The organism is Paenibacillus sp. 2TAB23 (assembly GCF_052115165.1).
Lineage (GTDB): Bacteria > Bacillota > Bacilli > Paenibacillales > Paenibacillaceae > Pristimantibacillus.
Genome location: NZ_JBFRGD010000035.1, coordinates 1 through 57,671, shown reverse-complemented (window position 1 = coordinate 57,671; position 57,671 = coordinate 1). Strand labels below are relative to the sequence as shown.

Below are 57,671 nucleotides of genomic sequence, written 5' to 3'. Positions count from 1 at the left end.
TCGGTAGCCAACCTTAACCTTCTTGTATTGCTCCACATATGTATTCAAGGTATCCTTATCATGAGTAAGAATAATTTCGGCATAATCGAGCATTTGGAACAGCTCGGATAACGAATTGAACGAAAGAAGAGCGCTAAGCAGAAAGTCTCTTTCACCCATATAATAAGCGCGCAACACACTGCCTGCTTCATCTTGCTTGTCCGATATTTGCTGCTCCTGCAGCATGAGCTGCTTCTCTGTATCCGTCATGGTTAGCATGAGCTGCCGTTTCTGTTCTCCAATTCGGATTATCTCTTTATCGATCTCGACAACGGATAAGCTTTTTTCAAGCAGGGCATGCAAATCCGCCTCATCAACCGACAAGGGCTCTGCCCATGCGGTAAATTGAAACAGGAGCCAAGTGACAAGCAATATCGCCGTAGCAGCTATGGAAATACGATTACGCTTGGCTGGCAAAGTCAACGGCATCGTCCCTCCTCAGCATTCATTTTATGCGGCAATCCATACTATTATATCTTACAATTGGAAAAGGATGAACCATATCATGCGCGAAAAAGAGCTATCTGCTTTAATCGAGGCAAGCATTGCGGCATCCAGCCAATTCGGAACCTATGTCGATCCGCAGGGCTGCTTGCACCGAGTACCGTGTATTTCTTTCCTAGATTATATGCGTGCTTGCTTGTACGATCCCTATTACGGTTATTATCGCTCAGGACAAGCAAGAGTGGGCAAGCAAGGTGATTTCTATACTAGCTCTGGCATAGGGACAATTCTGGCTGAGGTATTGGCGGGTTATGCGCATGCTTATTCAAAAACTTTGAACGAGCCTATTCACCTCATTGAATGGGGAGCGGGTACAGGCAGATTGTCGGTTCAGATGACTGCGGCATACCGGAAAAACAGAATGGCAACAGGAAACTTTCGGCCGATCCTCATTGAGGATCATCCTGGACATAGGGAAGCGGCAAGATTGGCATTCACCGAGATGAACATGACGGACTTGGACCCGATCATTGAAGCTTCGGATGATGCATGGGGAGCAAGCTGGCTTAGAGAGCCGGCATTAGTGGTCGCTAATGAGCTGCTTGATGCGTTCCCCGTTCGTCGTGTGGCCAGGATGAATGGCCAGCTGATTGAATTAGGAGTGGCTGGTGATGCGGAAACCGGCTTCTTTGAGGTGCAGATGCCAATCCAGGATAATAGGATCAACGATTGGCTGGTGAGGGACGGCATTGTCCTTAAGGAAGGGCAGCGCACGGAGATTCATGCCGATACTGCTGGGTTTTTAATGGAACTAAGTAAGGTGCTCGCACGGTCAAGGCTTATTATAATCGATTACGGCCATGAAGCTGCCGAATATGCAGCTGAGCATAGGATGGAGGGAACGTTGCTTTGTTATTGGAGGCATACAGTGGGCGATAATCCCTATGTAAGAGCAGGGGAGCAGGATATTACTTCACATGTGCCCTTTACGTTTATTCGCAACGAAGCTGAAGAGAATGGCTGGAAAGTGAAGGACTATATGACGCAAAAGCAGTTCCTGCTGGAGAATGGGGTGCTGGAGCTGCTGCAAAATCACCATAATCCAGACCCATTCAGCGTAGAAGCGCGGAAGAATCGAGCGATAAGGCAGCTCCTGCTTAGCGATCAGATGAGCGAATCCTTTAAAGTAATGATTCTGGATAAACCATAGCTGCTGCTCGTCCAAAGAAAAAGGTGCCAGTCCTGAGGACTGGCACCTTTTCTCAAAATATAGGGAATGTTTATCCTTAGGCAATACATCTCCTATATTTCTCGGAATGAAACGCGGCGCGCCGCGTTTCACGTTGACCATACAAGTATGTACAGCGACTGCTGCTACTTTACCTATACTCCGTACATCTTGAAAGTTTGGGAACGACCTGCCTGAAGCCATTGTGCTTGCGCTTTGGCTAGAACGGCAAGTCCATCTTGAAGACCGACCAATACGTGAAACCCACGAATGAAATGATCATATATCCCCAGAACATAACGATGTAAGTTCTTTCGGAGAAATTCAAGTAGCCTAGAAATACGAAAGCAACAGCTTGCGCGAAAAACAAAAGCGCAAATTCCGTCATATGGCCTGCGAAAGCCATTAGTCCGATTACCAGGGTCCAAAAGCCAAGTACCCGATACATGCGTGCCATGATAATATCCCCCTCTCGCTGCGACCCGATTTTCTAATGATCATTATAACGTTTGGCGAAAAAAGTGTAAACCAAAATCAGTGACGAAATCGCAAACTTTTTGTTTGCATAAGGGTAACTCCCACTTAGTCACCCTTAGTTTGCTCAAATATAAGGACAAACATGTATGAGTACGATAAAAAATGGTTATACAAATTAGTATCCAATAGATTCTATGAACTCTACCAAGGGCATAGAGATAAAGTAAGCGCCTTTACGTTAGGAGGTTTTCGTTGCATGACAGCAATTAGACAAGATGCGTGGAGTCCGGACGACGATTTAATACTCGCCGAGGTCACACTACGCCATATTCGCGAAGGAAGTACCCAGCTTGCGGCATTTGAAGAGGTTGGCGAACGAATCGGACGTACTTCGGCTGCCTGCGGGTTCCGTTGGAACAGCTGTGTCCGCAAACGGTATGAGGATGCTATTCAAATCGCCAAGCAGCAGCGCCAGAAACGCAATTATCTGAAAAAACAAACGGTTGTCGCAACGCCGCATGTTTCTTCGATAGCCGTATTCGAAACAGATGAGCGCGGCTTGAGGCAAGAAGGCGGATCGATTGAAGAAGGTTTGTCTGTAGACGCCGTTATTCGTTTTCTTCGTGGATGGAAGACGACCTATCAAGACTTAACGCGCCAGACGAAATGGTATGAGAAAGAGCTTAAGGAAAAAGAAGAAGAGCTATACCGATTGCGCGACCAGAATGAGAGATTGTCCAAAGAGGTCAATAGCGCGCAAACTGATTACCGTGCAGTCAACGATGATTACAAGACATTGATTCAAATTATGGATCGAGCCAGAAGACTTACCGTTCTGACGAATGACGATGAAGCTAAGCCTAGATTCAAGATGGATGCAAACGGAAACTTGGAACGTATTGAATAAGTTATAATGAAACGAAGAGAGGCTGGCCTTGTTAATGGGCTAGTCTCTTTTTGCGCCGCGGGGTTGCAATATTTTCCACAGTTTTGATACGATAGGGGCTAAAAGAGCGGCTGACAGTCACAGTTCGGAGGGGGTAATAGGTGCAAATTGATGTAGTGGGCGGAGGTTCGATCGGTCTGCTCTTTGGAGCGAGGCTGGCTGAAGCTGGCGCGGATGTAGTCATCTGGACGCGCAGCAAGGAGCAGGCGGATCTGGTGTCAGAACGTGGCGTGCTGGTGCGTGAGCTAGGCGGGAGCAGCGAGCAAAGCATAGCCATACAAGGAGCATGGGTACAAGACCACAACTTCATCCGTACGCTGACAGCTAGAAAAGGCGGCAAGCGCTGGATACTGCTGGCGGTCAAGCAAACAAGCGTGAATGATCAGCTTCTGGCTTTTCTGGATCGTTTTATTTCCGATTCAGGCGAATCCGACGTTGCGCTTGTTTGCTTGCAAAACGGATTGGGACATTTAGAACGAATAAAGGCTAAGCTGCCGAGCATACCGCTTTTTGCTGCAGTTGTGACAGAAGGTGCCAGACGGATAGATGGACATTCGGTGGAGCATACAGGCAAAGGCGAGCTGTGGATGGGCGAATGGAAAGCAAACGGACGAAAACGAGACATTATAGAAGATAACTCGCTAGAAATGTTCGTTTCTATGCTTCAATCGGCAGGATTTGCTTCGTTTCTGTCGAATGAGTTGGAGAATCGGATTTACAATAAGCTGCTCATTAATGCGGTCATTAATCCATTAACGGCTATATTTGATGTACAGAATGGCCAACTGCCGATGCATGCGTCACGCTTGCAGCTAATGCGTGCTTTGTACATTGAAACGGAGCATGTCTTGGTACAAGCTGGCATGCAAGCACCGAGGGACGGCTGGCAAACGGTTATGGATGTGTGCAGGAATACGAGCCGCAATGTCTCCTCTATGCTAAGCGATATTCGAGAAGGAAGAGCGACTGAAATTGATACCATCAATGGAGGCGTACTCATGCTTGCCAGACAATATGGGCAGCAGGCGCCGCTAAACGAAGCAGTGATCGAACTTGTTAAAGCGCTGCATCCGAAGCCGGATACGGAGGAGTGAAGCACGATGGAGATGATCTGGGATAGCGTTAAGCACCTTTATGCTTATTTGGCTGTCATTCCAATCATACCTTTCGCAATCGTATTATTTGGTTATGGGGCTTACGTCCAAGATCGCAAAAAAGGATTCCGCATGGCTATGGACATTACTACGGCCTTATTGATAGGCTGTGTTGCCGTGTTGTTTGACAGACTGTTCGGCAGCCAGTTCGGCTTATACGGCATTTTATTGTTTATGCTTCTTGGCGGAGGCTTGCTCGGCAATGCGCAATTCCGCAAACGAGGGAAAATCGACGGAAAGAAAATTTTTCGTACGATTTGGCGATTGAGTTTTTTTACGATGAGCTTGCTGTACATACTGTTTATGTGTCTCGGAATCGGCAAATTAATGTTTACCGCTTAAATGAAATAGGATGTCGCGAGCGCCTCTTCCACGAAGTGGCGTTTTTGTTTTGACGGACGGCTTCTCCTTTGTGTACAATTATAGCGTTGCATGATTCATATATCGTCGATTTGACAACAAGTATGCGGGAGGTTACGGGCTGCGCTATGAGAAAAGAATCGTATTCATTGCCAAGCGCTCAGCCTTTGACAGAGGCTTATATACATCGGGAAGATGAACGCGTTGCAGCCTTATACGGCTACCATGCGGGAGCGGAAGAGGATTGGGAAAGACGTCTGAAACATTTGGATCAGAGCAGCTCAAAGAGAGCGGATACTCATGATTTGGCACGCGTGCTTCGTGCATATAACGAAGCAGCGCATGCTGCGCCTGAAGTGTTTGCATCTATTTCAGCGATTGCAAACGGGGCTCCAGTCGTTATAGGCGGGCAGCAAGCCGGCTTGTGGACGGGGCCTTTGCTCGTGATACATAAAGCTGTATCTATTATTGGTGCAGCTAAATCTGCAAGCGAGCAGCTTGGGCAAGAGGTCGTGCCCGTGTTCTGGATTGCGGGAGAGGATCACGACTGGGATGAAGCTAACCATGCTTATGTCGTTACTGCTGAGCAGGAGATGCGCAAGCTTTCTGTCGCTCGGCCTGAAGGTGGCCGTACTTCGGTCAGCCGCACCGCTTTAGATGAAGAAAAGTGGTCGCAGCTTCTGGATGAGCTGGAGCAGGCGCTGCCTTCCTCGGAGTTCAAGCCTGTCATGTTGGATGAGCTGCGTCAAATGTCGCAAAGAGCCAAATCATTGTCTGATCTTTTTGCGATGATTTTGAGCCATTTGTTTGGCAAACACGGCTTGGTTCTGCTCGATGCGGATGATCTGGAAATGAGGCGGCTGGAAGCGCCGATGTTTAAGGAAATCATAGTACGAAATGATGAGCTAGAGCAGGCGTATCTGTCTTCAGCGGGCCAGGTGAAAGAGCTTGGTTATGCACTGCAGGCCGATGTTGCGCCTGGCAGCGCGAACCTGTTCATTTTTAACGAGGCAAATGGCCAGGAGAGAACGCTTCTTCACAAAACAGAAGGCGCCTTTCAAGATCGGAAAGGTCAACTCTCCTTAACGCTGGCCGAACTGCTTGCGATTGCAGAAGAGCAACCGGAGCGATTAAGCAATAATGTATTAACAAGGCCGCTTATGCAGGATTATTTATTTCCGGTTCTGGCAACCGTATTAGGTCCCGGCGAAATCGCCTATTGGGCTCTGACAGCAGATGCATTCCGCACGCTTGGGTTGGAGATGCCGATCATTGTTCCACGGATGTCCTATACATTGATCGAAGGAACGGTCGCCAAGCATATGGATAAATACGAGCTATCATTCGATGATGTCATGTCCCGCTTTGAAGAACGAAAAGGACAATGGCTGAAGGAGCAGGATGGTCTGTCAATCGAGGAGCAGTTCTCGGACGCAAGACAGACGTTTGAGGAGCTGTACAAGCCGCTGCTTGCGCTTGCGACGGCAGTCCAGCCTTCACTTGCCAAGCTTGGTGATACGAACCTGCAGAAAATAGTCGAGCAAATCAATTATATGTCTTCCAAGACGGTCGATGCGTTCAATAAGCAGTTCGAAGCTTCAACCAGGCAGCTTGATCGTATCCATCTATCCGTTAAGCCTTTAGGTAAACCGCAGGAACGGGTCCTTAACATGACAGCCTATTGGAACCGATACAGTCTGGGCTGGCTGGATAAGCTTCTTGATGCGCCATACAGCCGGACAGGCGGGCATGAAATCGTATATTTATAGAAATAACAAGGAGGACTAAAGATGACTACAGTTAATAACAGCATCGTTGCAGACATGTCATTGGCGCCAGAAGGGCGTTTGAAAATTGACTGGGTGGCTGCACATATGCCGGTATTAAATACGATTCGCGCACAATTCGAGAAGGAGCAGCCTTTTAAAGGGTTAAAGGTGACCATCGCCCTTCACTTGGAAGCGAAAACTGCTTATTTGGCCAAGGTTGTCAAAGCAGGCGGCGCAGACGTTACGATTACGGGCAGCAACCCGCTCTCGACACAAGATGATGTGTGCGCAGCGCTTGTCGAGGACGGCATTACGGTATACGCGAAATACAATCCGAGCGCAGAGGAATTTAAAGCTTTGAATGTGAAAGCGTTGGAGTGGAAGCCCGATTTGATTATTGACGACGGCGGCGATCTTGCAACGATTCTGAATTCCGAGCATCCGGAGTTCGGCGAGAACCTTCGCGGCGGAGCGGAAGAAACGACGACAGGTATTATTAGGCTGAAAGCGATGGAAAAGGACGGCTCCTTGAAATTTCCGATGGTCGCTGTCAACGACGCTTATTGCAAGCATTTGTTTGATAACCGCTATGGTACGGGGCAATCGGTATGGGATGGCATAAACCGTACAACAAACCTAATGGTAGCAGGCAAAACGGTCGTTGTTGTCGGCTATGGCTGGTGCGGAAAAGGCGTCGCGATGCGTGCCAAAGGTCTAGGCGCTAATGTCGTTGTGACGGAAATTGACGCGATTAAAGCAGTAGAAGCCTACATGGACGGCTTTGCAGTTATGCCAATGCTTGAAGCGGCTAAGGTTGGCGAGTTTTTCGTGACGGTTACCGGAAATCGCGACGTTATTCGCGGAGAGCATTACGAGGTCATGAGAGATGGCGCGATTATTTCCAATGCCGGCCATTTCGACGTTGAGGCGAATAAGCCAGAGCTGGCGGCTTTGTCCTCAAGCGTGCGTACCGTTCGCCGCAATATTGAAGAGTATAAGCTGAAGGACGGCAGAAGCATTTACCTGCTGGCCGAAGGGCGTCTCGTTAATCTGGCAGCCGGAGACGGGCATCCGGCAGAAATTATGGATATGACATTCGCGCTGCAAGCTGTTGCACTGAAATATGTGAATGAGCAATATAAGGAAATTGGAAGCAGAGTCGTCAATGTTCCTTACGAGCTGGATGAGCAGGTAGCGAGATTGAAGCTGCAATCGCTTGGGTTCGGCATTGATAAGCTGACGGACGAACAACGCTTTTACTTGGACAGTTGGAAGGAAACCGAATAAATAAAAGAGAGAAGCCGCGAGCGATCGCGGCTTTTTTTGCGTTCCTCAACCTAGAAATGAAACCTTTTATTACCAATATCCGTCAGGAGGTTAATAAAGATAAGGGGGTTTCTATATGAATAAAAGAAAAAACAGCCTTTTCTCAAGTGTGCTCGTGCTTATGCTCGCATTGGGTTTGCTTGCGGGGTGTTCAAGCGCAAACGAGAATACGGCTAAAAGCGATGGCAATGGCATGACGAGTAGTCAAAGCATAGCAGCCAAAGAATCAGCAAGCGAAGCAGAAAGCCTAACGCTTGATAGTAAGGCAGATTTAGCACGTATGGCTGACGGGACGGAAGAGTCGATAGCGGCGGGCGGGGGATTGTCTTCGGATACGTCAGCGGAATTGAACGGCTTAAACCAAAAGATCATTTATACAGCCACATTAAATATGCAAGTAGAAGCCTTGGATGCAGCTGCAACCTCGCTCCGCAATGCCATTCATCAAAGCGGCGGTTATATTCTGCAATTCCAGGACACGAAGCATGAGGGAGAAATAGGCTCAAGCTATACCATTAAAGTGCCCGAGTCCGGCTTTATGCCGTTTATAGATCGGATCGAGCAAATCAAGCATAGCAGCTTTGAACGAAATATCGGCGGCAAGGACGTCTCGGAGGAATATGTAGACCTCGAATCCAGACTTAAAGCAAGGCAGCTAGTGGAGACCCGGCTTCTTGCCATGATGGATAAAGCAGTTAAAGCGGACGATCTGCTTAAATTCTCAGACCAGCTTTCCGTCGTACAACAGGAGATCGAGCGTATAAAAGGCCGAATCCGATATCTCGATACGAATGTGGCCTTCTCAACCATTGAACTGAGAATGTACCAAACGAATCAAACGTTAAACGTGGAGCGTGCGGAAGCTAAGGGTCTAGGCGTAAGGATGTCAGATGCGCTGGCAAGCAGCACGAAGATAGTATGGGATGCCATTAATCTACTGCTGGTTGTGGCAGCAGGCGCTGTTCCCGTTCTGATCGTAATCGCGGTGATTGGCATTCCATTGTATGGCTTGCACCGCAAGAGAAAACGCAATTCATCCAATAAAACAGTTGATTAGGGTAATGATGACCGTAAAAGGATCGTTTAAATATTAATAATCATTAATACTATGAAAGATTTCTGAAAAATCCTGCTCATGGAGCAGGATTTTTATTTTAGGTGGCGAACTATTGTATCTTAGTGGGGAAAAGTGGGGCAAAGTGGTGAACTTGGGGGAAGGGGTGGTTCAAAGTCATGTTTATGGGTGAATATCAACATAGCATTGATGAGAAAGGCCGAATCATCATACCTTCGAAGTTTCGGGAATCGCTTGGCGCCTCGTTTATCGCAACCCGCGGTTTGGATAATTGCTTATTCGTATATCCCATGAGTGAGTGGAGCGTATTAGAACAAAAGCTTAAAACACTGCCCTTAATGAAATCAGATGCGCGCGCGTTTACCCGGTTTTTCTTCTCCGGCGCGACCGAATGCGAGCTGGATAAACAGGGAAGGGTAAATATACCTGGGCATCTGCGTGAATATGCAAAGCTGGACAAAGATTGCATGGTTCTTGGTGTCTCCAGTCGTGTGGAGATTTGGAGCAAGCAGACTTGGGATGGCTATTACGAACAATCAGAGCAAACCTTTAACGAAATTGCCGAGAAGCTCGTCGATTTCGATTTCAACTTCTAGAATGGACAACAGGAACAGGAGGCTGAGGCGTGTTTCAGCATATTACAGTGCTATTGGAGGAAGCGGTTGACGGTTTGGCTATTAAGCCAGATGGCATCTACGTCGATTGTACGCTTGGAGGTGCGGGACATAGCGAGCTCATCGCTTCGCGTTTAGGCGAAGGAGGGCGGTTAATCGCATTCGATCAGGATGATTCGGCGCTTGATAATGCTCGCATTAGACTAGCGGCTTATATGGATAAAGTGACGCTTGTCAGAAGTAATTTCCGCGATTTGGAGCAGGAGCTAAGAAACTGCGACGTTCCGATGACAGACGGCATACCACAGGTAGACGGCATATTATTCGACTTAGGCGTATCAAGCCCGCAGCTCGATGAAGCCGATCGAGGCTTCAGCTACAATCATGACGCACCGCTTGACATGCGTATGGACCGCGAAGGTGATCTAACTGCCCATGAAATTGTGAACACATGGGATGAGCGAGATATTTCACGCATTCTGGATCGGTACGGCGAAGAGAAATTCGCACGCTCCATTGCCAGAAATATTATAAAGGCTCGTGAAAAGTCGCCGATCGAGAATACTGGCGAGCTTGCCGAGCTCATCAAAATATCCATTCCGGCCGCTACACGGCGGACCGGCGGACATCCAGCCAAACGGTCTTTCCAAGCTCTTCGCATTGCAGTCAATGACGAGCTTGGAGCAGAGGAAGAAGCGCTGGAACAAACGATTCGCTGCTTGAAGCCAGGCGGACGCGCATCCGTCATTACGTTTCATTCATTGGAGGATCGCATTTGCAAGCAGATGTTTGCCAAATTTGTAGAGAAATGCACTTGCCCGCCTGATTTCCCTCTATGCGTATGCGGAAACAAAGGCACAGTGAAATTGATTAATCGTAAGCCAATACTTCCTTCGGAGAGAGAGCTTGAATTAAATCCGCGAGCAAGATCGGCAAAGCTTAGAGTGGCAGAAAAATTGTAAGAGGGGGATTTAAATTGGCGTATGTGAATGGCAATCTAGCGCTGCAACCTAAGCGTAAGCAGGATCAACAACCTGCGATCAAAGAAACAAAACGACTGGTTAAGACTCGCAAGTCTTTACCCGTTCAAGAAAAGTTACTGTACTTGTTTACTGTTCTCATGTGTGTTGTAGTCGCTGGTGTCATTATTTTTAGATACGCTCAAATCTATGACATGAACCTGGATATCAAAAAGCTGAACAGCGAATACCAGTCGATGAACGTAGAGACGGAAGATTTGAAGAAGCAGGTAGAAATGCTAAGCGACCCTGAACGTATTCGCGAGCTTGCGGAGTCGCAAGGAATGGTCAGCGCTACTGAAGGCGGCATAACGGTAAACACAGGCGACGATGAAATAAAATCGGCATTGAGCGAGTAGGGTGATCGATAATGAAAAAGAGAATTAGAGTACGTACGCTGCTGTTTGGAGGGGTAATGACCCTCCTTTTTCTTGTTTTAATTAGCAGAATCTATGTGGTACAGGTTGTAGAAGGAGCCGAATGGTATAATCTTGCCAAAAAGAGATGGTCAACCGCGGAGGTGCTGACAGCCAAACGAGGTACGATTGCCGACCGTGATGGCAATGTGCTGGCTATGGATACGATTGCTTACAATGTTTCCGTAGACCCAAAAACAATTAACGATGAAGAGCTTGCAGACGATGTCATAAATGGCTTGCACGATATTTTGGGCATTTCGAAAGAAGAGCTCGAGAAAAATGTAAACGCCAAAAAAGAGGATGGAAGCTATGTTGTTAATCGGGAGCTCCGCAACGGCGGCTGGCAAATCGATAAAGCGACTGCTGATAAAATCAGGGAGTTCCGCGAAGAGCTCGCTAAAGAAAAAAAGGTTTATTCGGTAGGGATTGACCTTGAAGAAAACTTGAAGCGTTATTATCCGAGAAAGACGCTGGCTGCACAGGTAGTCGGCTACTTGGATCGGGAAGGCGCGGCAATGACAGGAATCGAAGCGACCTTCAATGAACAATTAAGTGGTGAGGACGGCTATATTAAGTATGAGAAGGACGGCAAACGTGTACAGCTTTCGGAAGGCGAGGTCGAGCTGAAGCAAGCGGAGGACGGACAAAATATCCAATTGACGATCGATGGCGAGATTCAGCATTACGTCGAGGAAGCTCTACAGGAAATCGTAAGAAAATACGCTCCGAAAAGCGCGACGGCAATTGCGGCCGATCCGAATACGATGGAAATTCTCGCGATGGCGAATATGCCGCAATATGACCCGAACATATACTGGAAAAACAATGCGAACTCATATAATCATGCGATTAAATCTCTGTATGAGCCAGGCTCTACTTTCAAGATTGCTACACTGGCCGCTGCCGTAGAAGAGGGTGTTTTCAATCCGGATGAAATGTATAAGTCTGGACAAATTACCCTGAAGGGCGTGCCTACGCCAATTCGGGATATTAAACGCGGCGGTTGGGGGACGATCTCTTTCCTTGATGGCTTGAAGTATTCGAGTAACGTTGCCTTTGTTAAGCTTGGCTATGAGAGAGTAGGGGAAGAGAAGCTACGAGAATACTATAAGAACTTCGGCTTCGGACAAAAAACCGGCATACAGCTTGGCAGTGAGCAGACAGGCACGATCAACTTCCGCTGGCAGAGCGATATTGCGAGAGCGACTTTTGGCCAGGGCGTCGTGACGGTAACTCCTATTCAACAAGTGGCGGCTGTAGCAGCCGTTGCTAATGGCGGAAAGCTGCTTCAACCGCAAATCGTGAAAAGCATAACGGACCCTTCCACAAAGACGACAACGAAGATCGAGCCGAAGGTCGTGCGGCAGGTTATCTCGGAGGAAACCTCCCGCAAGGTCGGTGAGTATCTGGAGCAGGTCGTGTCGGATCAGGAAAAAGGGACAGGTAAAAATGCTTATATTGAAGGCTATCGCGTGGCCGGCAAGACAGGAACAGCCCAAAAGGTTGAGAATGGCATCTATTCAACGTCCAAATTCGTCGTTTCCTTTATCGGCTATGCTCCCGTTGATAATCCGAAAATCGTCGTCTATATCGTAGTGGATGAGCCGAATGACCCTCTCGTTGGCGGAGGAAGAGTTGCTGCTCCGGCATTCAAGCAAATCGTTCTGAAGAGTTTGCGCAAAATGGGCGTCGCTCCGAATTATGCTCCCGATTCCGATAATGCGGTGAAAGAAGTGACGATGACGGTTCCGGATGTRACGGAGCTATCCGTGGCACAAGCCAAGGCGGAACTGAAAGCCAAAGCCATAACGTTCGAGCTTGTCGGAAACGGGAAGACGGTGCTGCAGCAAATTCCAGCTGCGGGATCTTCCGTCCATCCTACGCAGCGCATCTATTTGATTACGGAGCAAAAGGAAAAGCTCGCTGTGCCGGATCTGACCGGCGTATCGCTGCGAGATGCACTGGAGATTACATCCCTAATTGGCATCCGCCTTATTCCTGAAGGACAGGGCTTCGTCGTCTCTCAGAAGCAAGAGACGCTTAATAATGTAAGGGTGCTGAATGTGACGCTCGCTCCGCCAACGGGCGATGAAACGCAAGCGGAGCAGAATGCAGATGAATCATCAGCTGATGAGGAAAAAGCAGGCGAGACAGAGAGTACCGGTAACCAAGCATCGAATCAAGATGACCAATCAGATGATTCCGGCAGTACGGACGCTTCAAATACGAATGCTCCAGAATAATGGAGAAGTAGTGAAAAGCCGGTCGCTTTAAAATGTCACTTCAAAATACCATTCTGCATAGCTTGTTCTATCCGCCGCTTGTCCCGAATAGTTTGGAATGAGCGCCGATTTCGCGCTCCTTGCATACAGTCAAGCGGAGGGGGAACGAGTTGTGAAGGTATCCAACGTAACGGTTAGGCGACGTTTGTTCATCGTGCTTATATTGGCAGGGGTGTCTTTCCTTGCTTTATGTTTGAGATTGAGCTATGTGCAGCTTTGGCAAGGCGAGGAGCTGGCTGACAAAGCGGAAAATTCCTGGAGGCGCGATATTCCGTATGTAGCCAAACGCGGGGAAATCGTGGATCGCAACGGTATTCAGCTTGCCTATAATGTGAGCTCGCCTACTGTGTATGCGATTCCGGTTCAAATTAAAGACAAGCAGGCAGCTGCTGCCGCGCTGGCACCGCTTCTGGACATGTCCCAGGAATCGCTATATGAGAAGATAAAAACGAAAAAAATGATTGTAAAGCTTGGACCCGGCGGTCGCAAAATTACGATTGACAAGGCTGATCAAATTCGGGAGCTTGCGCTCCCAGGCGTTGTTGTTGCGGAAGATAACAAGCGATTCTATCCATTCGGCAGTCTTGCTGCGCATGTGCTTGGTTTTACCGGCATCGACAATCAAGGCTTGACCGGCATTGAAGCCAAGTATAATACGGAGCTAAGCGGCATTGGAGGCAGTGTTTCCTTTCTATCCGATGCTGCGGGCAGGCAAATGCCGAATTCGTCGGACACGTATGTGGAGCCGAAGGACGGGCTTACCATGCAGCTCACCATTGATAAACAAATTCAAACCGTAATGGAGCGAGAGCTTGATCAGGCGATGACAAAGCTTCAGCCGAATGGCATCATCGCGATTGCGATGGATCCTAACAACGGAGAGATATTAGGCATGGCCAGCCGTCCTACATACGAGCCTGACAAATATCGAGAAGTGCCTACCGAGGTCTATAATCGCAATCTTCCGATATGGATGACTTATGAGCCGGGCTCAACCTTTAAAATCATTACGCTTGCCGCAGCCTTGGAAGAGAAAAAGGTCGATTTGAAAAATGAGCGTTTTTTTGATCCAGGTGCAATAGAAGTTGGCGGCGCGAGACTGCGCTGCTGGAAGAAAGGCGGCCATGGCAGTCAAACGTTTCTGGAGGTYGTGGAAAATTCATGCAATCCTGGCTTCGTTACATTAGGCCAGCGGCTCGGGAAAGAGAAGCTATTCGAATATATTAAAAATTTCGGATTTGGAACGAAGACAGGTATTGATATCGGCGGTGAAGAAAACGGAATCCTATTCAAGCTGAGTCAGGTCGGGCCTGTAGAGCTTGCGACAACCGCATTCGGGCAAGGGGTATCGGTAACGCCGATCCAGCAAATCACGGCAGTTTCCGCAGCGATTAATGGCGGAACGCTGTATAAGCCTCACGTAGCTAAAGCTTGGATAAACCCGGAAACGGGCGAAACGGTTGAGACTGTAAAATCAGAGACCGTACGAAAGGTTATTTCTGAGGAGACCTCGAAGCAGGTCCGCGAAGCACTGGAGAGCGTCGTAGCGAAGGGGACGGGTAGAAATGCGTTCATCGACGGTTACCGAGTCGGCGGCAAAACAGGGACTGCTCAGAAAGTAATAAACGGACGTTATTCGCCTAATGAGCATATCGTATCTTTTGTCGGTTTCGCACCTGCAGATGACCCGCAAATCGTCGTCTATGTAGCCGTGGACAATCCGCAGGGCATTCAGTTTGGAGGTGTTGTAGCGGCCCCTATCGTACGCAATATGATGGAGGACGCGCTAGCCATCCTTGAAGTTCCGGCACGCGAGAAGCAAATCGACCGCGTTTACAAATACGGGGAAACGCCAATCGTTACGGTACCGAATTTAATTGGCAAAACCGTCTCGGATTTGTATGAGGATTTGAATATGGATTTCATGCTAACGACGGCTGGTTCAGGCAAAACGGTCATACGCCAAGCGCCAGCAGCTGGAACCCGGGTAGACCGAGGATCGACAATTCGTATCTATTTGGGCGAAGACGATAATATATCCCACTCCCATTGACTATAATGGTAGTTAACGAGGGCGCTGCTGGTCGAGGATGGAGAATCGGCGGCGCTTTGGGGAGGAGTGGGGCAGATGCGTTTAAAGGATATTGCGGAGCTGCTAATTACCTCGCGGCTTATTGGTGACGGGGAGACGGAGCTGTCGGGAGTCGAAACGGATTCGCGAAGCATCGCCGCTGGGCAGTTGTTTATATGCTTGAGGGGACATACCGTTGATGGTCATGTCTTCGCCCCTCAAGCGGCGGAAGCGGGAGCGGCGGCGCTAATTGTCGAGCGCGAGCTCAATCTTGCCATTCCTCAGCTTGTTGTTAGGGATTGCCGTTTGGCTATGGCCATTATTGCTAATCATTTTTACGGCTACCCAAGCAATGAGCTGAAGCTTATTGGCGTGACGGGAACGAACGGCAAAACCACCACAACCTATTTGATTGAGCAAATCCTGAACGATCAGAATCATGCGACAGGCGTAATCGGTACCATTGAACGTCGTTTTGCAGGGCAATCCTACGCGATGACGAGCACGACTCCGCAAACGCTCCAGCTGCAGCGATACTTAGCCGAGATGCGCGATGCAGGCATCGGCTATTGCGCAATCGAGGTATCTTCTCATGCGCTCGAGCAAGGTCGGGTAAAGGGCTGCCGCTTCCGTTCAGCCGTATTTACGAATCTTTCGCAGGATCATTTGGATTACCATGAAACGATGGATCGTTATGCCGCGGTCAAAGGATTGTTTTTCTCCAGACTAGGCAATATGTATGCTTCAGCAGAATCAGAGCGAACGTATGCGGTTTTGAATGCGGACGACGCTTTGGCTAGCGAGTACGCCGAATTAACGGCAGCCGAGGTCGTTACGTATGGCATCGACAAAGCTGCGGATGTTCGGGCCACGAACATTAAAATTACGGCTCAAGGAACGACCTTTGATGTTCAAACCTTCCGTGGAGAAGCTGAGGTCACTTTGCAAATGGCAGGCAAATTTAATGTGTACAATTCGCTTGCAGCCATAAGTGCCGTACTGATTGAAGGGATAGAGCTTTCGGCCATAACGTCAAGCTTGAGCGCCATTCCCGGCGTGCCGGGACGCGTTGAGGCGGTCAATGCCGGGCAAGCCTTTGCCGTTATAGTAGATTATGCGCATACGCCGGACGGTCTTGAGAATGTACTGCGAGCCATCGAACAGTTCGCTGAGAAGCGAATCATTTGCGTTTTTGGATGCGGCGGAGATCGTGACAAGACAAAACGTCCGCTGATGGGGGAAATCGCCGCGAAGTATGCGGATTATGCGATAATTACGTCGGATAACCCGCGTACGGAGAAGCCTGAACTCATTTTAAAGGACATAGAGGCTGGGTTAATTCGCACGAGGGTCGACCCTTCGACTTATGTGTTAATTCAGGATCGCAGGGCTGCGATACAAAAAGCGGTTGAAATGGCAAGCCAAGGCGATGTAGTATTGATTGCGGGGAAAGGTCATGAGACCTACCAGGATATTAACGACGTCAAGCATCCGTTTGACGATCGGATAGTAGCGAAAGAAGCGATAAGGGGAATCATACATTGATTAAACGTACGATCAAGCAAATAGCCGAAATGAGCGGCGCTAGATGGAATGGCATTCAAGCAGACCTTAAAACAGATCTTAAAATAGAGGGAGTAACGACTGACTCGCGGCAAGCAACCGCGGGCCAGTTGTTCGTTCCGCTTGTCGGCGAGAAGTTCGACGGGCATGCTTATTTGAAGCAGGCAGTAGATAACGGGGCGGTTGCCGCGCTTTGGCAGAAGGGGCGCGAGGTGCCTGAGGGTCTCGACTCGTTTCCCCTCCTTATCGTAGGAGATACGCTTGTAGCCCTGCAAAGATTGGCCACGGCGTACAGGAGCGAGCTTTTCGTTCGGGTAGTAGGCATAACGGGCAGCAACGGCAAAACAACGACAAAGGATATGACGGCTTCCATTCTTGGAACCTCTTATAAGGTCCACAAAACGGAAGGCAACCTAAACAATCACATTGGCCTTCCGCTTACCGTCCTGCAGCTCGAAGAGGACACCGAGGTGGCGGTGCTTGAGATGGGAATGAGCGGCTTCGGAGAGATTGAGCTGCTTACCAAAATTGCTCAGCCTGACGCGGCAATCATTACGAATATTGGGGATGCGCATTTGCTGCATCTAGGCTCGCGGGCGGGCATTGCGAAAGCTAAGCTAGAAATCGCGCTTGGCTTGAGCGAAGACGGGCTGCTGTTGTATAACGGCGACGAGCCGCTGCTTGAGGAGGAGCTTGAGCGAGCTGTGCTGCCTGCAGGCATCGTCCGGCGGACATTCGGGTTATCAGAGAAGAACGAATGGTCAGCGGGGGAAATCGGAGTCGAATCAGAGGCAGCGACATTCACAGCGATTTATCAGGGCACTCCTAGCGGCCTTGGACCTGTCCGCATCCCAGTACCCGGGCAGCACAATGTCAGCAATGCGCTTGCCGCAATCGCGATCGGCCGCTTTTTTGGCGTTCCGGCAGCTAAGATCACTGAGGGCTTGCGAGGTCTAAAGCTGACGGGCATGCGCATCCAGCCTGTGCGAGCCTTCAATGGCGCAATGATCCTCAATGATGCTTATAATGCCAACCCAACAGCCGTTCGCGCCGCGATCGATCTTGTGGAACAGTTGGATGGCTATTCACGCAAATGGATTGTGCTTGGCGATATGCTTGAGCTTGGCCCTGACGAACAGGCGCTGCACTTTGAAGCAGGTACCTATATTACGCCGAGCAAGGCGGATGCGGTCTTGACGTTTGGCCCGCTGGCCGTTCATATTGCGGAGGGGGTTAGGTCTCAATTTACTGAGGCTGATGCGCATGAAGCGATCAAACATTTTGCTTCAAAAGAAGAGCTTTCTGGTTGGCTTCGCGACCAGCTTCAGCCATCTGACCTTGTGTTGATCAAAGGGTCGCGCGGCATGCGGATGGAACAAATTGTTCAAGCTTTGGAAGTGGGGTGAGGATATGGACATGATGGTCATATTATTTTCGATTGGCGCCTCCTTTTTGCTAACGGTATTGCTCGGACCATTGTTCATTCCGCTGCTTCGACGTTTAAAGTTTGGACAGCAGATCCGCACCGAAGGACCGCAGAGCCATCTCAAAAAAAGCGGTACTCCAACCATGGGCGGCATTATAATCATGATCGCGCTTATGATTGCATTTCTGAAGTTCTCAGACAAGACACCGGAGTTTTGGGTGCTGCTGACGGCATCGCTTGGTTTTGGACTTGTGGGTTTTTTGGACGACTATATTAAAATCGTATTCAAAAGGTCGCTCGGCCTAACGGCGCGGCAGAAGCTGTTCGGTCAGCTCCTTTTCTCCGTTATCGTATGCGCGATGCTCTACAATATGGGCCACAGCACAGAAATTACGGTGCCTGGTACAGGCTGGGGCTTTGATCTCGGCTGGTTTTATTATCCGCTTGTCGTTATTATCATGTTCGCATCAAGCAATTCCGTAAATTTCACAGATGGATTAGACGGTCTGCTTGCAGGAACGAGCGCGATTGCATTCGGAGCCTTTACGGTTGTGGCGCTGCAAACGTCGGCGCATGAGTCGGCTGTTTTCTCGGCTGCGATGATTGGTGCGGTGCTCGGCTTTCTCATATTCAATGCTCATCCGGCGAAGGTGTTCATGGGAGACATGGGCTCGCTTGGTATTGGGGGCGGGATTGCGGCGGTTGCCATTCTGACCAAAACAGAACTATTGCTTATTATCATAGGCGGCGTGTTCGTGCTTGAGATGCTGTCCGTAATTTTGCAAGTAGGTTCCTTTAAGCTCAGAGGCAAGCGGATATTCAAAATGAGTCCGATCCATCATCATTTCGAACTGGTTGGCTGGTCGGAATGGAAGGTTGTCACCGTATTCTGGCTAGTCGGTTTAGTGTTTGCTGCAATCGGTCTGCTCTTTGTAATATAATGAATAAAACGTAACGGAAAGCGGCTTCCAAGTTTATTTGGAGCCGCTTCATGTATCCATAGGAGGGAATGTCACATATGAACCATCCGGCATCGTATGAGGGCCGCCGTGTTGTCGTAATTGGCTTGGCTAGAAGCGGAGTTAGCGTTGCAAAGGTATTCCATGAGCTCGGCGCGGAAGTCATAGTGAATGATATGAAGACTCGTGATCTATGTCCCGAAGCGGATGAATTAACTGCTTTGGGCATTTCTGTGATATGCGGTTATCATCCAGATGATCTCGTTACGGAGGAAACGGCATTGCTTATCAAAAATCCTGGCATTCCATATACGTCGCCCCCGGTGAAGCGTGCTGAGGAGCTGGGCGTAGAGATTATTACGGAGGTAGAAGCTGCATACTGGCTCTCTCCTGCACCGATCATCGGAATCACAGGATCAAATGGCAAGACGACGACAACGACTTGGATTGGCGAAATATTGGATTATGCAGGACTGAAACCGATTGTGGCAGGAAATATCGGACGCCCGTTATGCGAGGCGGCTTTGGAAGCGGATCAGGATCAGTGGATCGTGGCTGAGCTCAGCAGCTTCCAGCTCAAAGGAACAAGCGCATTCCGTCCGCACATTGCGCTGTTGTTGAACATTGCAGAAACGCATCTGGATTACCACGGCGACATGGATGACTATGTGAATTCCAAAGCGAAGCTGTTTGATAATCAATCGGAAGATGATATTGCGATCGTGAACTGGGATGACCCTGAATGCCGGGCGCTTTCCGAATTTTTAGCTGCAGAAGTCATTCCGTTCTCCGTCTATGAGAAGCTCGGGTCAGGGATTTATATTGATCCGCCATTTGAACAGGGCGCTGGCATTACTGAAGAGGAAGGCGAAGCGCTCAACAGGAAAATCATATTTAAGCAAGCGGATGGATTAGAGACGATCATACTGCCTGTGGCTGAGCTTGGCATTCCTGGCGTTCACAACGCCGCTAACGCGCTTGCGGCGATAGGGGCAAGCATTGCAGCAGGTGTCGCACTCGAGCAGCTTAGACCGCCACTGAGGGGGTTTAATGCAGTTGAGCATCGCCTTGAGTTTGTTAGGGAAGTGAACGGCGTCAAATATTACAATGACTCCAAAGCGACGAATGCTGTCGCTACGACGATAGCGGTGCAATCCTTTGGCTCCAAGGTTATATTGCTGGCTGGCGGTCTTGACCGAGGCTCGGATTACATGGAGCTTGAGCCGTTGTTCCGCGAGAAGCTGAAGGCGCTCGTCACCTTCGGACAAACGCGAGAGAAGCTATCCCGCGTCGCGGAGCTTGCAGGTTTAGCGAGGGTGGAAATCGTCGAACCTAGTGATGACGTTGAATCCGTCCTCAGACAAGCGGTGATGCAAGCAGCGGCTATAGCAGAGCCAGGCGATATCGTACTCTTGTCGCCGGCATGCGCAAGCTGGGATATGTTTAAGTCATATGAGCAAAGAGGACGCATTTTTAAAGATTCAGCGCATACCTTGTAAGTAGGGGGCATGTCCCTACTTTCCCATGCTAAGAGGTGTGTTCGCTATGGCCAAGGCACGTTCTGCCCCGGATATTTGGATGCTGACTGCAATCGGGCTTATTCTAGCAATTGGATTAATTATGGTTTACAGCGCAAGCGCAGTGCTTGCCTTTCATGAGTTTGGCGATCGTTTTTATTTCGTGAAACGGCAGCTCTTGTTTGCCGGACTCGGTGTCGGTGCGTTACTATTCACGATGAATACGCATTATACCGTCTGGAAAAAATGGGCGCCTATGGCATTGATCATTTGCTTCGGCTTGCTGCTGCTCGTTCTAATACCGGGTGTTGGAGTCGTTAGGGGCGGAGCGCGGAGCTGGCTGGGCATTAGCTCATTCGGCATTCAGCCTTCTGAATTCATGAAGCTGGCTATGATTTTATTTTTGTCCAAATGGTTGTCAGAGAAGCAGCAGACAATCACGCTTTTCACAAAGGGGCTTATGCCGCCGCTCGGCTTGGTTGGACTAGCCTTCGGCCTCATCATGCTTCAGCCTGATTTGGGTACCGGAGCAGTAATGGTGGGCGCCTCTCTTATTCTTATATTTACTGCCGGCGCGAGAATAGCGCATTTAGGCGGGCTGGCGCTGATCGGTGTCGCGGGATTCATCGGCCTGATATTAGCTGCCCCTTACCGGCTCAAGAGGATTACCTCTTTTCTTGATCCGTGGGCAGATCCGCTCGGCGGCGGGTATCAAATTATTCAATCTTTGTATGCAATTGGACCTGGTGGTCTAGTCGGCCTAGGGCTTGGCATGAGCCGGCAGAAGTTTAGTTACTTGCCGGAGCCGCAGACGGATTTCATATTCTCCATATTGGCCGAAGAGCTTGGCTTTATTGGCGGGGCTACGTTAATTCTATTGTTTTTAATCGTAATATGGCGAGGTATTCGCGCGGCTATAGCAGCACCGGATACGTTTGGAAGCTTGCTTGCCGTCGGAATCACCGGCATTATCGGCGTCCAAGTGCTTATCAATATTGGTGTCGTTATTGGCATGATGCCCGTTACTGGCATCACATTGCCGCTTGTGAGTTATGGAGGCTCTTCCCTGACGCTGCTGTTGACCGCGCTGGGCATCTTGTTGAACGTATCCCGTTATTCGAGGTGAGGCTCCATGCCTGGAACGGAGAATGGCTGCAGCGGCGCTTATGTTTCAGCAAAGTTTCCCGAAAGTCGAACCTTGCTTACAAAGCTATTCTTGGATAGGCTGCAAGGAAGTCGTAATCGTCCGGCTAAGAATGAGTCGCAACCTGCCAAGCGCAGCAGCGCATTCTTGCCGGATTAAGCTGTTTTAAGGCCAGAATGTACATGGGCTACAGAATTGGAAGAAGACATTTTAAGTTGCGGGCTATTGATTTATTTGTAGCAACTGACTCATTTATTTATAGCGATTGTGATTAAAACCTGCAGTGAAGCCGTGTATGACTCAATTTTATAATAGGTAAGCAGCAGTAGAAGCTTTATATTGAAGTGAAGCAAAGCGTTGTTATCAAACAAATGAGCGCCGTATGGGCTGCTGTCACACAAGAGCCTATAAGGGCATAAGATACACTATATTCGTGACCGTCGCCCAATTGGAGCGGTTGTTGCAGCAAAGCGCCTGTTACATGCCGCAAGGCATGCTGACAGGGGCAGCGAATCACTTTATTTTCATTTCTTGCTTGCATCACAAAGCCTAAGCGGATGCTTACGAAGCTGGTTTTGCTTCACAAGACCTAAGCGGGTGCTTACGAAGCTGGTTTTGCTTCACAAAACCTAAGCGGATGCTTACGAAGCTGGTTTTGCTTCACAAAACCTAAGCGAATGCTTACGAAGCTGGTTTTGCTTCACAAAACCTAAGCGAATGCTTACGAAGCTGGTTTTGCTTCACAAAACCTTTAGGAGGTACAACCAATGGAAGCATTTAAAGCGGAATTGGAACAAGCCAATCTTGGCGAAGTTTTGTATAATGAACCGCTCTCGAACTATACAACGTGGAAAATCGGCGGACCTGCCGATATATTAATCCTCCCTCAAAGCAAAGAAGAATTAGTGGCAGCCGTGCAGCTGGTGCAGAAGCACCAAATGCCGTGGACTAATTTGGGCAGAGGCTCCAACATGCTGGTGAGCGATAAAGGGATTCGCGGTGTTGTAATAAAACCACACAGAGGGTTAGATTACGTGCGTTTTGAAGGACCGCTAATAACGGCTGGCGCTTCATATTCGTTAATAAAGCTATCAGTCATGACGGGTAAAGCAGGGCTAACCGGGCTAGAGTTCGCAGGGGGAATTCCAGGCACGGTAGGCGGAGCCGTTTATATGAATGCTGGCGCGCATGGTTCGGATGTGTCACGTATTTTTAAATCAGCTGACATTGTACTGGATACAGGAGAATTGGTTCGTTTTAATCGCGAGGATATGCACTTCTCTTACCGACATTCTATTCTTCACGAGCAAAAAGGCGTCGTCGTAGAGGCGGTCTTCGAGCTTGCGGAGGGAGACAAGAAGGAAGTCCTTTCCGTGATGGCCTCTTACAAAGAGAGAAGATTGAGAACACAGCCGCTGCAGCTCGCATGCGCAGGAAGCGTATTCCGCAACCCGCCGGGCGACTTCGCAGCTAGACTCATTCAAGAGGCTGGTTTAAAGGGTGAAAGGCTCGGAGGAGCGCAGGTATCGGAGCAGCATGCCAATTTCATTGTGAATACCGGGCAAGCAACAGCAGAAGACGTTCTCGCCCTCATGACTCGTATTCAAAGCATCGTTCAGGAGCGCTATGATATCCTGCTGGTGCCGGAGGTATTGGTGGTGGGTGAGCGGTAATTCGGAGGTGATACATTGGACAAATTGGTGATTGAAGGCGGGAAACCACTCTCAGGAACCATCGTTATCCAAGGAGCGAAAAATGCCGCTTTGCCGATTCTGGCTGCCAGTTTATTGGCCGATGGCACAACAACGCTAGATCATGTGCCAGATTTGCTAGACATCGATGTAATGCTGAATATTTTACGCGAACTAGGATGCCGGGCGGAGCACACGGGAGGAACTGTTGTGCTGGACACTGAAACAGCACATATTTCCCATGTGCCGGAATCGTTAATGAGGCAGATGCGTTCTTCCATTTTTTTAATGGGGCCCTTGCTCGCCCGGTTTGGTGAAACGCAGGTCTACCAGCCAGGCGGTTGTGCGATAGGTGAACGAAAGATTGATCTACATTTAGAAGGATTGCAGGCACTTGGTGCAGAAATAGAAGAGCTGGGTAATCGAATCATATGCCGTGCCGATAAGCTGCGCGGGGCGGACATCCATTTGAGCTTTCCGAGCGTAGGTGCGACGGAGAACATCATGATGGCTGCTGCTTTGGCTGAAGGCCGCACAACAATTAGCAACGCTGCTAGAGAGCCTGAGATTCAAGATTTACAAGGCTTCTTAAATGCTATGGGCGCAAAAATTATGGGCGCCGGAACGGACACGATAACGATTGATGGGGTACAGTCGCTAACACCATGTCGTTATAAGGTTATTCCGGATCGTATTGTTGCGGGTACCGTTATGGTGGCTGCTGCGGCAACGCGCGGGCAAGTAACGCTTCAGAACACGCAGCCTGCCCATTTATCTTCCTTAATCCATGTTCTTCGTCGTGCAGGTGTTCAAATCGTTGTCGACGGTGATATAATTAAAGTTGGCAGTGCAACTAGACCCAGGGCAGTTGAAAGAATCGTAACCTCACCGTATCCGGCTTTTCCTACCGATTTGCAGTCTCAGGTCATGGTGCTGCTTGCGCTTGCTGATGGTGTGAGTGTATTGAAAGAAACGATTTTTGAAGGCAGATTGAAGCATGTGGATGAGCTCTCGCGCATGGGCGCAGACATTCGGGTAGATATGAATGCAGCCTTCATACGCGGGGTGCCTAGGCTATATGGCGCGACTGTTGAGGCAACTGATCTTCGAGCGGGAGCTGCGCTTGTTATTGCCGGTTTAGCGGCGCAAGGCAAGACGGTTGTTGAGCAGATTCACCACATTGATCGGGGCTATGAGAAAATCGAAACGATGCTTGCAAGGCTGGGTGCCCGGATATCACGGTACTCGCCAGTTCCTAATAATTAATACTATGCGCGTGAGCTGCAAGATAGAAACAGCCGGTACCCCTTTTCAAGCTAAGCGTAGGCTGAAGCTAAGAGGATGACCGGATGTTTTTTGGGGAAAGAAGGGACAAGTTATGAGCGCGCAGATGCCTGTGCTGAAGGAGCCTTTAAAAAAGAGGATGGGCAGCAAAAAGCTTCTTTACATTCTTATTTTATTATTCCTGGCTCTTCTAGCGGTTCTGTTTTTTAATTCTTCAATAAGCAAGATATCAGAGATTCAAATTGAAGGTACAAGATTCGTGTCCAAAGAGGATATAAATAAAAAAGCGGCCATTCTGGTCGGGGATGCTTTCTTCCGCACCTCGTCTAATACAATAGAACAAAGAGTGCTTACTCTGCCTCAAATTAGTAAAGCAACAGTAACCAAAGTGTTTCCTGGACTAATAAAAATCGAAATCGTAGAGTTTCCGGTCGTTGCATTTGAGCTCTCGAAGCAAGGCGAGCTGACCGCTCTTTTATCGAATGGCACCACAGTAGAAGCTGACAATGACGAAATGCAGCTGGTGGACAAGCCCGTGCTTTCAGGCTGGACGGAGAAGGATCCCATAAAAGCGGAGCTGACGAAGCAGCTCGGCAAGATTTCATCGAAGCAGCTGTCTGATCTGTCAGAGATTATTCCGTATCCTTCAGCGGCGTATCCAGACCGGGTGATCATGTATACGCGAACGAAATTTGAAGTCGTTACTGCCGTTTCAGTGCTCCCCGAGAAAATCGAAGCTTTGAATGCAGTCATCGAGACGCAGGAGCCGGGAAAAATTACGATGCTGCTCGCGGATACATATGTCCCTTTTAAAGAGGAAAGTCCAGAAAATATAGATGCTGACCAAAAAGAGACTACTCAATAGCTTCAAAGAATGGTAGAATTTTATTTATGGCATTTATACTCGATGGGGCTGGATAACATTAGGAAATATAGAGTTCCGCAAGGGGCGGAGCTCGACATTAAGCGAAAAACAACGAAAAATTTGTTGAAAAAAGAGGGAAAATATTAAAGGCGTTGAATAAGTAGAAAGACCTTGAACATGTGTGATCTTAAATATTTATTTGAAACGGAGGTGCCGCAAGATGAGCAGCAACGACATCATCGTCAGTTTGGACATCGGTACATCCAAAGTTCGTGCTATTATTGGTGAAGTGAATAATGGAGCCATTAATATTATTGGAGTTGGATCAGCCGACTCAGAGGGTATTCGCAAAGGAGCAATAGTAGATATTGACCAAACTGTGCAATCGATCCGCAATGCAGTAGAGCATGCGGAACGCATGGTAGGCATTCAAATATCAGACGTATACGTTGGCATACAGGGCAATCATATTGCGCTTCAAACCAATCGTGGCGTCGTTGCAGTATCCAACGAGGATCGTGAGATTGGCGAGGAAGATATTGAACGTGTTTTGCAAGCAGCAAAAGTAGTTGCGCTTCCACCGGAGCGTGAAATCATTAATTTGGTTCCAAAGCAATATTTGGTAGACGGTTTGGAAGGCATTTCTGATCCGCGCGGTATGATTGGCGTACGGCTGGAGGTTGAAGCGACGATCGTAACGGGTACGAAGACTGCCATACACAACCTGATGCGTTGTGTAGAGAAAGCGGGACTTCGTATTTCTGGCGTAATTTTATTATCGCTAGCCTCTGGTGTTGTATCGCTAACAAAAGATGAAAAATCGATGGGAACCGTTCTTACGGACATCGGAGCTGGCTCTTGTACGATCGCTATATACGATCAAGGCGGTCTGGCAGCAACATCTACGCTTCCTATTGGCGGTGAATACGTAACGAATGATGTAGCTTACGGGTTGCGCACTCAAAGTGATCAAGCTGAGAAAATTAAATTGAAATACGGCTGTGCAAACGTTTTGGATGCAGCTGAAGATGTGAAATTCAAAGTGGTGCGAATGGGCAGCAACGTGGAGAAGGAATTTTCACAGGTTGACCTTGCGAGTATTATTGAGCCACGTATGCAAGAAATCTTCCATCTCATTAGACAAGAGGTTCGAAGACTTGGCTACGGGGATAAGGTTAACGGTTATGTGCTGACCGGCGGCTCTGTGTCGATGCCAGGAACGCTTGCTTTGGCCCAGACAGAGCTAGAGTCTTCCGTAAGAATCGCACTCCCGGATTATATTGGAGTAAGAGACCCGGCATTCAGCAGCGGCGTTGGCATGATTCAATATGTATCGAAATATATGGGAGCTCGCGGAACTGGAGCTGTGAAGAAAACGGCAAGTCGCAAAGCAAGTCCAGCACCTTCTACTAAACCCGGTATGTTCGAGCGGATCAAGAGTATGTTTAATGAATTTATTTGAAAATATAAGATAATATAAGTTTGACTTTTAAAATATAGGAAAGCATATGGTTTCGCCATCCTTTCTCTATATTTCTTGGATTGAAACGCGCCGCGCCGCCAGAGGATTGCGACAGCCGTTTCGCCTTGTACGATGCTTATATTTTACCGCGAAACGTTGCTGTATCGTATCACTTGGATGCTAACAGCAGTTTACGCTTGACTGGGGGAAAATGAAAGATGTTGGAATTCGACTTTGAGCTTGAGTCGCTGGCTCAAATAAAAGTAATCGGTGTAGGCGGGGGCGGCAGTAATGCTGTAAACCGTATGATAGAAAATGGTGTTAAAGGTGTAGAGTTCATAACGGTGAACACCGATGCTCAAGCACTTCATTTGGCGAAATCGGAGCACAAGCTGCAAATCGGCGATAAGCTGACACGGGGTTTGGGTGCCGGTGCTAATCCAGATGTCGGCAGCAAGGCTGCTGAGGAATCCCGTGAAATTATTATGAACCAGCTGAAAGGCTCGGACATGGTGTTTGTTACCGCAGGTATGGGCGGAGGAACAGGTACTGGAGCCGCGCCGGTAATCGCTGAGATCGCGCGTGAATGCGGTGCTTTGACAGTAGGTGTTGTTACAAGACCGTTCACATTCGAAGGACGCAAGCGTTCCGGACAAGCTGAGCTAGGTATTGAGGCGCTGAAGGAAAAAGTAGACACGCTAATTGTCATTCCTAATGACCGATTGCTTGAGATTGTTGACAAGAAGACGCCAATGCTTGAGGCATTCCGCGAAGCGGATAATGTGCTTCGTCAAGCAGTTCAAGGTATATCAGACCTAATTGCGGTGCCTGGTCTTATCAATCTCGACTTTGCAGACGTCAAAACTATCATGACAGAGCGTGGATCTGCACTTATGGGTATTGGTATCGCTACTGGTGAGAACCGTGCGGCGGAAGCGGCAAGAAAAGCGATTATGAGCCCATTGCTGGAAACATCGATTGATGGCGCACGCGGTGTCATTATGAACATAACAGGTGGCAGCAATCTATCCCTGTATGAAGTTAATGAAGCGGCAGAGATCGTAATTTCAGCGTCAGATCCTGACGTGAATATGATCTTCGGTGCAATTATTGATGAAGATCTGAAGGACGAAATTAAAGTAACCGTGATTGCAACGGGCTTTGAGCATAAGTCAGCTGCAGCTCGCCGTGTGCCTCAACAACAACCGGAAGCGGTTGATACGAGACAAACGGGAAGCACAAGCGGCGTCAAGCCATTCGGTGCTAACAACACATCAAGCGATCAGCTGGAAATTCCAGCGTTCCTGCGCAATCGCCCTCGCAGCGACCGCTAAAGCTATCTTATTAACCGCTTCGCCAGCAATTGGTGAGGCGGTTTTTTGTGTTTTGCTGTGCATGCGTGGTTAGCTAGGCTATGACAGAGCGGAGGTATCCTAGAGGTTCTTATAAAACCGCTGCTCTCGCTCACACATCAGTGAGAAGCAGCTGTAAGCACGTATAGGTGCTTACAGCTGCCAAAGTAACCAGCCTGAACGCTAGTAAGAACCTATAGGTTCTTACAGAGCCGCCGCACCCACATCCGCTCAAGTGCTACAAAAAGCAGCTGTAAGCACGCATAGGTGCTTACAGCCGCCAAAGTAACCAGTCTGAACGCCTGTAAGAACCTATAGGTTCTTACAGAGCCACTGCACCCGCTCAAGTGCTACAAAAAGTAGCTGTAAGCGCAAATAGGTGCTTACTGCTGCCAAAGTAACCAGCTTGAATGCCAGTAAGAACCTATAGGTTCTTACAGCGCCGCCGCACCTGCTCAAGCGCTACAAAAAGCAGCTGTAAGCGCAAATAGGAGCTTACAGCCGCCAAAGTAACCAGCCTGAACGTCTGTATGAACCTATAGGTTCTTACAGAGCCGCCGCACCTGCTCAAGCGCTACAAAAAGCAGTTGTAAGCGCAAATAGGAGCTTACAGCCGCCAAAGTAACCAGCCTGAACGTCTGTAAGAACCTATAGGTTCTTACAGAGCCGCCGCACCTGCTCAAGCGCTACAAAAAGTAGCTGTAAGCACGCATAGGTGCTTACAGCCACTAAAGTAATTAGCGTGAACGCCTGTAAGAACCCATAGGTTCTTACAGAGCCGCCGCACCTGCTCAAGCGCTACAAAAAGTAGCTGTAAGCACGCATAGGTGCTTACAGCCACCAAAGTAATCAGCGTGAACGCCTGTAAGAACCCATAGGTTCTTACAGAGCCGCCGCACCTGCTCAAGCGCTACAAAAAACAGCTGTAAGCGCAAATAGGAGCTTACAGCCGCCAAAGTAACCAGCCTGAACGTCTGTAAGAACCTATAGGTTCTTACAGAGCCGCCGCACCCACCCTTACAAAAAATCAACTATAAGTGCTAATAGGTGTTATGGAGCTACAGAGGGTGTATCAATGGTAAGCCGTACACTCGAACAGCAATTAACATATTATAACTGCTGAACTATCGTTTCTTGATGTTCCGGGTTTATTTTGTAACAACGGATTCTTTGAGTGCCTTTGCCTGCTGGAAGCAGCAGTTGTTTCGCAACCATGCCGTGAAGAAGCTTCTGCGCATCGCGTTTTTTGATTTTTAGGAGTTGGATCACATCTGATGGGCGAATATGAAGCTGGGATTGGACAGCGTATCTCATTATTTCCAGCTGCAAGAATCGTTCGGCACTCGTTTCCTGTTTGCGGCCAATCAAGCTTTAACCCATAAACTGTTGAAGAAGCTGCTGACACATGCGCGGCTTCTCTTTGATGTCATCATAGGAGAAGCGCAGCAGCTTCCAGCCATCAAGTATGAGGTGGTTTTGGCGCATTAGAGAGTCTGAGAATTGCCAGCGCGAAGTTTCAGCGGCATGAGAACGATAACCATCGATTTCGATAGCTAACCTGAGTCCATTCTTGATATAAGCAAAGTCTAGAAAACGAATGCCATCACGAAAGTCTGCGATTTCGTACTCAGGAGCTAAACCTTCCAGCTCAAAAAAAGCCGGGAACCATACTGCCTCAAGAAAAAGCTTCTCGGCATGTCCATGTCCCTGTAATAATCTTCGTTTGCTTTCGCCCTCGCGTTCTGTCAGATGCACACCGAGCCAGCGCTCATGAATTGCATGAAACGACATTCCTTTGACCCCCTCAGAATAAAAAAACACCGCATACTGCGGGAGCAATTCATTCCCGAGCAAGCGGTGTTCTTCACGGCTTCATATATGGAGAATCATAATATATCTTTCATCAAGGAGCAAGTGGTAGATGCGGATTCTTTCACCAACATTTTAATCAGCAGCTGAAAAGTGGAAGCATATAGTCTCTCCGTCACTCTCTGGCTAGGCGGTTTTTATACTCCTACTCGACAAAAAAAGATATGTCATGCTGTCATGAATAGACAGACTTTGAAATAGGATTTTAATATACTAGTGTCAATCGTTCTCCCGGGTGCCGGCTGCAGGCCCGTTTATCGCAAGTTGCAGGAAGGTGACCGAAGTGGCTGTTTATGTGGATGTTATGTTTTTGCGAGAGCTGCTTGTGGATGGTGCAATTCTATTAACTTCTGCATGGGCCCGTCATCTGAAACCAACAACCTGGCGGGTGTTATTAGCTTCTGCTGTCGGAGCTTGTTATGTCGTTTTGATGCTTTTTCCGCAATTGTCTTTTATGTTTACACTCGCAGTAAAGGTCGGGATTTCGCTGCTTATGGTATGGATTGCATTCGGTTTTGCATCCATTCAGCATTATTTGAGAAATGTCGCGGCTTTTTATGCAGTGAATTTTGTCGCTGCTGGAGCTGTCCTTGGTCTGTATTATTTGTTTATGCAAGGATCCGGCGAAGTATGGAGAACGATTACGTTCGTAAATGGCAGCATGCGTGTCGAGCTCAAGATGGGACTTTTTTATTTGGTTGCTGCGTTCTGTATCGGACTGTATATATACCGTACCGTCTTGACGCAAAAAAGAGAACGGGAGTTGGTGCAGACTCATTTAGCTGAGGTCAAAGTTACAATCGGAGAACGGATACATGTATGTATTGGTCTAATTGATACCGGCAACCAGCTTTATGATCCTCTTACGAGGACGCCAGTCATGGTAATGGAAGCATCCCTATGGCAAGATGATTTGCCCGAATCGTGGTTGAATAGCATACGAGATGCACAAGTAGATCGTCTTGTAGCGGGAATGGATGAACAAGCCTTTGTATGGCAAGATCGGCTCCGCCTAGTCCCATTCAGAGGTGTCAACCGAGGTTCGCAGTTCATGCTAGCGATAAAGCCGGATGCGGTCGAAATCACTAGGGAAGGACAAGTTTTTGAAACGCGGAAGGTGCTGATCGGGCTGGACGGCGGAAAGCTGACGGCTGATGGGGCATACCGAGCCATAATCCATCCGTCTATGGTACAACAGTAAAGAACGTATGCTCATACAAACGAGGAGGGATGGGCCAGATGCTCGTCAAGTACAAATTGATCCTTCAGTTATATTATTATCGTGTGATGTTTTTATTCGGATTAAAAAGCGAAGAGATTTATTATATCGGTGGAAGCGAAGCGCTACCGCCACCCCTTACACGCGAAGAGGAAGAATATTTGCTGGAAAAGCTGCCTACTGGCGATACGGCTATTCGTGCTATGCTGATCGAACGGAATTTAAGATTAGTCGTGTATATCGCCCGTAAGTTTGAAAACACCGGCATTCATATTGAAGATCTCGTATCAATCGGCGCAATTGGACTTATCAAGGCGGTAAACACGTTTGATCCTGAGAAAAAGATTAAGCTTGCTACCTACGCTTCGCGCTGTATTGAAAATGAAATATTGATGTATTTGCGCCGCAATAGCAAAACACGGACAGAGGTTTCTTTTGATGAACCACTCAACATTGATTGGGATGGAAATGAGCTGCTGCTATCCGATGTGCTGGGCACGGAGAATGATACGATTTACCGGAATATCGAAGAGCAGGTTGATCGCAAGCTGCTCCACAAAGCGCTCGATAAGCTGTCTGAGCGTGAACGGATTATTATGGAGCTTCGCTTCGGGCTGGCAGATGGAGAAGAAAAAACGCAGAAGGATGTTGCCGATCTTCTCGGCATCTCGCAATCGTACATTTCCCGCTTGGAGAAGCGGATTATAAAAAGACTGCGCAAGGAATTTAACAAAATGGTGTAAAGCCGCACCCCGCTTGCAGATGTCGAATGATGTCGCAAGAGGAATAAAAAGACCACCTGAGGAGATAATGTACAGTAATGTTTCTCCTTGGGAGGTAATCACGTTGACCCGAAATAAAGTCGAGATCTGTGGAGTGGATACTTCGAAACTGCCCGTCCTAAATAATGTCGAAATGAGAGAATTGTTTACGGCATTGCAAACCCGCAATGAGTGGGCAGCAAGAGAGAAATTAGTAAACGGCAACCTGCGGCTAGTTCTTAGCGTGATACAGAGGTTTAACAATAGGGGAGAATTTGTAGACGACTTGTTCCAGGTCGGCTGCATTGGACTTATGAAGGCGATAGATAATTTCGATCTTGGCCAAAATGTCAAATTTTCCACCTATGCCGTACCGATGATCATCGGTGAAATACGCCGTTACTTGCGAGACAATAATCCGATACGCGTATCGCGGAGTCTGAGGGACATTGCCTACAAGGCGCTTCAGGTCCGTGACAGCTTGACGAACAAGAACTCGCGCGAGCCTACGATTTTTGAAATTTCGGAGGCGTTGAATGTCCCGAAGGAAGATGTCGTGTTTGCATTGGATGCGATCCAGGATCCGGTCTCGCTCTTTGAGCCGATTTATCATGATGGGGGTGACCCGATCTATGTGATGGATCAAATTAGCGATGAACGCAATAAGGATGTTTCTTGGATCGAGGAAATTGCGCTTCGCGAAGCGATGCATAAGCTGAACGACCGGGAAAAAATGATTTTATCGATGCGCTTTTTTGAAGGAAAGACGCAAATGGAAGTTGCTGATGAGATCGGCATTTCGCAGGCGCAGGTGTCACGGCTCGAAAAGTCTGCTATTCAGCAAATGCAAAAGCATGTAAAAACATAAAAAAACGGTGCCTCGCGGCACCGTTTTTTTGCGTAAAGCGGCATATTAGGCAATGGCCATCATCCAAAAGGTTATTCCGGAAAGAAGCAGGCATAAGGGAGAGTAAACAATGGTGTCCATCCGAGCAAAAGGTGTATGTTTAATGCTTTTAAAAAATCCAAGCATGTTAAACTCGCCTATGGCACGAATCAAAAAAACAACAGCAAGCGACCATCCGGCAAAAGCAGGCAGCCAGGCTGGACCGATCGACGGTATGATCTCCACATGTATGAGCAGCAGGATGGACGCTGCCCAGAACAAAATAATAACCGCAGCTATTTCGATTGGGCCTGGCCTAAAAAAGGGCTGTTTGTTTTCGCTCTTCGTAGGAACTGCGATAGCGAATCCGCTGCGCCCGCCGAATAGCCAGTATAGATGTATGCCTCCGACTATAAGCAGCACGCTGCTCACTATACCCGCCAATATTATCTGCATCTAAATCCCTCCGTTTAGATTAAAGTGACGTCTCCAGAAAGGGTTTCAAAAGAGCGATTTGTTTTTCTGCTTCTCCATCGCTGGGCGGTTTGTGCTTATGACGCTCATGCCAGCCTAAGTAATAGCTGTACAATAGCTCCGACTTGCTTGCCGCATCTTCGTGGCTTTGTCCGTAGTCCATAAGCAAGCTCGTCATATAATCCAATCTTTGTTTCTTGATTATCTGGAGAATATCGGCATATTCGGATTCCGAAGCGCCAAGATTGCGAAGATGGTAAATAAAATCTTGGCCTTCGACGGTGCTGAACATAACCCTCAGTAGATGGTAGATCTTCTCGCGAGGTGATGCTGATTCCTGTGCTTGCAAATGCGCAATAAAGGAAGCGGTTGCGAGCTCTTGCCAAGACACGATGATGCGTTTAATAAATGCAGCACGGGTTTTGAAGTACCAGTAAAAGCTTGTTTTGCTGCTGCCAAGCTGCTTAGCGAGCTTTTCAACAACTAAAGCTTCAGGTCCTCCTTCGGCAAAGAGCTTTAAGCCGAGCTTGATCCAGTCTTGTTCTGTAGCAATGATTTTGGGCATATATCCTCCTTCCAGAAAATTTCATTTGTACGGTATCGTACATTAATGATGACATGAAAGCGCTGGAAATAAAAGTATTGTACGGAATCGCACAAAAAAATATCGAGCAGTTAACTGTTTTTTTGAGTAGAAGGACATTTTGGGCAAATTGCTCATATAGTTATAGGAGAGGTAAACGGACGATCATCCTACATGAAAAGCGGTGAACGAAAATGAAAATATCTGATTTTCAGACCAAGGATGTTATTAATATCGTAGATGGGAAAAAGCTTGGTCAAATTAGTGATTTGGAGCTCGATTTGCGTCAAGGGCGCATTGATTCAATCGTCGTGCCACAGTTTACTAAGTTTTTGGGGATGTTTGGCGGCGGAGGTACGGAGGTCGTTATCCCATGGCGCAATATTGTGAAAATCGGTGCGGATGTCGTGCTCGTTCGGATGGATGATACGAAACAGCTGCGCGCGGAGGAAGAGGATTTGCACGCTCGCTCGTAACACGATAAACTGGCGTTAGCTAGTTAGTGATGCAAGCTTATAATAGAGGTGAAAACGTTATGGAAGCATTTGAACATTTCCAATCGGCGAAGGGACCTTCGCTTTTTTTATTGTCCGAATGGAATGACCGTTATACGGGAATGACAGCAGGGTTTACCGGCCGGAATGGCGGCGTAAGCGGCGCACCTTGGTCTTCTTTAAATATAGGTTTGCACGTAGGCGATTCGCAGCAGGACGTTATTGCGAACCGCAAACGGTTGACGGATGCGATTGGATGGAGCTTTGAGGCATGGACCTGCGCCGAGCAAGTACATGGCAATCGCGTGTCGCAGGTTACGCTCGCGGAGCGAGGACGCGGAAGAGATTCGATGGATGATGTAATGAAAGGTTCCGATGCAATCATAACGGACGTGCCTGGCGTGCTGCTTGTGTCTTTCTATGCCGATTGCGTGCCTCTTTATTTCTATGATCCCCACCATCAAGCGGTTGCGCTGGCGCATGCAGGCTGGAAGGGGACTGTACAGCAAATTGCTGCGGAAACCGTACAAGCGATGTCGGATGCTTACGGCACGAAACCTGAGCAATTAAATGCAGCAATTGGGCCCTCCATAGGCAGCTGCTGCTATGAGGTCGATGGTCCGGTTATTCAGCAAGTGCAGCATCTATTGGAGCAGTTAAGCGCTGATGGAGAATCGAGTCAAAAGATGCTGCATCGCTCTGTAGATGGCAAGGCGAACTTGGACTTGAAAGAAATAAACCGACAGATTATGATAAAAGCAGGAATTTTGCCGATCCATATCGAATTAACAGAGTGGTGCACCGGATGCAGGCGGGATTTGTTTTTCTCCCACCGCAAAGAAGGTGGCTTGACCGGTCGAATGGCCAGTTGGATCGGCATTCAGGAGAGGTGAAGCATGTCGTTAACGTTTGAAGATAGAGTACAACTGGTTGAAGAACGAATTAGCAAGGCTTGCGAGCGTTCAGGTCGCAGCAGAGAAGACGTGCAGGTTATTGCCGTCACCAAATATGTGTCTTTGGACACAGCAAAAACCGCGCTATCGCGTGGGTTTCGTCATTTAGGCGAAAACAGATGGCAGGACGCACAGGAGAAATGGGAAGCGATAAGCGGGGAAGCAGACAATGGAATAGACGAACAGCCGATCTGGCATTTTATCGGTTCGCTGCAATCGAATAAGGTGAAGGACGTCATTGGGAAATTTACATACATGCATTCATTGGACAGGCTGTCGCTTGCAGAAGCGATTGATAAACGAGCTTCGCAACTTGGTATTGTCGTTCCCTGCTTCATTCAAGTCAATGTTTCTGGCGAAGGCACGAAGCAGGGGCTAGCTCCTAACGAGTTAAAAGGATTTGTGGAGCAGCTTGCTTCATTCAAATCTATCTCGCCAATTGGCCTTATGACAATGGCTCCTTATGAAGCTGAGCCAGAGCAGACGAGGCCTGTATTCAAAGCATTGCGCGAGCTTCGCGATGTCATCCAGAGCAGTTCTGCGCACGGGAAAACGATCACGCACTTATCGATGGGCATGTCGAATGATTTCGACGTTGCGATTGAAGAAGGAGCGACATGGATTCGTCTGGGCACGATACTGGTAGGGAAAGAGGAGGAATAAGATATGAGCGTAATGAACCGTTTTATGAGCTTTCTCGGCTTGCAGGATGAGGAAGAAGTCGTAGAGAGAGAACGCATTGTTCAGCCGGAGGAACAAGAAGCTGAAACTTCTCCCTTTGAGGCACGTAAAAACACAAAGAGCAATAATGTCGTCAGCATTCACTCGCAGAAAAATGTTCGTGTGGTGCTTAGCGAGCCCCGTTCTTATGACGAAGCGCAAGAAATTGCCGATCATCTGCGTTCGCGCCGTGCTGTCATTGTGAATCTCCAAAGAGTCCGCAGCGATCTAGCTGTTCGGATTGTTGATTTCCTAAGCGGTACAGTGTACGCTTTAAGCGGAAGCATCTCTAAGCTAGGCCCCAACATTTTTCTTTGCACGCCGGATTCAGTGGAAATTCAAGGTGCTATAACGGAAATGCTGGCGGAGGAGAACGACTACAACAAAATGAGGTGACCTTGAGTTGTTTAATAGTGTGGGAGATGTAATAGGTACTCTTCAAAGTATCTACAGCTTTATGATTATCGGTTATGTGCTGCTTTCATGGCTGCCGAATGCGAGAGAAAGCTTTATTGGTGTTTATTTAGCTAAATTGGTTGAGCCTTACCTGGGAATCTTCAGAAGATTCATCCCTCCAATTGGCGGCATGCTTGATCTATCGCCGATTATTGCGCTTTTCGCATTGCGTTTCGTTGCGATGGGCTTGGTTGCGGTCATTGAATTTTTGATTCCGTAATCGGATTTTTTAAAATATAGGGAAGTATATCCTTAGGCTATACATTTTCTATATTTATCGGAATGAAACGCGTCGCGCCGCCAAAGGATGGCGATAACCGTTTCACCTTACTTAAAGGAATGATTTTGCATGAAACAAGGAATATACGATCATTTCCATCCCGATGAGAAACCTTTCGTAGATCGGGCGGAGGAATGGATAGAGCGGTCCGCACAGCAGCATGAGCTGAAGCGGACCGATTTTTTAGACCCTAGACAAGCGCAAATCCTTACTATACTGGCTAATCGCAACACAGATGTCAGCATACGGATGGACGGCGGATACGCGCAAGCAGAACGCAAGCGCGCAATTATTGGACCTGATTATCGCAATTTGGACGATGAGCACATAGGTATTTCTGTTCTCGTGGTCAACGGGCCAGGCCAAGCACAACTCGATTTGGATCACGGTGATTTTTTGGGTGCCTTACTCGGACTCGGCATTAAACGCGATCGAATCGGCGATATCCATGTGCATGAGCAATTCTGCCATATTGTCGTTATGGATGAAATAGCCGATTATTTAAACATACATTTGAGACAGGTTCATCGCATTAGCGTTCTAACCGACGTACTCCCTTTATCCGGTCTGCAGACTGTCGTTCCGAAGCTCGAGGAAATGAGCTTATCGGTCGCTTCGATGAGACTGGACGGCATTGCAAGCGATGTCTATCGCATCAGCCGTTCCAAGATCGTCGATCCGATCCGAGCTGGGAGATGCCGCGTGAACTGGAAGTCGGAGGAAGATCCATCTGAGCAGCTGCGGGCTGGAGATGTCGTGTCATTCAAAGGACTCGGTCGATTTAAGGTGTTAGAGGTCGACGGCGTGACAAAAAAAGGCAGGATTCGAGTCAGGATTGGTAAATTTATTTAATCCAATGCAGGATTCTAACTTTAGTTGTCGAATTTGTTCTCATTCAAATTGTATTACTCGGTTGCTAGAGTCATAAATATCTTGAGGAGGTGCGCCAATGCCGTTATCGCCATTGGACATACATAACAAAGAGTTTGGCCGGAGACTGCGGGGCTATGATGAGGATGAAGTCAACGAATTTCTTGATCAAGTTATCAAAGATTACGAATCCTTAATTCGTGAAAATAAAGAGATGCAAAATCAAGTGCTTGGTTTGCAAGAGAGATTGAATCATTTCACGAACATTGAAGAAACGCTTAGCAAAACCATTATTGTTGCGCAGGAAGCGGCAGATGAGGTAAGAAGCAACGCGAAGAAGGAAGCGCAGCTGATTATTAAGGAATCAGAGAAAAACGCGGATCGTATTATTAATGATTCCTTGGCGAAGTCCCGCAAGGTTTCGTTAGAGGTAGAAGAGCTTAAGAAGCAAGCCTCCGTATACCGCGCACGTTTCCGCACGCTGGTTGAGGCGCAGCTTGAGCTGCTCACTGTAGATGGTTGGGATACACTGGAGCCGCAATCCAGACAATCGGAGCATGAGCTTACTCGAGGCTAGTGAAATGCACAATCGGGCGAAATCCCATTTGACAATCGACAGGCTGTTACGCTATAACTAATAGTAATAAATCGATGATCTAAACTTCGTTGATAAGAACAAGTACGTTTTAGCATCACTCCCCAGAGAGCCGGCAGCAGCTGAAAGCCCGGCGTGTGAGCTATCGCGGAATATCCTCTTTGAGAAGCAGCGCCGAACCTGCGAATGCGGCAGTAAGTGTTGACGGCTGTCCCCCGTTATAGGGAACGCGAACAGATTATGTTCGTGACTAAGGTGCCGCATGAAGGCAGCAGATGCCTGCTGATTTCTTCATATGCCTGCTTATCGTTCGATATTGCATGCGCGGAACAAGGGTGGTAACGCGACTAAGCCTCGTCCCTTCTCATAGGGATGAGGCTTTATTTTTGTTTATAACAGGAGGCTGGAGAGATGCAACGCGTTGATGTCAAAGAACGTGCCCGTACTCGTGAGATGAGAGTGCTGGAGCAATGGAAAACTAACGAAACCTTTAAAAAATCGATCTCAAACCGGGAAGGCAAGCCTAACTTTGTGTTTTACGAGGGACCGCCTACCGCTAACGGAGCACCGCATATCGGTCATGTGCTTGGCCGGGTAATTAAAGATTTTATTTGCCGTTACAAAACGATGGCCGGTTACCGTGTCATCCGTAAAGCGGGTTGGGATACACACGGCCTGCCGGTTGAGCTTGGCGTCGAGAAACAGCTTGGCATTTCGGGCAAGCAAGAGATCGAAGAATACGGTGTGGAGAAATTCGTAAAGAAATGCAAAGCCAGCGTATTCGAGTATGAGAAGCAGTGGCGTGAGCTGACAGAGGCAATCGCTTATTGGACGGACTTAGATAATCCGTACATTACGCTGAAAAACGAGTACATCGAAAGCGTATGGCATATTTTATCAACGATCCATGGAAAAGGCTTGCTGTACCGCGGACATCGGGTTAGCCCTTATTGTCCGGATTGTCAGACGACGCTCAGCTCGCATGAAGTCGCGCAGGGCTACGAGGACGTGAAGGACCTTAGCGCAACAGCTAAATTCAAGCTTATCGGAACTGGCGAATATATTCTTGCTTGGACGACAACGCCATGGACGCTTCCGGCTAACGTTGCTCTTGCGGTAAACCCTGAGCTTGATTACGTACGTGCTTCCAAAAACGGCGAGGTGTACATCGTAGCTCAGAATTTGGCGGAAAGTGTGCTGAAGGATGGTTACGAAGTATTGTCAGCGGTCAAAGGCGCGGAGCTTGTTGGTCTTAGCTATGAGCCGCCATTTAATTACGTGGCAATCGAGAAGGGCCATATCGTAATCGCAGGCGATTTCGTCAGTGACACTAGCGGTACGGGTATCGTTCATATTGCTCCGGCACACGGTGAGGACGATTACCGTGTATCTCGCGACAATGGCATCAGCATGCTGAGCGTAGTAGATTTGGCAGGCCGTTACGTTGCTGAGGTAACCGATTTTGCCGGACGTTTTGTGAAAGACGCAGAACTGGATATTGATATTGTCAAAAACTTGAGCGAACGCGGACTGCTCTACTCGAAAGAACGTTACGAGCATAGCTATCCGTTCTGCTGGCGCTGCAAGTCTCCGTTGATTTATTACGCGATGGAGAGCTGGTTCATCAAGACGACTGCGGTTAAAGATCAACTGATCGCGAACAACAATAGCGTGGATTGGTATCCGGGTCATATTCGCGAGGGGCGCTTTGGCAAGTTCCTAGAGGATTTGGTCGATTGGAATATCAGCCGTAACCGTTACTGGGGTACGCCTTTGAACGTATGGGTATGCGAAGTGACGGGCAAAGAGTATTCGCCGAGCAGCATAGCTGATCTTAGGGCGATGGCAATCGGCGATGTGCCGGAGGACATAGAGCTTCATAAACCGTATGTTGACGGAATTAAATTGAAATCGCCATTCGCGGAAGGTGCGGAGATGATCCGTACGCCTGAAGTGATCGATGTATGGTTCGACAGCGGTTCAATGCCTTTCGCTCAGCATCATCATCCGTTTGAGAATGAAGAATCATTTGGCGAGCAGTATCCGGCAGACATCATTTGTGAAGGTATCGACCAAACGCGTGGCTGGTTCTACAGCTTATTGGCGGTGTCAACGCTATACAATGGCAAGGCGCCATATAAAGCCGTCATTTCTACTGGCCATATTTTGGATGAGAATGGTCAAAAGATGTCCAAGTCGAAAGGCAATGTTATCGATCCTTGGGAGATCATTAATGAATATGGAACTGATGCGTTCCGCTGGGCATTGCTAGCTGACAGCGCGCCATGGAACAGCAAGCGTTTCTCCAGAGGCATTGTTGGCGAAGCGAAGTCAAAGGTCATTGATACGATCGTGAATACACACGCCTTTTATGCGTTGTATGCGTCAATTGACGGCTTCGATTACACGCAGCATGAAGAGACAAAGTCAGACAACAAGCTTGACCGTTGGATTATCTCACGCTTGAACAGCTTAATCAGCACCGTGAATAAAGGACTCGAAGTGAATGATTTCCTAAATCCAGCCAAATCGATAGAAGTATTCGTTGATGAGCTGAGCAACTGGTATATTAGGCGCTCACGTGACCGTTTCTGGGGAAGCGGGCTATCGGCTGATAAATTGGCATCTTACCAAACGCTTCGCAGCGTGCTGATCACTCTGTCCCRTGTGATCGCTCCTTATGCGCCACTGTTGGCGGAAGAGGTATACGGAAATCTAGGCGGAGAAGGAAGCGTGCATTTGGCCGACTATCCGAAAGCGGATGAAGCCGCTATTGACGAGACGCTTGAGCGTGACATGGAAAGCGCGAAGCAGGTTGTAGAGCTGGCCCGCAACGTGCGTAACGAAACGGGAATTAAGACGCGCCAACCACTATCTGAGCTTATCGTGTCGCTAGACCGCGATTTCAACGTGACTGATTATGAGGATATTATAATGGATGAAATTAACGTTAAAGCGATAACGGTACAGCATTCGGACAGCGGCTTCGTTGATTTCACCTTGAAGCTGAATTTGAAGATTGCCGGCAAAAAATACGGTAAGAACGTTGGTCCAATTCAAGCGCAGCTTAAAAGCTTGCAGGCAGATCAAACGCGCGGAATTGTAAATGGCGGAGCGTTTGAATTTTTGACTGCGGAAGGCGAGCAGCTCTCCATCTCAATCGAGGAGCTTCTCGTAGAGAAACAAGCCAAATCCGGCTTTGCTTCAGCTTCAGCTGGCGGCGTAACCGTTGCTCTGAACACGGATATTACACCTGAGCTGGAGCAAGAAGGCTGGGTGCGTGAAGTGATTCGTGCCGTACAGGATACGCGGAAGAAACTCGATTTGCCGATTGAGAAACGAATTGACCTCGTACTTGATGTTGACGCCGTGCTTAAAGAAGCGCTGGATGCATTCGGACAGGTGCTTCAAGAAAATGTGCTCGTTCAATCGGTAGCCTTCGAATCGCTGCCTGAGATGGAAAGAGTTTCACTTGGAGAGAAAGAAATAGGGATTTTCATCCGTGGTTAAGGATATAGTATAGAGGATAATCACACGCGAAAAAACGAGGCCGTCGCCTACCGGCTGCTGCAGCAAGCGACTATAAAGTCACTTGCATGCAATGGCTGGAAGGCCCGACCTCGTTTTATTGTTGGTGAAAGGGGATGCCTCTTATGAAAATAATCAACCCGGAACAACCGAAACAAGGTAGCAACGAGGATATCTCGTTAAGCAGCCTAGACAAACGGCTGCAGAAAATTGCCGCTGACTTAGAACATACGCAAATAGCCGAATACGTTAATCTGTTGAACAGACCGAGAACCATGATTTGGAAAAACTTGCTCGCTGGTACTGCCAGAGGAGTCGGCATCGCGATCGGCTTTACCTTTTTTGCTGCGACGATTCTTTATGTGCTGCGTATTCTAGGTGCGCTGAACCTGCCGATCATTGGCGATTATATCGCGGATATCGTACGCATCGTTCAAATTCAGCTGGAAGGTAAAACGTATTAATCGTCATCTGTCCTCGGCTTCATCTGTTTCGAGACCGTGATCGCCTTCGCCTGTATCCAAATAATGCAAATATTCTCGGTTTCGAATGACGGAGACATGGCGGCCTGTTATATCCGTCGCGAGAAAGCTCTCGAGCGGCTCGACATAACCATCGTTCTCATACGCATCAATGCCTACATGACCATAATCGGCTACATCTCGATTCTCGGACATGGCGGGTGAATCCGCATTGCCCCATTGCTCGACAATCTGCCAAGCATCTTCGCCGTCGAAGCCGTTGTAAGAATCCTGCTCATCCATACTGGTTCGTCCAAACGGCGGGTCAAGCACGATTTCTTCAACGGGTCTGCGAAGAGACAGATGCTGCCTTGGCGCATGTTCAATGCAATGCAGCGTATCTGGCACAGCATCAAGCCGCTCAAGCGGTATGGGTTCATTACAGGTTGCGCATATCCCATAGGTGCCGCTGGCAATGGCTTGCAGGGCTGCGTCAATGCGCTGGAGATGAAGCTCCTCTTGTTCAAGCAACGCTACATCCTTCTCGCGTTCATACAGCTCTGTAGCTGTATCGCCGGGATGGTTGTCAATGGAAGTAAGCTCACCGGTATCATCTCGAAGCGATTCAGAAAGACCGTAATGATCATTGTTTTCCAGGCGCTGTTCGATTTCACTCTGTTCGTCCAGCAATCTGCTTTGCAGCAGTTTAATATGTGCATTTGTTGTCCTTGTCATATGAGCACCCTCCTTAGCAGGGAACATGATTGCTGTATTAGCTTTAGCTTAAACAAGGATTTTCAGTATGGGCTTCAATGGAAGATCCAGCTGCGGTACTGGCTCTTATTTGGTCCGGTATGCTACAATTAGTTGGTAACAAGGTGAAATGGCAATCGCCGTCCTTTGACGGCGCGGCGCATTTCATTCCGAGAAATATAGAGAATGTATAGGTTAAGGCTATACTTTCCTATATTTTAAATATTAACGCTCACGTTTTGCTTAGTCACACACGAAGCGTCTTTCGTTAAACCGTGCTTTACCAAAAAATAGGAGTGATATGATGCGTTTTTATTATTACTGGATAGCGGTTTTAGTGTTTATCCTTGATTTTGTAACAAAAAGATTAATTGAAACAAAGCTTGAGATCATGGAGCAAATAAGCGTTATCGGTAATTTTTTTCTCATAACATCTCACCGAAACCGAGGCGCGGCATTTGGCATTTTGCAAGAGCAGCGCATCTTCTTCATTATCATCACGATTGTGATTGTAAGCGGCCTTATTTGGTATATTCAGGCAATGAGGAAGACAGCAAAGCCTTGGCTGTTAATCGGACTAGGGCTCGTGCTCGGAGGCGCGATTGGCAATTTTCTTGACCGTCTGCGGTTTGGTGAAGTTACCGATTTCCTGCAGTTTAATTTCGGCAGCTATTCATTTCCGATATTCAACGTGGCGGATTCGGGTATCGTCTGCGGTGTAGCATTAATACTAATTGACACTTTATTATCTGCAAAAGATGAGAAGAATCGTTCGCAAAATGGAGAGGACAAGGATCAAAACAATCATGAGCAGCAACCTGTATAACGAGGAACCAATGGAATGGATCGCAGGGGCGGAGCAATCCGGCGAACGCGTAGATAAGTTCGTAACAGACAGCATAGATGACCAAGCCGTATCACGGACACAAGTGCAGGAATGGATTAAAGCAGGCGCCGTTCATATCGACGGCAAACTGGCCAAAGCGAATTTTAAAATGATCGAAGGCAATCATGTCGTTCTTCATGTGCCTGCGCCTGAAGAGGCGGCAATCGTACCAGAGAATATCCCTCTTGAGGTTATTTACGAAGACTCCGATTTGATTGTCATTAATAAGAAGCGCGGCATGGTCGTACATCCGGCGCCAGGGCATTCGTCAGGGACGCTTGTTAATGCGCTCATGTACCACTGCAAAGATTTATCCGGCATTAACGGCATGATTCGGCCGGGAATCGTGCATCGTATTGATAAAGACACAACGGGCTTGCTTATGGCCGCCAAAAATGACCTAGCCCATATTTCACTAGCGGAGCAATTGAAGGATCATACCGTTACAAGGAAATATATCGCGCTAGTTCATGGAAACTTGCCACATGATCAAGGAACAATCGATGCGCCGATTGGGCGCGATCTTAATGACAGGAAGCTGTTTACGGTAACGGAGCGCAATAGCCGAAATGCCGTCACTCATTTCCATGTATTGGAACGTCTTGGCGATTATACGGTAGTCGAACTTCAGCTTGAGACGGGACGTACGCATCAAATCCGTGTACACATGAAATATATCGGTCACCCGCTGGCAGGGGATCCGGTGTATGGCCGGAATAAAACAGTAGCCTTAAAAGGACAAGCGTTGCATGCAACCCTACTTGGCTTTACGCATCCGCGAAGCGGGGAACGTTTGGAATTTGAAATGCCGCTGCCTGCTGACTTTGAATTTGTGCTTAGCAACCTGCGTTCGAGATAATTCGAAACGTGCAAAAGTGCAAACTTTTCACCACTTTATTCATTATTTAGAGCGGAGAAGTACGTTATTCTAATGGATATGTACAGATGCAAATGAAAAATAAGGATAGGTGACAAGAAATGACATCCATTAATCAAAATTACTTGGAGCTGCAAGGCAGCTATTTGTTTTCCGAAATTGCCAAAAGACGTACGAAATTTATCCAGGACAACCCGAATGCTGAAATTATCAGCCTAGGAATCGGCGACGTAACTCGCGGCTTGCCTGATGCCGTTCTTAATGCCATGCACAGTGCAGTAGACGAGCTTGCCGCTCCAGGCTCATTCCGTGGTTACGGTCCTGAACAAGGCTACGACTTCCTTATTAACGCAATTATCGAAAATGACTACAAAGCTCGCGGCATCGAGATTGCTACGAACGAGGTTTTCGTCAGCGATGGTTCGAAATGCGATGTCGGCAACATCCAAGAAATTTTCAGCGAAAACAGCATCGTAGCCGTTCAAGATCCCGTTTATCCGGTATACGTGGATACGAACGTTATGGCTGGCCGCTCAGGCAAATACAATCAAGAAACGAAACGCTACGAGAATATCGCTTACTTGGAATGCACGGCTGAGAACGACTTCAAGCCAAGCCTGCCTGACCGTAAGGTTGACATCATTTACCTATGCTATCCGAACAACCCGACGGGTATGACGCTTACTAAGGAAGAGCTTAAAGTATGGGTTGATTACGCAAAAGCGAACAACTGCATCATTCTTTATGATTCTGCCTATGAAGCGTTCATCCAAGAGGAAGATGTTCCACACAGCATTTATGAAATCGAAGGCGCACGCGAGGTTGCCATTGAATTCCGCAGCTTCTCCAAGACGGCTGGCTTCACAGGCGTTCGCTGTGCTTACACAGTAGTTCCGCGCGAGCTTAAAGGTTTAGATGCTTCAGGCAACGAAGTGCTGATCAACGATTTGTGGAATCGCCGTCACACAACGAAATTCAATGGCGTATCCTACGTGACTCAGCGCGGTGCAGCTGCAATCTACTCGCCAGAAGGCAAAGAACAAATTAAGTCGCTGGTTGACTACTACATGACGAATGCAGCAATCATTCGTGATGGTCTTGCTTCGCTGGGCTTGGAAGTTTTCGGCGGCGTCAATGCGCCTTACATCTGGCTCAAAACGCCTAATGGCATGGATTCCTGGTCATTCTTCGATAAGCTGCTAACAGAAGCGAACATTGTAGGTACGCCAGGCGTAGGTTTTGGCCAAAGCGGACAAGGCTACTTCCGTCTTACTGCATTCGGCAGCCGCGAGAATACGGAAAAAGCAGTAGAAAGAATCCGTAAGCTCAGCCTTTAGTATCCAGCGCTATCTCTGCATAGCTCATCGGAAATCATCCACACTATGTACAAGCGGAAATCTTCGTTTTCACTTGACATTTTTCGACTGACGTGGGATAATTCCTATGATAAACAGCAGTACCTTTAACTCAGTCCCGAGAGGCTGGCAAGGTAGCGTGAATAACAAGTCAATTGAAGAGAAGAATTGGACAGCCTAGGCTGCTGCTTTCTGTGACGGAAGCGGCGAAGGCTCGTACCCTAACTCTTCATGACTTCTCACAAGCTCCTTGCGATTTCTGCAAGGAGCTTTTTGTCGCAACCTGGCATTTGGACTAGAATGGAAGGAGTCAGCGGAAATGACGGAAGAAGAGCATTTGGTGATTATGGACGAAACAGCGATTCGACGTGCATTAACGCGAATTGCTCACGAAATTGTGGAGAAAAACAAAGGTATCGACAATTGTGTCATCGTGGGTATTCGAACGAGGGGCATCTACCTGGCTCGCCGAATCGCCGAGCGTATTGGGGAAATTGAAGGAAAACCGGTGCTTGTAAGCGAGCTTGATATTACGCAGTATCGCGATGACCGGAAAACGGTGATCGGCGCAGACGTTGAAGTCGCAGCAGCAATCGGTGACACAGACGGCGTACCCTTCAACGTCCAGGACAAACGTATCATATTGTTCGATGATGTCTTGTACACGGGCAGGACGATTAGGGCTGCAATGGATGCGCTTATGGACTGCGGCCGACCGCAAAGCATTCAATTAGCGGTGCTCGTTGATCGGGGCCACAGAGAGCTGCCAATACGGCCTGATTTCGTAGGGAAGAACGTTCCGACCTCCAAGCAGGAGCAAATCGAAGTAGCTCTTTCCGAAATCGATCACATGGATCAAGTAACCATTATCAACCAGAGGGGGCAAGCCGGATGACTTTGACACAGCTTAAACAACGGAGTTTGCTCGGATTAAAAGAGCTTAGCCAAGAAGAAATCGAATCGATTCTTGATCGTGCCGCATATTGGGAAAATCATGAAACGAAAGTTCATCATACGCTGCAAGGCAAGTTCGCAGCGAATATGTTTTTTGAGAACAGCACACGAACGCGCTTTTCTTTCGAGGTTGCTGAGAAGCGGCTTGGCACAGAGGTTTTGAATTTCTCTGCGGCAGTATCCAGCGTCCAGAAGGGCGAATCGGTCTATGATACGGTTCGTACGCTTGAATCGATGGGAATCGACGTCGGCATCATTCGCTTGAAGCCAATCGGCGTGCTGGCCGAGCTGGCAACCAAAATAAAAGTCCCGCTAATTAATGCGGGCGACGGCAATAACGAGCATCCCACTCAAGCGCTGCTCGATATGTATACGATGCGCAAGCATTTTGGACAACTCAAGGGTTTGACGGTCTCGATTGTCGGTGACGTGCTGCACAGCCGCGTTGCACGGTCGAACTTGTGGGCGCTGCAGAAATTCGGAGTCAAAGTAAATTTCTGCTCTCCGCCTAATATGCAAGCATCTGAGCTAGACGTATCCTACGTCAGCATGGATGAAGCTTTGAAATCGGATGTTGTCATGATGCTTCGCGTCCAGCTCGAGCGCCATGAAAGCGGCATGCTAAGCTCGGCCGAAAGCTACCGCGAGCATTACGGCTTGACGGTGGATAGGGCAAGCAAGCTTGCCAAGCATGCGATTATTATGCACCCTGCTCCCATTAACCGAAACGTCGAAATAGACGACGAGCTGGTTGAGCACCCGCAATCAAGAATTTTTCCTCAAATGGAAAATGGAGTGCCGATTCGCATGGCTGTCGTGGAACGGGCGCTTAGCTAAATACAGCAACACAAACTGATAATTCCGGAGGGTGAAACAACTATGTCATTATGGATTATTAACGGTAACGTATGGAACGAAACTTCCGGCAACCTAGAGAGCAAGCATATTCGCATTGAAAATGGCTTGATCGAGGCAGTAATAGACGGTACGCAAACGCCCGACACAGGCAGTGCAGAAGTTATTGATGCGCAGGGCAAGCTAGTATCACCTGGCTTTATCGATATGCACGTCCATCTGCGTGACCCGGGCTTCGAATATAAAGAAGATATCGCGACAGGTACGCGTTCTGCAGCAAAAGGCGGTTTTACGACGATCGCCTGCATGCCGAATACGCGTCCGGTAACGGACACGGCTGAAACTGTTCGCTACATTAAAAGCAAAGCGGAGCAGGTTGGAGTTGTAAAGGTACTGCCTTACGCATCCATTACCAAAAATGAGCTAGGCCGCGAATTGACGGATTTCGCATCCTTGAAGGAAGCCGGCGCAATTGGCTTTACAGACGATGGGGTAGGCGTGCAAAATGCCCAAATGATGAAAAACGCGATGGCACTCGCACATTCGATGGATATGCCGATCATTGCACATTGCGAGGATGATACGCTTGTGGAAGGCGCTTGGGCGTCGGAAGGTGAATTCTCCCGCAAGCACGGCTTGAAAGGCATTCCGAATGAGTCGGAAGCGATTCATGTAGGTCGAGATGTCCTGCTCGCAGAAGCTACAGGCGTACACTACCATGTCTGCCATGTAAGTACAGAACAATCGGTAAGATTAATTCGCCTTGCCAAGCAAATCGGAGTGCGCGTAACTGCTGAGGTATGTCCTCATCACCTGCTGCTCTCCGACGAGGATATCCCTGGTCTGGACGATGCGAATTGGAAAATGAACCCGCCGCTGCGCACGCCGCGCGACGTCCAAGCCGTTATAGAGGCGCTTGAAGATGGCACGATTGACATGGTCGTAACCGATCATGCGCCGCATAGCGCCGAAGAGAAAGCACGCAGCGTACAGCTGGCTCCGTTCGGCATCGTTGGCTTTGAAACAGCGTTCCCGCTTTTGTACACCAAGTTTGTACAAACAGGCAAATGGACGCTTGGCTTCCTCTTGCAGCGTATGACTGCGGATCCGGCTCGCGTTTTCCGGCTTCCGACCGGCCGCCTCGAGCAAGGAGCACCGGCTGACATCACAATCGTCGACCTTGCAAACGAGCGTGCAGTGGACCCAAGCACATTTGCTTCCAAAAGCAACAACACGCCTTTCGGCGGCTGGAAGCTTAGCGGCTGGCCAGTAACAACCATCGTAGACGGCGCGATCGTCTGGTCTGAATAATCACGTTTATTAGCCTAGTAAATACAATATATGGGGTAAATCAACACCTGAGGAGTGATACGGATGCAAGCAAGATTATTGTTGGAAGACGGAACGTTGTTTACGGGTCTTTCATTCGGCGCAGAAGCGCAAATGATGGGCGAGGTCGTTTTTAATACTGGAATTACAGGATATCAAGAGGTACTGTCCGATCCGTCCTACTGCGGACAAATCGTGACGATGACATACCCGCTAATCGGGAACTACGGCATTACGCGCGACGATTTTGAATCCATACGACCATTCATTCACGGGTTCGTTGTTCGCCGCCACGAAGAGGTTCCGAGCAACTGGCGCGCACAATATTCGCTTGGTCAGCTTCTGAAAGAATACGGTATCCCGGGCATTAGCGATATCGACACCAGAATGCTTACGCGCAAGCTGCGCAACTACGGCACGATGAAAGGCCTTATCACGACTGGCAATGAGCGTATCGAAGAACTTGCTGAGCGTCTGAACATTTCCAAGCTAATGACGGATCAAGTTGCACGCACATCAACATCTCATGTTTTCTCAAGCCCTGGACAAGGCGAACGTATCGTGCTCGTAGATTTCGGTGCCAAAAGCGGTATTCTGCGTGAGCTTACGAAACGCGGCTGCGATGTCGTCGTCGTTCCGCACAACACAACGGCAGATGAGATTCGCCGCTTAGCACCAGACGGTATCCAATTGTCCAATGGTCCTGGGGACCCGCAGGATGTACCTTACGCGGTCAAAATGATTTCCGAGCTGCTTGGTGAATTCCCGATCTTCGGCATTTGCTTAGGCCACCAGCTGTTTGCCTTAGCATGCGGCGCCGAAACAACCAAATTGAAATTCGGCCACCGTGGCGGCAACCACCCGGTGAAAGAACTCGCAACTAACCGTTGCTACATTACATCTCAGAATCATGGGTACACCGTGCTTGAGGATTCGGTCAAAAACACGCCGCTATCCGTAACGCACATCAATAACAATGACCGTACCATCGAAGGTCTGAAGCATAATACATTCCCAGCTTTCTCGGTTCAATATCACCCGGAGGCAGCACCAGGACCTTACGATTCCAGCTACCTATTTGATGAGTTCCTAGAAATGATCCGTACGCACAAGAAAAACAACCCACAAAAACCTCGTCAAGCTGTGTTATCGGAGACGTTGAAAGGAGAGCTTCAGTATGCCCAAAAATAATGAACTCAAAAAAATTCTCGTGATCGGTTCCGGTCCAATTGTCATCGGACAAGCGGCGGAATTCGACTATGCCGGTACTCAGGCTTGCCAAGCGCTGAAGGAAGAAGGTTACGAGGTTGTACTCATAAACAGCAACCCTGCAACCATTATGACCGATACGAATATGGCTGATAAAGTATATATCGAGCCTATTACGCTAGATTTCGTTTCTCAAATTATTCGCCAAGAGCGCCCTGATGGGCTTCTTCCAACACTAGGTGGTCAGACTGGCCTAAATATGGCAGTTGAGCTCGCCCGCGCCGGCGTCTTGGAGCGCGAGAACGTGAAGCTGCTCGGAACTCAGCTTACTGCGATTGAGAAAGCAGAGGATCGCGACTTGTTCCGTGACCTAATGCGTGAGCTTGAACAGCCTGTTCCGGATAGTGATATCGTTACAACGGTAGAGGATGCTGTGAATTTCGCGAATACGATTGGATATCCAATCATCGTTCGTCCTGCTTATACATTAGGCGGAACAGGCGGCGGTATTTGCGCGAACGAAGAAGAGCTTCGGGAAACGGTAGCTTCCGGTATTCGCTACAGTCCGATCAGCCAATGCTTGATTGAGAAATCAATCGCCGGCATGAAGGAAGTTGAGTATGAGGTTATGCGTGATGCGAACGACAACTGTATCGTTGTCTGCAACATGGAGAACTTTGACCCGGTTGGCGTACATACTGGCGATAGCATCGTAGTAGCGCCTAGCCAAACGTTGTCTGACCGCGAGTATCAAATGCTTCGTTCGGCATCTTTGAAAATCATTCGCGCTTTGAATATCGAAGGCGGTTGTAATGTACAGTTCGCACTTGATCCGCAAAGCTATCAATATTATGTAATTGAAGTGAATCCGCGGGTTAGCCGCTCGTCAGCGCTTGCTTCCAAAGCAACGGGCTATCCAATTGCCAAAATGGCAGCGAAAATTGCTATCGGCTATACACTTGATGAGCTTGTCAATCCGGTTACAGGCCAAACATACGCATGCTTCGAGCCTACGCTTGACTATATCGTTTCTAAAATTCCGCGCTGGCCTTTCGATAAATTCGTCAATGCAAACCGCAAGCTGGGTACGCAAATGAAAGCGACGGGCGAGGTTATGGCTATCGGTCGTACCTTCGAGGAATCTATTCATAAAGCAGTCCGTTCCTTGGAGATCGGCGCGCACCGCATACATTTGAAGGAAGCATCATCGCTTGAAGATGCCGTACTTCGCTCGCGCTTGGAAAAGCCCGATGACGAGCGCATGTTCCTCGTAGCGGAAGCGTTCCGCCGCGGCTACAAGCTGCAAGAGATCCAAGATATTACAAATATCGACTGGTGGTTCCTTGATAAAATCGAACAAATTGTTGCATTCGAGGATCGTATGCGCAGCGAAGCGACTTTGACGGAGCAAACGCTCTATGAAGCGAAGCGCAAAGGCTTTTCTGACCGCTCCATTGCCGAGATTCGCAAAGAAGGCTTCCCTAACGGCAGCCACACGCATGAAGATGACATTCGAGCATTGCGTGTACAGTTGAACCTTAAGCCAGTATACAAAATGGTTGACACTTGCGCAGCTGAGTTTGAAGCTTCGACGCCTTACTACTACTCCACCTATGAGGTAGAGAACGAGGTTACGATTACGGATAAGCAAAAAGTGCTTGTACTCGGCTCAGGTCCTATTCGGATCGGTCAAGGCATCGAGTTCGACTACTCGACCGTACATGCGGTTTGGGCGATTCAGAATGCCGGCTATGAAGCTGTAATCATTAACAACAACCCGGAAACGGTATCGACAGACTTCAGCACGTCAGACAGACTTTATTTCGAGCCATTGTTCTTCGAGGATGTCATGAATGTTATCGAACAAGAAAACCCAATCGGTGTAATCGTACAATTCGGCGGTCAAACAGCGATTAACCTTGCGGCACCTCTATCCAAAGCTGGCGTGCGCATTCTAGGCTCAAGCCTGGAGAGCATTGACGCAGCTGAGGACCGGAAGAAATTCGAAGCATTGCTTCGCGGCCTTAACATTGCACAGCCAGACGGCAAAACGGTTATATCGGTCGATGAGGCAGTCGTTACAGCTCAATCACTCGGATACCCTGTGCTTGTTCGTCCATCGTATGTACTTGGCGGACGCGCAATGGAGATTGTGTACTCCGACGAAGAACTTCTGAGCTACATGGAAGTAGCAGTTAAAATCAATCCGGAGCATCCGGTACTGATCGACCGCTACATGCTTGGCAAAGAGGCAGAGGTAGACGCAATCTGCGATGGTGAAACGGTTATTATTCCGGGTATCATGGAGCATGTTGAACGCGCGGGGGTTCACTCCGGCGATTCCATTGCGGTGTACCCTCCGCAGTCACTATCGGAAGATATTAAACAGCAGATTGTCGATATCACGATCAGCATCACGAAAGCATTGAATGTAATCGGACTTGTCAACATCCAGTTCGTCATCCATCAAGATAAAGTGTATGTAATCGAAGTTAATCCGCGTTCATCGCGTACGGTTCCGTTCTTAAGCAAAGTGACGAACATTCCGATGGCTAACTTGGCTACCAAGGCCATTCTAGGTACGAAGCTTGCTGATCTCGGTTATGTAGAAGGCTTGTGGCCAGAGGACGAGTATGTATCCGTTAAAGTTCCAGTATTCTCCTTCGCTAAGCTTCGTCGTGTAGATCCAACGCTTACGCCGGAAATGAAGTCGACAGGCGAAGTAATGGGGCGCGACGTACAATATGCGAAAGCTCTATATAAAGGTCTTATCGGTGCAGGCATGAAGATTCCGACTTCCGGCGCTATTATTGCTACTGTTGCGGACAAAGACAAAGAAGAAGCGACAGAATTGCTGCGCGGATTCTTTAATCTCGGCTACAAAATCATCGCTACAGGCGGTACCGCCAAAACGTTGGAAGACGCGGGACTCATCGTAACGACCGTTAATAAATTGAGTGAAGGCTCACCGAACATCCTGGATCTCGTACGCGAAGGTCAAGCGCAGTTTGTCGTCAACACATTGACAAAAGGCAAAGCCCCTGAACGAGACGGTTTCCGAATTCGCCGTGAGGCAGTTGAGAATGGCGTTGTGTGCATGACATCGCTTGATACGGTTCGCGCATTGCTTATCATGCTCGAGACGTTGAATTTCTCATCGCGCTCCATGCCGGTGCTGCTTCAAAAGAAATAAGCTCTCACCAGCTTAAAAGTACGGCCAGCGTTTATTGCTTGGCTAAGCATCTAAGGGCCGTAAGCCCTTTAGGTGCTTAGCTGAAAGCGAACGTATGGCCGTTTATTATGCAAATGAGCATAGAAATGGGGAGAACATAAATGAAGATAACGAAAGAACAAGCAGCAGGACGGATTATGGTTGCGCTGGACTATCCAGATGCTGAAGCTGCTGAACGGCTCATAACAGAGCTTCAAGGTATTCCTTGTTATTTGAAAGTAGGCATGCAGTTGTTTTATACGGCAGGTCCTTCGTTTGTAAGCAGCTTGAAGGACCGCGGCTACTACGTGTTTCTTGATGTGAAAATGCATGATATTCCGAATACGGTAAAAGGCGGCGCAAACAGCATTACAAAGCTCGGCGTAGATATGTTCAATGTCCATGCTGCAGGCGGCAGCGCTATGATGGAAGCGGCGATGGAAGGCGTGGATATGGCGTTGTCGGGCAGCGGCTTGAATAGGCCAGCCGTAATCGCAGTCACCCAGCTGACCAGCACAAGCCAAGCCACGCTGAATGAACAGATCGGTATAAGCGGTTCAGTCGAGGCAGCAGTCATTCGGTATGCAGAGCTTACTAAGAAAGCAGGACTAGCTGGCGTAGTTGCATCTCCATCGGAGGTTGAGGCCATTAAAGCGGCATGCGGGTCAGCTTTCAAAACCGTAACCCCAGGCATACGCCCGGCTGGCTCAGCTGTTAATGACCAATCACGAATAATGACGCCTGGCGAGGCTTTGCGACAAGGGACAGACTATATGGTAATCGGACGTCCGATTACCGCTGCTGCGAATCCAAGATCCGCATTAGAATCAATCATTGAGGAGCTGATTTCCTATGAGTAAATTAACGATATCGGAATTGCCTGACCAAATTGCCAAAAGCCTTCTTGAAATCGAAGCTGTGGCGCTGCAGCCAAATGATCCATTCACGTGGACCTCGGGTATTAAATCTCCAATCTATTGCGATAATCGTCTTACGATGACTTATCCTGCCATTCGCGATCTCATTGCAGAAGGGTTCGCAACGATTATCCGCGAGCAATATCCCGATGCTGACGTAATTGCAGGCACATCGACAGCAGGCATACCGCATGCTGCTTGGGTTGCGCAAAAGCTTAATCTGCCAATGGCCTACATCCGCGATAAAGCTAAGGGCCATGGCAAGCAGAATCAGATCGAAGGCAAAGTACTGCCAGGTCAAAAGGTGGTCGTGATCGAGGATTTGATTTCTACCGGAGGCAGTTCTATTAAAGCAGCTCTAGCTGTTAGGGAAGCCGGAGCAGAAGTGCTAGCTGTACTTGCCATTTTCACTTACGAATTTGAAAGTGCGAAACAAGCTTTCGAAGCGGAGCAAGTGCCGCTCGCTACGCTATCTAATTACAGTGCGCTTATTGATTCCGCTGTCCAACTTGGAAAGGTTGCTGCTGGGGATGTAGCAACGCTGCAAGCTTGGAGACAAGACCCGCAATCCTTCGGTAAATAGCAGCTTGGCTGCAGCTATCAAAAGGCATGTTCTCTTGTTTAGGAGAACATGTCTTTTTTTGCTGCTCATTCGACAAACAAATTTAAATATTTTAATAGATGACTATAAGCACAGGCGTTTACCTCCGATAAATACTATAGAGATAATGAACGAAGGGGCGGAATGAAGAATGAAATTGTCTTTACGATTTAGATTGGCTATGCTTTCAATTGTACCACTTGCGTTTTATGCGTATACGGGTCTTTTTATGCTTGGTGAGCAGCGTTCCTTATTGGAACAAATGACTGAGGAAATATATGAGACCTCAAGCAAAGTTGATTCTCTGATCCTGAATGCGGATCGGGATATGTACCAAGCCTACCAAGCTTATTTGCAAATAGAATCGGGCACGCTTGATCAGGCAAACGCTGATGCGGCACGCGAGGAGCTCGCGCTGAATATTAAGCAGGTGGATGACCGTGTAACTGAAGCGCAGGCCATATTATTCGAAAAAGGTATGCAAACGCTGGCCGAAGGGGAGTCGAAGCGCAGCATCGATCAGATACTGATTGAGTTCCGTGCGAATTATAATTTCTGGACGGAGGCCGCTGTAAAAGCTGCAGCAGATGGCGTAAGCAAATTCCAAAATAGTCAAATTGATAGCAGCTTCCTAAAAAGCCGCTCCGGCATTGACGAAATCGGTCAAAGCATAGCTAACCATACAGATCTAACTCTTTCCAACATTACAAAGGATCTGGACGAATCGCAGCTTACGTTGTTTATTTCGATTATATCAGTGACAGTTGTTCTTGGAATTTTTGTGTTTTTTACGATTCGACATATTATGAAAACGATCAGAAGCGTTGTTTTCAAAACCCAGCGTGTAGCTGAAGGTGACTTAACAGTCATTCCTGATGCAAAGTACAGCAAGGATGAGCTTGGCAGTATTTCACGTTCAGTCGACCATATGATTGAGGCGATGAGCCAGTTGATCAAAGGGATCGCCGATAATGCAGCTGAAGTGACCAGATCGACAAACGAGCTGACGACTACCTCGAAAGAATCGGCTGCCGCTGCCGAGCATGTAGCCCATAATATTAATGAAGTCGCAAACGGCTCTGAAGTACAGGCTAGAGGGGCAGAGGAGACTTCCCGTGCTATTGAGGAAATGACAATCGGTATCCAGCGAATTGCCGAGAATACCGCTTCGATTGCTGACAAGTCAACCTCGACCTCTGAGCAAGCCAGTCAAGGACATGATGCGCTATTGCGGTTAATTACGCAAATGGACGAAGTGTCTACGGTCATCAATAAGCTTTCCGCAACCATTGGTACGCTGGAGCAACGCTCCAAAGAAATAGGTGCGATAGCTGACAACATCACAATCTTTGCTAATCAAACGAACATATTGTCGCTCAATGCTTCTATCGAAGCAGCACGCGCAGGCGAGCATGGTCGGGGCTTTGCAGTAGTTGCTGGTGAAATTCGCAAGCTGGCAGCAGGTTCGCTTGCTTCAGCAGAAGGTATCCATCAGCTGGTGGATGAGACGAGGACTGAGATCACTGGCGCGTCCGCTTTTATGGCCCAAACGGTTGAGGAAGTAGAACGGGGAAGCGATCGCGTGCGCGACGTTCGTCAGAATCTGGATATCATTGTTGCTTCTATTACTCAGATGAGCGAGCAGATCCATGAGAACTCTGCCATTACACAGCAGATGTCAGCGAGCTCGGAGCAAGTAAGCGCGTCGATGGAGCAAACCGCGTCAACTGCGGCAGCGAACCTGGAGAAGACGGAGAGTGTAGCAGCCGCAACGGAAGAACAGCTTGCCTTGATGGATAATATTTCGTCATCCGCCAGCCATTTGAACGAAATTGTGCTTGAGCTGGATCAGGCGATCTCTCATTTTAAAGTAAAGTAGACATGTCATGGAAAGCTGTCGACGAAGGTTGCGAAAGCATCTTCAGTAGGCAGCTTTTTTCAAATGACGAATTGTAATATGAAGTGCGACAGCTAGAAGAACAAAGAAGCCCATGAGTGGATTCGTGTAAAATGGAAGTTACCACACAACCATCAATTACAGGAGAACCCAACATGAGCTACTCCCATCTTAACATAATTGAACGAGGGC

The 57,671-nt window shown here is 48.3% G+C and carries 52 protein-coding genes and 1 other annotated feature (1 of these 53 running past the window's edge); of the genes, 46 read left to right on the top strand and 6 right to left on the bottom strand.

Annotation, left to right across the window (positions count from 1 at the left end):
• On the bottom strand, window positions 1-468 hold the 5' end (the start) of the coding sequence (locus tag AB4Z29_RS30460; RefSeq protein ID WP_441946653.1) for a coiled-coil domain-containing protein. It extends 639 nt beyond the left edge of the window; the window shows 468 of its 1,107 coding nt (coding positions 1-468); the start codon lies at window positions 466-468; its stop codon lies off the left edge, out of view.
• 76 nt (window positions 469-544) lie between these two features.
• Here AB4Z29_RS30460 and AB4Z29_RS30455 point away from each other — a divergent pair, with 76 nt between their 5' ends.
• Window positions 545-1,693, top strand: a complete 1,149-nt coding sequence (locus AB4Z29_RS30455; protein WP_441946652.1) for a class I SAM-dependent methyltransferase — start codon at window positions 545-547, stop codon at window positions 1,691-1,693.
• 238 nt (window positions 1,694-1,931) lie between these two features.
• Here AB4Z29_RS30455 and AB4Z29_RS30450 read toward each other — a convergent pair whose 3' ends face one another.
• Window positions 1,932-2,168: a DUF2626 domain-containing protein gene (locus AB4Z29_RS30450; RefSeq protein ID WP_053375484.1), complete on the bottom strand. Its 237-nt coding sequence runs from the start codon at window positions 2,166-2,168 to the stop codon at window positions 1,932-1,934.
• A gap of 276 nt (window positions 2,169-2,444) precedes the next feature.
• Between AB4Z29_RS30450 and AB4Z29_RS30445 the strand changes: the two genes are divergently transcribed.
• From AB4Z29_RS30445 to ftsZ, 22 genes are all read left to right on the top strand, one after another.
• The gene (locus AB4Z29_RS30445) at window positions 2,445-3,095 is read left to right on the top strand and encodes an RsfA family transcriptional regulator (RefSeq protein ID WP_441946651.1); all 651 of its coding nucleotides are present in this window, start codon (window positions 2,445-2,447) and stop codon (window positions 3,093-3,095) included.
• A 140-nt stretch (window positions 3,096-3,235) separates the two neighbouring features.
• Entirely contained in the window at window positions 3,236-4,228 is a 993-nt protein-coding gene (locus AB4Z29_RS30440) for a ketopantoate reductase family protein (RefSeq protein ID WP_441946650.1), read from the top strand.
• Window positions 4,229-4,234: 6 nt separating this feature from the next.
• Window positions 4,235-4,630, top strand: a complete 396-nt coding sequence (locus AB4Z29_RS30435) for a DUF3397 domain-containing protein (protein ID WP_441946649.1) — start codon at window positions 4,235-4,237, stop codon at window positions 4,628-4,630.
• A 146-nt stretch (window positions 4,631-4,776) separates the two neighbouring features.
• Window positions 4,777-6,417, top strand: a complete 1,641-nt coding sequence (bshC, locus tag AB4Z29_RS30430) for a bacillithiol biosynthesis cysteine-adding enzyme BshC (RefSeq protein WP_441946648.1) — start codon at window positions 4,777-4,779, stop codon at window positions 6,415-6,417.
• 21 nt (window positions 6,418-6,438) lie between these two features.
• On the top strand, window positions 6,439-7,704 hold the full coding sequence (locus AB4Z29_RS30425; RefSeq protein ID WP_441946647.1) for an adenosylhomocysteinase: 1,266 nt from the start codon (window positions 6,439-6,441) through the stop codon (window positions 7,702-7,704).
• Between the two features lie 115 nt (window positions 7,705-7,819).
• Window positions 7,820-8,800: a DUF4349 domain-containing protein gene (locus AB4Z29_RS30420; RefSeq protein ID WP_441946646.1), complete on the top strand. Its 981-nt coding sequence runs from the start codon at window positions 7,820-7,822 to the stop codon at window positions 8,798-8,800.
• 176 nt (window positions 8,801-8,976) lie between these two features.
• Entirely contained in the window at window positions 8,977-9,414 is a 438-nt protein-coding gene (mraZ, locus tag AB4Z29_RS30415; RefSeq protein WP_183563659.1) for a division/cell wall cluster transcriptional repressor MraZ, read from the top strand.
• 29 nt (window positions 9,415-9,443) lie between these two features.
• The gene (gene rsmH / locus AB4Z29_RS30410) at window positions 9,444-10,394 is read left to right on the top strand and encodes a 16S rRNA (cytosine(1402)-N(4))-methyltransferase RsmH (RefSeq protein ID WP_441946645.1); all 951 of its coding nucleotides are present in this window, start codon (window positions 9,444-9,446) and stop codon (window positions 10,392-10,394) included.
• A 23-nt stretch (window positions 10,395-10,417) separates the two neighbouring features.
• Entirely contained in the window at window positions 10,418-10,810 is a 393-nt protein-coding gene (ftsL, locus tag AB4Z29_RS30405; protein WP_441946657.1) for a cell division protein FtsL, read from the top strand.
• 11 nt (window positions 10,811-10,821) lie between these two features.
• Complete coding sequence (locus AB4Z29_RS30400) at window positions 10,822-13,113, top strand: penicillin-binding transpeptidase domain-containing protein (RefSeq protein ID WP_441946644.1); 2,292 nt, start codon at window positions 10,822-10,824, stop codon at window positions 13,111-13,113.
• Between the two features lie 151 nt (window positions 13,114-13,264).
• On the top strand, window positions 13,265-15,205 hold the full coding sequence (locus AB4Z29_RS30395) for a stage V sporulation protein D (protein ID WP_441946643.1): 1,941 nt from the start codon (window positions 13,265-13,267) through the stop codon (window positions 15,203-15,205).
• 75 nt (window positions 15,206-15,280) lie between these two features.
• Window positions 15,281-16,768, top strand: a complete 1,488-nt coding sequence (locus AB4Z29_RS30390) for a UDP-N-acetylmuramoyl-L-alanyl-D-glutamate--2,6-diaminopimelate ligase (RefSeq protein WP_441946642.1) — start codon at window positions 15,281-15,283, stop codon at window positions 16,766-16,768.
• The gene (locus AB4Z29_RS30385) at window positions 16,765-18,192 is read left to right on the top strand and encodes a UDP-N-acetylmuramoyl-tripeptide--D-alanyl-D-alanine ligase (RefSeq protein ID WP_441946641.1); all 1,428 of its coding nucleotides are present in this window, start codon (window positions 16,765-16,767) and stop codon (window positions 18,190-18,192) included. Before AB4Z29_RS30390 ends, AB4Z29_RS30385 begins: the two co-directional genes overlap by 4 nt.
• Before the next feature lie 4 nt (window positions 18,193-18,196).
• Window positions 18,197-19,153, top strand: a complete 957-nt coding sequence (gene mraY / locus AB4Z29_RS30380; protein ID WP_441946656.1) for a phospho-N-acetylmuramoyl-pentapeptide-transferase — start codon at window positions 18,197-18,199, stop codon at window positions 19,151-19,153.
• Between the two features lie 77 nt (window positions 19,154-19,230).
• Window positions 19,231-20,670, top strand: coding sequence for a UDP-N-acetylmuramoyl-L-alanine--D-glutamate ligase (gene murD, locus AB4Z29_RS30375; RefSeq protein WP_441946640.1), 1,440 nt, complete (start codon window positions 19,231-19,233; stop codon window positions 20,668-20,670).
• A 46-nt stretch (window positions 20,671-20,716) separates the two neighbouring features.
• A complete protein-coding gene (gene spoVE / locus AB4Z29_RS30370) occupies window positions 20,717-21,814 on the top strand; it encodes a stage V sporulation protein E (RefSeq protein ID WP_441946639.1) in 1,098 nt (365 codons plus the stop codon).
• Window positions 21,815-21,820: 6 nt separating this feature from the next.
• On the top strand, window positions 21,821-21,991 hold the full coding sequence (locus AB4Z29_RS30365; protein ID WP_441946638.1) for a hypothetical protein: 171 nt from the start codon (window positions 21,821-21,823) through the stop codon (window positions 21,989-21,991).
• A gap of 608 nt (window positions 21,992-22,599) precedes the next feature.
• Complete coding sequence (gene murB / locus AB4Z29_RS30360) at window positions 22,600-23,505, top strand: UDP-N-acetylmuramate dehydrogenase (RefSeq protein WP_441946637.1); 906 nt, start codon at window positions 22,600-22,602, stop codon at window positions 23,503-23,505.
• A 15-nt stretch (window positions 23,506-23,520) separates the two neighbouring features.
• Complete coding sequence (gene murA, locus AB4Z29_RS30355) at window positions 23,521-24,789, top strand: UDP-N-acetylglucosamine 1-carboxyvinyltransferase (protein ID WP_441946636.1); 1,269 nt, start codon at window positions 23,521-23,523, stop codon at window positions 24,787-24,789.
• Between the two features lie 112 nt (window positions 24,790-24,901).
• Window positions 24,902-25,672 carry a cell division protein FtsQ/DivIB gene (locus tag AB4Z29_RS30350; RefSeq protein ID WP_441946635.1) on the top strand — a complete coding sequence of 257 codons (771 nt, stop codon included), beginning with the start codon at window positions 24,902-24,904 and terminating at the stop codon, window positions 25,670-25,672.
• A 220-nt stretch (window positions 25,673-25,892) separates the two neighbouring features.
• The gene (ftsA, locus tag AB4Z29_RS30345; RefSeq protein WP_183563621.1) at window positions 25,893-27,134 is read left to right on the top strand and encodes a cell division protein FtsA; all 1,242 of its coding nucleotides are present in this window, start codon (window positions 25,893-25,895) and stop codon (window positions 27,132-27,134) included.
• A gap of 218 nt (window positions 27,135-27,352) precedes the next feature.
• On the top strand, window positions 27,353-28,468 hold the full coding sequence (gene ftsZ, locus AB4Z29_RS30340; RefSeq protein WP_441946634.1) for a cell division protein FtsZ: 1,116 nt from the start codon (window positions 27,353-27,355) through the stop codon (window positions 28,466-28,468).
• 1,389 nt (window positions 28,469-29,857) lie between these two features.
• On the opposite strand, the gene AB4Z29_RS30335 is transcribed toward ftsZ, so the two are convergent.
• The gene (locus AB4Z29_RS30335; protein ID WP_441946633.1) at window positions 29,858-30,277 is read right to left on the bottom strand and encodes a hypothetical protein; all 420 of its coding nucleotides are present in this window, start codon (window positions 30,275-30,277) and stop codon (window positions 29,858-29,860) included.
• Between the two features lie 361 nt (window positions 30,278-30,638).
• Between AB4Z29_RS30335 and spoIIGA the strand changes: the two genes are divergently transcribed.
• From spoIIGA to sigG, 3 genes are all read left to right on the top strand, one after another.
• On the top strand, window positions 30,639-31,556 hold the full coding sequence (gene spoIIGA / locus AB4Z29_RS30330; RefSeq protein WP_441946632.1) for a sigma-E processing peptidase SpoIIGA: 918 nt from the start codon (window positions 30,639-30,641) through the stop codon (window positions 31,554-31,556).
• Window positions 31,557-31,594: 38 nt separating this feature from the next.
• Window positions 31,595-32,317, top strand: coding sequence for an RNA polymerase sporulation sigma factor SigE (gene sigE, locus AB4Z29_RS30325; RefSeq protein WP_054027973.1), 723 nt, complete (start codon window positions 31,595-31,597; stop codon window positions 32,315-32,317).
• 103 nt (window positions 32,318-32,420) lie between these two features.
• Complete coding sequence (gene sigG / locus AB4Z29_RS30320) at window positions 32,421-33,203, top strand: RNA polymerase sporulation sigma factor SigG (protein WP_183563614.1); 783 nt, start codon at window positions 32,421-32,423, stop codon at window positions 33,201-33,203.
• A 45-nt stretch (window positions 33,204-33,248) separates the two neighbouring features.
• Here the strand turns inward: sigG and AB4Z29_RS30315 are convergent, their stop codons facing one another.
• Entirely contained in the window at window positions 33,249-33,677 is a 429-nt protein-coding gene (locus tag AB4Z29_RS30315) for a DUF3995 domain-containing protein (RefSeq protein ID WP_441946631.1), read from the bottom strand.
• Between the two features lie 19 nt (window positions 33,678-33,696).
• The gene (locus AB4Z29_RS30310; protein WP_441946630.1) at window positions 33,697-34,260 is read right to left on the bottom strand and encodes a TetR/AcrR family transcriptional regulator; all 564 of its coding nucleotides are present in this window, start codon (window positions 34,258-34,260) and stop codon (window positions 33,697-33,699) included.
• 212 nt (window positions 34,261-34,472) lie between these two features.
• Between AB4Z29_RS30310 and AB4Z29_RS30305 the strand changes: the two genes are divergently transcribed.
• The 9 genes from AB4Z29_RS30305 to AB4Z29_RS30265 all read left to right on the top strand — a co-directional run bounded on the left by AB4Z29_RS30305 (window position 34,473) and on the right by AB4Z29_RS30265 (window position 42,638).
• Window positions 34,473-34,754: a YlmC/YmxH family sporulation protein gene (locus tag AB4Z29_RS30305; RefSeq protein ID WP_183563605.1), complete on the top strand. Its 282-nt coding sequence runs from the start codon at window positions 34,473-34,475 to the stop codon at window positions 34,752-34,754.
• Between the two features lie 59 nt (window positions 34,755-34,813).
• Window positions 34,814-35,665 (top strand): peptidoglycan editing factor PgeF, encoded by an 852-nt coding sequence (gene pgeF, locus AB4Z29_RS30300; protein WP_441946629.1) that lies wholly within the window; start codon window positions 34,814-34,816, stop codon window positions 35,663-35,665.
• Between the two features lie 3 nt (window positions 35,666-35,668).
• Entirely contained in the window at window positions 35,669-36,388 is a 720-nt protein-coding gene (locus AB4Z29_RS30295; protein ID WP_441946628.1) for a YggS family pyridoxal phosphate-dependent enzyme, read from the top strand.
• A 3-nt stretch (window positions 36,389-36,391) separates the two neighbouring features.
• The gene (locus tag AB4Z29_RS30290) at window positions 36,392-36,841 is read left to right on the top strand and encodes a cell division protein SepF (RefSeq protein WP_183563596.1); all 450 of its coding nucleotides are present in this window, start codon (window positions 36,392-36,394) and stop codon (window positions 36,839-36,841) included.
• 7 nt (window positions 36,842-36,848) lie between these two features.
• A complete protein-coding gene (locus AB4Z29_RS30285; RefSeq protein ID WP_441946627.1) occupies window positions 36,849-37,121 on the top strand; it encodes a YggT family protein in 273 nt (90 codons plus the stop codon).
• Window positions 37,122-37,250: 129 nt separating this feature from the next.
• Window positions 37,251-38,033 (top strand): RNA-binding protein, encoded by a 783-nt coding sequence (locus tag AB4Z29_RS30280; protein WP_441946626.1) that lies wholly within the window; start codon window positions 37,251-37,253, stop codon window positions 38,031-38,033.
• 97 nt (window positions 38,034-38,130) lie between these two features.
• On the top strand, window positions 38,131-38,628 hold the full coding sequence (locus AB4Z29_RS30275; protein WP_183563590.1) for a DivIVA domain-containing protein: 498 nt from the start codon (window positions 38,131-38,133) through the stop codon (window positions 38,626-38,628).
• Between the two features lie 80 nt (window positions 38,629-38,708).
• Window positions 38,709-39,011, top strand: a binding site (T-box leader).
• A gap of 46 nt (window positions 39,012-39,057) precedes the next feature.
• Window positions 39,058-42,156: an isoleucine--tRNA ligase gene (gene ileS, locus AB4Z29_RS30270; RefSeq protein WP_441946625.1), complete on the top strand. Its 3,099-nt coding sequence runs from the start codon at window positions 39,058-39,060 to the stop codon at window positions 42,154-42,156.
• A gap of 143 nt (window positions 42,157-42,299) precedes the next feature.
• A complete protein-coding gene (locus tag AB4Z29_RS30265; RefSeq protein ID WP_441946624.1) occupies window positions 42,300-42,638 on the top strand; it encodes a DUF5665 domain-containing protein in 339 nt (112 codons plus the stop codon).
• Between the two features lie 3 nt (window positions 42,639-42,641).
• Here AB4Z29_RS30265 and AB4Z29_RS30260 read toward each other — a convergent pair whose 3' ends face one another.
• Window positions 42,642-43,370, bottom strand: a complete 729-nt coding sequence (locus AB4Z29_RS30260) for a TraR/DksA C4-type zinc finger protein (RefSeq protein ID WP_441946623.1) — start codon at window positions 43,368-43,370, stop codon at window positions 42,642-42,644.
• Between the two features lie 322 nt (window positions 43,371-43,692).
• Between AB4Z29_RS30260 and lspA the strand changes: the two genes are divergently transcribed.
• From lspA to AB4Z29_RS30205, 11 genes are all read left to right on the top strand, one after another.
• The gene (gene lspA, locus AB4Z29_RS30255; RefSeq protein ID WP_441946655.1) at window positions 43,693-44,214 is read left to right on the top strand and encodes a signal peptidase II; all 522 of its coding nucleotides are present in this window, start codon (window positions 43,693-43,695) and stop codon (window positions 44,212-44,214) included.
• A complete protein-coding gene (locus tag AB4Z29_RS30250; protein ID WP_441946622.1) occupies window positions 44,195-45,133 on the top strand; it encodes an RluA family pseudouridine synthase in 939 nt (312 codons plus the stop codon). The genes lspA and AB4Z29_RS30250 overlap by 20 nt, the downstream gene beginning before the upstream one ends.
• Window positions 45,134-45,252: 119 nt before the next feature.
• Window positions 45,253-46,488: an LL-diaminopimelate aminotransferase gene (locus tag AB4Z29_RS30245; RefSeq protein WP_441946621.1), complete on the top strand. Its 1,236-nt coding sequence runs from the start codon at window positions 45,253-45,255 to the stop codon at window positions 46,486-46,488.
• Window positions 46,489-46,825: 337 nt separating this feature from the next.
• Window positions 46,826-47,401 carry a bifunctional pyr operon transcriptional regulator/uracil phosphoribosyltransferase PyrR gene (gene pyrR / locus AB4Z29_RS30240; RefSeq protein WP_183563571.1) on the top strand — a complete coding sequence of 192 codons (576 nt, stop codon included), beginning with the start codon at window positions 46,826-46,828 and terminating at the stop codon, window positions 47,399-47,401.
• Window positions 47,398-48,297: an aspartate carbamoyltransferase catalytic subunit gene (locus tag AB4Z29_RS30235; protein WP_441946620.1), complete on the top strand. Its 900-nt coding sequence runs from the start codon at window positions 47,398-47,400 to the stop codon at window positions 48,295-48,297. Before pyrR ends, AB4Z29_RS30235 begins: the two co-directional genes overlap by 4 nt.
• A 42-nt stretch (window positions 48,298-48,339) precedes the next feature.
• Complete coding sequence (locus tag AB4Z29_RS30230) at window positions 48,340-49,626, top strand: dihydroorotase (RefSeq protein ID WP_441946619.1); 1,287 nt, start codon at window positions 48,340-48,342, stop codon at window positions 49,624-49,626.
• A gap of 63 nt (window positions 49,627-49,689) precedes the next feature.
• Window positions 49,690-50,835 (top strand): carbamoyl phosphate synthase small subunit, encoded by a 1,146-nt coding sequence (locus tag AB4Z29_RS30225; RefSeq protein ID WP_441946618.1) that lies wholly within the window; start codon window positions 49,690-49,692, stop codon window positions 50,833-50,835.
• Entirely contained in the window at window positions 50,822-54,046 is a 3,225-nt protein-coding gene (gene carB / locus AB4Z29_RS30220; RefSeq protein ID WP_441946617.1) for a carbamoyl-phosphate synthase large subunit, read from the top strand. The genes AB4Z29_RS30225 and carB overlap by 14 nt, the downstream gene beginning before the upstream one ends.
• Window positions 54,047-54,186: 140 nt before the next feature.
• Complete coding sequence (gene pyrF / locus AB4Z29_RS30215; protein WP_441946616.1) at window positions 54,187-54,924, top strand: orotidine-5'-phosphate decarboxylase; 738 nt, start codon at window positions 54,187-54,189, stop codon at window positions 54,922-54,924.
• Complete coding sequence (gene pyrE, locus AB4Z29_RS30210) at window positions 54,917-55,564, top strand: orotate phosphoribosyltransferase (protein ID WP_441946615.1); 648 nt, start codon at window positions 54,917-54,919, stop codon at window positions 55,562-55,564. The genes pyrF and pyrE overlap by 8 nt, the downstream gene beginning before the upstream one ends.
• Before the next feature lie 169 nt (window positions 55,565-55,733).
• Complete coding sequence (locus AB4Z29_RS30205) at window positions 55,734-57,461, top strand: methyl-accepting chemotaxis protein (protein WP_441946614.1); 1,728 nt, start codon at window positions 55,734-55,736, stop codon at window positions 57,459-57,461.
• Window positions 57,462-57,671: the final 210 nt, after the last annotated feature.

Bases quoted from the DNA above. Each gene is read 5' to 3' on its own strand.
- pgeF (WP_441946629.1), top strand. From the start codon at position 34,814: ATGGAAGCATTTGAACATTTCCAATCGGCGAAGGGACCTTCGCTTTTT.
- AB4Z29_RS30365 (WP_441946638.1), top strand. From the start codon at position 21,821: ATGCCTGGAACGGAGAATGGCTGCAGCGGCGCTTATGTTTCAGCAAAG.
- murB (WP_441946637.1), top strand. From the start codon at position 22,600: ATGGAAGCATTTAAAGCGGAATTGGAACAAGCCAATCTTGGCGAAGTT.
- AB4Z29_RS30290 (WP_183563596.1), top strand. From the start codon at position 36,392: ATGAGCGTAATGAACCGTTTTATGAGCTTTCTCGGCTTGCAGGATGAG.
- AB4Z29_RS30450 (WP_053375484.1), bottom strand. From the start codon at position 2,168: ATGGCACGCATGTATCGGGTACTTGGCTTTTGGACCCTGGTAATCGGA.
- AB4Z29_RS30445 (WP_441946651.1), top strand. From the start codon at position 2,445: ATGACAGCAATTAGACAAGATGCGTGGAGTCCGGACGACGATTTAATA.
- AB4Z29_RS30350 (WP_441946635.1), top strand. From the start codon at position 24,902: ATGAGCGCGCAGATGCCTGTGCTGAAGGAGCCTTTAAAAAAGAGGATG.
- AB4Z29_RS30280 (WP_441946626.1), top strand. From the start codon at position 37,251: ATGAAACAAGGAATATACGATCATTTCCATCCCGATGAGAAACCTTTC.
- AB4Z29_RS30335 (WP_441946633.1), bottom strand. From the start codon at position 30,277: ATGTCGTTTCATGCAATTCATGAGCGCTGGCTCGGTGTGCATCTGACA.
- mraY (WP_441946656.1), top strand. From the start codon at position 18,197: ATGGACATGATGGTCATATTATTTTCGATTGGCGCCTCCTTTTTGCTA.
- AB4Z29_RS30205 (WP_441946614.1), top strand. From the start codon at position 55,734: ATGAAATTGTCTTTACGATTTAGATTGGCTATGCTTTCAATTGTACCA.
- AB4Z29_RS30390 (WP_441946642.1), top strand. From the start codon at position 15,281: ATGCGTTTAAAGGATATTGCGGAGCTGCTAATTACCTCGCGGCTTATT.
- murD (WP_441946640.1), top strand. From the start codon at position 19,231: ATGAACCATCCGGCATCGTATGAGGGCCGCCGTGTTGTCGTAATTGGC.
- lspA (WP_441946655.1), top strand. From the start codon at position 43,693: ATGCGTTTTTATTATTACTGGATAGCGGTTTTAGTGTTTATCCTTGAT.
- AB4Z29_RS30310 (WP_441946630.1), bottom strand. From the start codon at position 34,260: ATGCCCAAAATCATTGCTACAGAACAAGACTGGATCAAGCTCGGCTTA.
- AB4Z29_RS30420 (WP_441946646.1), top strand. From the start codon at position 7,820: ATGAATAAAAGAAAAAACAGCCTTTTCTCAAGTGTGCTCGTGCTTATG.
- AB4Z29_RS30225 (WP_441946618.1), top strand. From the start codon at position 49,690: ATGCAAGCAAGATTATTGTTGGAAGACGGAACGTTGTTTACGGGTCTT.
- ftsA (WP_183563621.1), top strand. From the start codon at position 25,893: ATGAGCAGCAACGACATCATCGTCAGTTTGGACATCGGTACATCCAAA.
- AB4Z29_RS30265 (WP_441946624.1), top strand. From the start codon at position 42,300: ATGAAAATAATCAACCCGGAACAACCGAAACAAGGTAGCAACGAGGAT.
- AB4Z29_RS30305 (WP_183563605.1), top strand. From the start codon at position 34,473: ATGAAAATATCTGATTTTCAGACCAAGGATGTTATTAATATCGTAGAT.
- AB4Z29_RS30260 (WP_441946623.1), bottom strand. From the start codon at position 43,370: ATGACAAGGACAACAAATGCACATATTAAACTGCTGCAAAGCAGATTG.
- pyrR (WP_183563571.1), top strand. From the start codon at position 46,826: ATGACGGAAGAAGAGCATTTGGTGATTATGGACGAAACAGCGATTCGA.
- AB4Z29_RS30315 (WP_441946631.1), bottom strand. From the start codon at position 33,677: ATGCAGATAATATTGGCGGGTATAGTGAGCAGCGTGCTGCTTATAGTC.
- pyrF (WP_441946616.1), top strand. From the start codon at position 54,187: ATGAAGATAACGAAAGAACAAGCAGCAGGACGGATTATGGTTGCGCTG.
- bshC (WP_441946648.1), top strand. From the start codon at position 4,777: ATGAGAAAAGAATCGTATTCATTGCCAAGCGCTCAGCCTTTGACAGAG.
- carB (WP_441946617.1), top strand. From the start codon at position 50,822: ATGCCCAAAAATAATGAACTCAAAAAAATTCTCGTGATCGGTTCCGGT.
- AB4Z29_RS30250 (WP_441946622.1), top strand. From the start codon at position 44,195: ATGAGCAGCAACCTGTATAACGAGGAACCAATGGAATGGATCGCAGGG.
- AB4Z29_RS30235 (WP_441946620.1), top strand. From the start codon at position 47,398: ATGACTTTGACACAGCTTAAACAACGGAGTTTGCTCGGATTAAAAGAG.
- AB4Z29_RS30275 (WP_183563590.1), top strand. From the start codon at position 38,131: ATGCCGTTATCGCCATTGGACATACATAACAAAGAGTTTGGCCGGAGA.
- mraZ (WP_183563659.1), top strand. From the start codon at position 8,977: ATGTTTATGGGTGAATATCAACATAGCATTGATGAGAAAGGCCGAATC.
- AB4Z29_RS30295 (WP_441946628.1), top strand. From the start codon at position 35,669: ATGTCGTTAACGTTTGAAGATAGAGTACAACTGGTTGAAGAACGAATT.
- pyrE (WP_441946615.1), top strand. From the start codon at position 54,917: ATGAGTAAATTAACGATATCGGAATTGCCTGACCAAATTGCCAAAAGC.
- ftsZ (WP_441946634.1), top strand. From the start codon at position 27,353: ATGTTGGAATTCGACTTTGAGCTTGAGTCGCTGGCTCAAATAAAAGTA.
- AB4Z29_RS30455 (WP_441946652.1), top strand. From the start codon at position 545: ATGCGCGAAAAAGAGCTATCTGCTTTAATCGAGGCAAGCATTGCGGCA.
- sigE (WP_054027973.1), top strand. From the start codon at position 31,595: ATGCTCGTCAAGTACAAATTGATCCTTCAGTTATATTATTATCGTGTG.
- AB4Z29_RS30245 (WP_441946621.1), top strand. From the start codon at position 45,253: ATGACATCCATTAATCAAAATTACTTGGAGCTGCAAGGCAGCTATTTG.
- spoVE (WP_441946639.1), top strand. From the start codon at position 20,717: ATGGCCAAGGCACGTTCTGCCCCGGATATTTGGATGCTGACTGCAATC.
- AB4Z29_RS30230 (WP_441946619.1), top strand. From the start codon at position 48,340: ATGTCATTATGGATTATTAACGGTAACGTATGGAACGAAACTTCCGGC.
- AB4Z29_RS30425 (WP_441946647.1), top strand. From the start codon at position 6,439: ATGACTACAGTTAATAACAGCATCGTTGCAGACATGTCATTGGCGCCA.
- AB4Z29_RS30435 (WP_441946649.1), top strand. From the start codon at position 4,235: ATGGAGATGATCTGGGATAGCGTTAAGCACCTTTATGCTTATTTGGCT.